Genomic DNA, 57,671 nt, shown 5'->3' with positions numbered 1-57,671 from the left:
AAACCAAAATACAACTTAGATAGTGGTAATTAGCTATGATCCCAGAAATTGGTTATTTTTCTTTAACGCTTGCCATGGTGCTAAGCGTTTTACTGTGTATTTTTCCTCTTTGGGGCGCGCATACTGGTAATCTTCGATTAATGCGTGCGGCTCCATCTTTAGCAATAGGCCAGTTTGCTTTTGTACTAATTTCTTTTGCTGCACTTATTTATGCAAGTTTAACAGACGACTTTACCGTATCTTACGTAGCGTATCATTCAAGTAGTACGCTGCCTTGGTACTATAAAATCACCTCTACGTGGGGCGGTCATGAAGGTGCTATTTTATTATGGTTAGTAATGCAAGCGGGTTGGACTGCAGCTGTAGCAGCGCGTTCTAAATCATTACCTTGGGTATTACGTGCTCGCGTACTGGGTGTACTTGGTTTTTTAGGTGTAGGTTTTATGATGTACACCTTACTGCTTTCAAGCCCGTTTGAGCGCCTACTTCCTTATTTTCCGGTAGAAGGGCGTGATTTGAATCCGCTGCTTCAAGATCCAGGTATGATTATTCATCCACCATTACTGTACATGGGTTATGTGGGGCTGTCGGTTGCTTTCTCTTTTGCTATAGCTGCATTGTTAACTGGTAAACTTGATAACACATGGGCTAAATGGTCACGCCCGTGGACGATGACTGCATGGGGGTTCTTAGGTTTAGGTCTTACTATTGGTAGCTGGTGGGCGTATTCAGAACTAGGCTGGGGTGGCTGGTGGTTTTGGGATCCAGTAGAAAACGCAGCGCTTATGCCTTGGCTTGTTGCAACCGCATTACTGCATTCATTAAGTGTGACAGAAAAGCGCGGTATATTTAAATCATGGACAGTATTACTCGCAATTGCAGCATTTTCTTTAAGTTTGCTAGGTACGTTTATTGTACGCTCGGGTATTATTGTATCGGTACATGCGTTTGCTACAGACCCCGATAGAGGCTTATTTATACTCGCCTTTTTAGGCATCGTTGTCGGTGGTGGCTTGGCGTTATATGCAATGCGTGTGTCACAAGTTCACAGTGAAGGACGATACAAGCTGGTATCGCGCGAAGTGGCGTTATGGCTCAATAATATATTTTTAGTTGTTGCTACATTAATTGTTATGTTAGGTACATTGTTGCCAATGGTTCATAAAGAAATGGGCTTAGGTAGTATTTCTATTGGCGAACCGTTTTTTAATAAGATGTTTGCAATAATTTTAGTACCGTTTGCTATTTTGATGGGTATCGGACCACTTTTACGTTGGAAGCAAAACAAGTGGGCTTTTTTGCAAAACAAAATATTAATGGGCGTATTAGCAAGTGTTGTGATTACCTGCGCTTGGTTATTCTCAAGTTACGATTTAGTAAAACCACTTACGTTATTAGCGACAACGCTTGCAGTGTGGATTGCAATATCAACAGGGATTGATATTTACACCAAAGCAGCTGTGCACGGGAGCTTAAAAGAAGGTTTAAAACGCTTTACTGTCAGTTACTGGGCGATGGTGCTTGGGCATATTGGTATTGCATTTATTATTGCGGGCGTAACACTGACCTCTGCTTATTCAGTAGAGCGTGACGTATCAATGAAACCGGGTGAAACCGCACAGCTTAATGAGTATGAATATCGCTTTGATGGTGTTAAAACTATTCGCGGGCCAAACTACAGCGGCCATGCGGGCGTTGTATCGGTGCTTAAAAACGATGAGCTGGTAACACGCTTACATGCTGAAAAACGTAAATATGATATAGGTATGCAGTTTATGACTGAGGCAGCAATAGATGCCGGTTTTAAACGTGATTTATATTTAGCGTTAGGTGAGCAGTTAAGTGGTGATGCATGGTCACTTCGCATTTATCATAAACCATTTGTACGCTGGATATGGATTGGTGGTGTGCTTATGTCATTTGCAGGTTTCATGATTTTGTTTGATAAACGCTACCGTACATCAGCTAAAACAGCCCGTAAAGATGCACCGGAGAGTGTTTTATGAACCGTAAAATTTTAGCACTCGCGCCGCTTTTAGTATTTGCATTTGTTTGTGTGTTTTTATACCAAGGACTTTTTGCTAACCCTCGTGAAATTCAAACGGGGCGGTTAGGCCAAGAAATGCCCGCATTTAATTTACCAGATTTGATGCAAGACAATAAGCAGTGGACTAACGAATCGTTAAAAGGCGAAGTTTACTTATTAAATGTGTGGGGTACTTGGTGCCCGACATGTTTAGTTGAACTTGGCTATTTAACTAAATTACGTGAGCAAGGCGTTAAAATTATTGGGCTTTATTACGTACAAGGTTACGACGCTGACTTTGATGGCCCGTTTGATATGCAATCACTTCGCAGCGAAGTCACTGATATGCTGCAACGTGCAGGTGACCCTTACCAATTTAATATTTTAGATTTACACCGTACTTTGTCGTTGGATTTAGGTGTATCGGGTGCGCCTGAGACATTTTTAGTTGATAAAAACGGCACTATTTTACTGCACCATACAGGTGATATAAACCCGCGAGTATGGCGAGCTAAATTTGCGCCAATTATGCAGGAGCTTAAATAATGAAGTGGTTTTTACTTACACTTAGTCTTTTTGTGAGCATGGGTGCGTTTGCAGAGCAAGATCGCTATCAATTTGATAACAATAAACAAGCAATACTATTTGAAGAGCTAACTAAAGAGCTACGTTGCCCTAAATGTCAAAATCAAAATATTGCTGATTCAGACGCCGTTGTTGCTAAAGATTTACGCGATAAAGTACTCGTATTGGTGAAAGAAGGTAAGAGCAAAGACGAAGTGATTGATTACATGATAGACCGCTTTGGTTATTTTGTTCATTACGACCCACCTGTTACACCCGCTACTTTAGTACTTTGGGTATTACCTGTATTAATTGTAATAGTCGGCTTTGGTTTTATTGTTATTCGCCAGCGAAAAGCATCAGTAAAACAAACGTGGAGCAGCGACGACGAAATGCTGTTAGCTAAGCTAATTGAACAAAATAAACGTCAGGAGCAAAGTTAAATGATATTAATGTGGGCGTGTTTTGCTTTACTCACACTGGTTGCTCTTGGATTTGTGATGTTGCCTTTTTTAAAAAAAGAGCGCGTTCAAACAATTACTCATAATGCCAATGCTGAGCTAATTAGCATTTATGAGCAGCGTTTAGTTGATTTACAAACTGATTTAGATAATCAACGTATTGATGGCGTAAGTCATGCAGAATCAATTGTTGAATTAAAACGTCGCTTATTGAATGAGTTATCACCAGAAAAATCACTAAACAGCAAAGGTAATAATCGTATTTTTGCTTTAACAGGCGGTGCATTTGTTCTTGCGCTTACAGGGATTTTTTATAGTTTTACAGGCAGTCAGCAGCAAATTTCGGCTTGGCATGACGCAATGGATAATTTAGCTGATTATGGCGAGCGTGCTGTAATGCAAAAAGGTGAGCCGCTTAGTCAAAATGAGCTGCAGGCTTTTGCATTGGCGCTTCGTACTAAACTTAGCCGCTCTGGCGATGATGAAGTTGCTTGGATGCTACTTGGTCGAGTGGCTATGTCGCTTAATGAATTTGACATGGCGCAGCAGTCATTTGATAAAGCACTACGTATGAACCCTGATAATATGCAGGTTCTTATTAGTTACAGTCAGGTTTTATTACTTGAAGGTAGCGAAGCTAATATGACTCGCGCGGCAGGTATGCTTTCAAAAGTGCTAAACGTTGAGCCTACTAATTTAGATGCTATTTCGTTACTAGCGCTGATAGCGTATGAGCGTAAAGATTGGCCGCAAGCTAAAACTGCATTTGAAGTTTTATTGGCGAGCATGGAAAAAAATGATTCACGTTATAACATGATCTCCGAACGTATTGCTGATATTGAGCAGCAAATGCAAAGTGAAGGCTCAGTTATGCCAGTTACTACTACAACGGGTGCTATTGCAGTTACAGTCGACATTGCAAAAGAGCTTATTGATAAACAGCCAAAAGACGGTATTTTGTTTATATTTGCAAAAGCTGCAACTGGCTCACCTATGCCATTGGCTGCTGTTAAGCTGACTAAATATTCATTTCCAATTACAGTTGAGTTGAGTGATAGTAGTGCAATGGTTGCAGGGCTTAACTTATCTAGTGCAGAAAGTATTATTATTTCGGCGCGTATTTCTATCGATGACTCTGTTATGCCAAGCTCTGGTGAGCTAGAAGGTCATTCGCAGGCGTTAAAGCGTGAAAGTGTAAGTGACTACCAACTTCAAATTGATACATTAATACCTTAAGGACGTTAGATGTTAAAACACAGTTTTACTTTTTTATGTTTATTGATACTAGCCGGCTGTGCTCAAGTACCTCAAAGCAAAGTAGATGACAGAGATCCGCTGCAAAGTATTAATCGTCCATTATATGACTTTAATATGGATGTACTGGATGCTTATCTGTTGCGCCCAGTTGCTGTAGGTTATGTTGAAGTAACGCCTGTACCGGTAAGAAACGGTATTGTTAATTTTACAGGTAATATCACCGCACCTGTAGATATGATCAATGCGGGTTTGCAAGGTAAACCGGGTAATGCAAGTGTGAGCTTAGCACGCTTTTTAGTTAACTCTACTGTCGGTCTGTTTGGTATCTTTGATGTTGCAAGCTCACTAGGTCTTGAAATAGTCGATGAAGACTTTGGACAAACGTTGGGTGTATGGGGTGTAGGTGATGGCGCCTATTTAATGTTACCAGGTATGGGGCCAACAACAGCACGTAACCTGACCGGTGATGTAGTCGACAACTTTGTATTACCTGAAGTTGCGCTAACGACTCCACAAACTATTTTAGTATTTGTTTTAAAAGCAGTTGAGGCGCGTGCATCTTTAATACCACAAGAAGGGCTATTAAATGATTCACTTGATCCGTACTTATTTGTAAAAGATATTTACTTCCAGCGTCAAATTTATGAGCTGTACGATGGCAATCCACCAGTTAAAGAAGAGCCAGCTGATTTTGATGAAGACTTTTTAGAAAGTTTATAATTGAAGCCAATGATAAAAACGCCAGCTAAATGCTGGCGTTTTTATTGACTGTTTATATAGAATCTGAACTTTGGCTAGAGAAAAATAAACTTAGATATCATTATGATTCAATATATTAGTAAATGTTTTAACCAGAGTTCGGGTTACTTATTTTTCGTTAACTATTAACTGCATTTGCTCATTAACCCAAGTCAGTGCTTCATGATAGGCATCAGGAACTTTTTCACCTAGGTTTAGTTCTTTCGTTAATTCGTTTGCGGCTGACCAGTTAGCTTGTTCATAATACTTAACTAAGTTTAAATATTTTGCCAGCAAGCCTTCATCGTTTAATAACGCTGCTTTTATGTCATTCGAAAGTGGAAGCTTTTTCATAACGCTTTCCATACTCTCATCTAAAATAGCATCCATAAGAGACATCATACCGGTTAAAAATGCCATGCCGGTATCTTTAAATTGTCCATGGGATATAGCGAGTAACTCACCAAAACGAGCGCGCGTAAGCGATAGCCTAATTAGCTCTACAGGTTTATCTGCTGATACTTGCGCTGCAAATAATAATGATAATAGTTTTTTAATTTCGTTAGCACCAAGCACTATAAGGGCTTGCTTAATGGTACTTATTTCAGCACGCCTTGCAAAGGCAGCAGAATTTGAATACCTAAGTAATTTGTAAGATAGGTTTACATCACGCTCAAACACATCAGTGATTTTTTTAAGATCCATATCAACGCTTGATGTTTCGTAAAGTAATTCAGCTAATGCCATTTCTGAAGGCGGTAGAGCCTTACTTTGTACCATTTCAGGTTTTGAGAAGAAAAATCCTTGGAAATAATCAAAACCAAGCTCTAGAGCTTGTTGGTAAATTTCATAGGTTTCTACTTTTTCGGCAAGTAACTTAATATGCGAGTGCAGTTTTAAATCATTAAGAACCGTTTTTATTGTATCTATATCAGATGCTAAAAAGTCTATTTTAATAATATCAATAAATGGATAAAAGTGGCGCCAAACAGGCTGATGAATATAGTCATCAAGAGCAATAGTGTAACCTTTATCTTTTAGATCTTTCACTATGGCTAATAATCGCTTCCCAGGTTGCACAGTTTCAAGGATTTCTACAACTACAGTATCTTTGCCCAGTAGTGTTGGGTAGCCCTTTGATAGCGTTTCTAGGGTGAAATTTATATAGGCGGGTTTATTGTCGGTTAAATCTTCTAAGCCGAAATTAAACTGACTACCTTCAATTAGTCGTGTAGTTGCCTCGTCACCGTCTATATCGGGAAATACGTTATCAACGCCATCGCGAAATAAAAGTTCATATCCGATGAGCTTTTTATCTCTGTCTAAAATAGGTTGGCGTGCAGCGTAAAAATACATAAACAGTTCCGTAAGAGTAATCTAATTAGTTATTGTAATAATATATGGCAAAAGACTCAAAATAGCATTACGTATATTTGCTAGATTAATAAATTATCATTAAAAATTAAGGTCTTTCTAGTATTTAATTTATTATATTTCACCAATTCGCTTTAAAATTATTCAACATGAGTATTTTTGTATCAGGTGAGGGCAACAAGTTGGAGATTTTATTATCAAGCATGATATAGTCAGCGAGAATGGTTTTTACCCCAATAGTGTCTTAACTATAAAATTTTAAGAGTCATTATTTGGATTAAAGCCTATTATTAATAATTATGCGGAGGCTAATTTGGAAACAGGAATGATTATTTCACTAGCATTATATTTTATTGTAATGTTAGGTATCGGACTATATGCATATAAGCAATCTACTGACGATGTATCTGGTTACATGTTAGGTGGACGAAATCTATCTCCAAGTGTAGCTGCACTGTCTGCAGGTGCATCTGATATGAGTGGCTGGATTTTAATGGGCCTACCTGGTGCGATGTTTGTTACTGGTTTTAGTAGTACATGGATAGCAATTGGCTTGGTGATTGGTGCTTGGTTAAACTATCTGTTAGTTGCACCGAGATTACGTGTTTACACTGAAAAAGCAAATGACTCTATAACCATCCCAGACTACTTTTCAAATCGCTTCAATGATAAATCCAACCTATTACGTGTTGTATCAGCTGTGGTAATTATTGTTTTCTTTACTCTTTATACTTCATCTGGTGTTGTCGCTGGTGGTAAATTGTTTGAAAGCTCATTTGGTTTAACTTATGAAATGGGTTTATACATTACAACGGGCGTAGTTGTTTTATATACCTTGTTTGGTGGTTTTTTAGCTGTAAGCTTAACTGACTTTGTGCAAGGTTGTATTATGTTCATTGCACTTATTCTAGTACCAACGGTTGCATACTCTTTGCTTGAACAACCTTTAGAATCAACTTTACATAGCGTAAATCCAGATATGCTTAACTGGATTGGTGCAGGTTCTGCATTAGGTATTATTTCTGCAATGGCTTGGGGTTTAGGTTATTTTGGCCAACCACATATCATTGTTCGTTTTATGTCGGTACGTAGTGTTAAAGATATGCCTAAAGCACGCCGTATTGGTATGACATGGATGATTGTTGCTGCCATTGGTGCTGTTGGTACTGGTATATTTGGTGCAGCTTATACTTATGAGAACAACATTGTAGTTGAAGACCCTGAAACAATTTTCTTAATTCTTTCTGAGTTGCTGTTCCACCCACTTATTGCTGGCTTTTTACTTGCTGCAATTTTGGCTGCGATTATGAGTACTATCTCATCTCAATTATTGGTTAGTTCAAGTTCATTAACAGAAGATTTCTATAAAACATTCTTACGTAAAGATGCCAGTGATAAAGAGCTAGTTGCTGTTGGCCGTATAAGTGTTGCCGTAGTTGCTATGTTCGCTATTTATTTAGCTTACGACAGAGATAGCTCTATTTTAGACCTAGTAAGTAATGCGTGGGCTGGCTTTGGTGCTGCGTTTGGACCACTTGTATTGTTTAGCCTTTATTGGAAACGCATGAACTTTGCTGGTGCGTTAGCTGGTATGTTAGTAGGCGCATTTACTGTGCTAATTTGGATATATGGACCATTTACTATCAATGGTGAAAGCTTAAGTAGCTTTATGTACGAAATAGTACCGGGCTTTATTTTAGCGAGTATTGCAATTGTTGTTGTTAGCTTAGTAACAAAAGAGCCTGAGCAAAACATCACTGCTTTATTTGATGAAGTAGAAAAAGAGCTTTAATTAGCAATTACTACTTATTTTAAAGTGAGTAGTAATTAATACCAATCCGCAATAATACTTAATCATTTTGCGGGGCTAAACGTGTTGCTACCGGCGTTAAAAAATTCTCATTTAGTACAACTAAATATCGAATTTTTGCCTAGCTATCAACACGTTTTTCCACCCTAAAGAGATCATTTAATTAAGCGAATTAGTATAATAAAAAAGGGAGCAACTTAGTTGCTCCCTTTTTTATTTAGTTTGTCCCGTTCGAGGAGGGAACACTCTATGAATTAACTTACTTTTTTATCGTTGTTATCTTCAATTGATGCAACGTTATCTGACTTTTTACTTTTTGCTGGCGCTTTGGTAACAGCTGGATCTTTGCCACCTTTTAATATGGTCATAAAATCATCTTTGCTTTTCGCTATTTCTAAAGCAAGTGATTCAATTTGTTGCTCACTAAGCGGTACGTCTACCTTTTCTAGCATCAGCTCAAGTGATTCTGCTATATCGAGCATCTTGTCATAAGCATCAGCTTCTTTTTTGGTAGTAAACGTCATACGCTCGACTCCGTTTCGTTCTACAACATATTTAACAACAACAGCCATGATTTCTCCTGCAAAATTGCTTGGCACCGTGGTTTTTAAAAAACCATTAGATTACTGTTTTTATGTACAGTAATGGTTTGTAAGTAAATTTGCAAGCGCGAAGTATTAATTTTTAGGTGTCTTAAATTTGACAAAAAACGGTAACTTTACTTTAGTTAAGCAATCACTTTGTTGTACCAGCTGCATTTTCAGGATTTCGGATCATAGTGATAATGCGTTTAGGTACACTTTAAGTGATGAACTTTACAGTTCCTTATTTATTGATTTCCTGAGCAATACTCAAAATTAAGAAAAGAAGAATAAGGACAAGTTTAATGAAAACGTTAAAAAATTTACTCATCATAAGTTTATTATGTTTACTACCCGCGACTACCGCGTATGCACAATTATCAGAAGTAACTAAGCAAATGCCTCAAGCTGAGACAATTAGTATAAATAATGCTGATGCAGAGATGCTTGCTGAGTTACCTGGTATAGGTAAGAAAAAAGCGCAGGCAATTGTGGATTATCGTGAAGAAAATGGCGAATTTAAAAGCGTTAGTGATTTATCGCAAGTTAAAGGGATTGGCAAAAAGCTTTTAGCTAAATTAGAGGGGAAACTTACACTTTAATATTTCTAAATAGTAATCAGGGTGCTAGGCGCCCTGATTAAATTGTTTTAGTGCATCGCTTAAGTGCTTTTTAGCAAAGTTAATCTCAATAGGTGTAGTTAATAGTGGATAGCACAATCCGCCAAGTATCAAAAATGGTATTAATATCCAACCTTTAAATACAGTGAATATTAAAAATAGTGGGCTAAGTAATAGCAGTTTTATAATACGCAATAGAACTTTATCAGTTGGCGATAGCTGACTTAATGCAAGCGCAATTACGTCTTGACGCTGGCGTACTTTTAAATGCTTAAGCTGGGCTAATTGGCTTGAAAAAAATGTAAACATATCAAATCGACTTTTTAATTAATAAACGGGCAATAATTATAATAAATAGCGTTAGTGAGAAAATCCCAAATATCACTTCCATCCAAGCAGGCATGCTCATGCCAACAAACTGCCAATCTATATTTCCACAATCCCCGGTAGCTTGAAAAAAGCTAGGTATCCATTCATGTAGTGGCATAAATGATGGGAAATTTGGTTCAAACTCGCAGCTAAATGCAAAAGGGTCTGTGGTGGTCTGCATATCAATATGTTCGCGAGCAATTAAGTATCCCCAAACACTCGATATTCCCCAAATAACATACGCTATCATACGCACAGTTTTACTTTGTGGTTTACTTGAGCCTACAATCCCTGCGCCTAATAACCCCAATACTGCAGTGCGTTGATATATACACATTATGCAAGGCGCTAACCCCATTTTGTATTGAAAGAAAAGAGCGGTAACTTCAAGTAAAAAAACGATAGCTGTAAATAAAAGCCACGGGGTTCGTTGGGTAGGTAATTGTGCAAGCCAGTTCATAAAAATTCCGCGTTTTAATAGGACGTTAGATTATGACGTAGGATAAAGTATGCAGCAACAAAAAGGAAAAAAAAGCTACCGAAGTCGCTTTTTATAAGATGAAATTAATGACTACTCAATTCAGCCTTAGCAAAGGTTAAATGACGTTCTATTATTTTCCCATCGATACATAAGCTCAGTTATATTGCTTACTTATACTAAGGTGATGCATCATCTAAAGAATTTTTTATGGTTGCACTTTTTTGTACTTTTTCTTATGGCAAGTGCGGGATAAGTTAATTAAGCTCAGGCGCTGCGTAAATAAAAATATCTCCATAATAACAATGTACCTACAATGAATATTACTCTAGATATTCATGCATTGTAGCTAAATTAGAGAAACCCAAATTTAATTATTTATTAATTTTAAATTTCTACCCATTTGCTTTATTAATATATATTACTTTACTTGTTAGTTGTGCTTCGTCTGGTACAATCAGTCAGTTATTCGTGTAAAACGATGAGTGTTGATTAATTCGAGTGGGAACTGGATGAGAATTTTTAAAGCGAAAAGCCCAGCAGGATTTGCTGAAGAATATATAGTTGAGTCCATTTGGAACGGCGATTTCCCTCCAGGTTCAATTTTACCTGCCGAGCGAGAACTTTCAGAGTTAATTGGTGTTACAAGAACAACCTTGAGAGAAGTATTACAGCGTTTAGCACGTGATGGTTGGCTAACAATTCAGCATGGTAAACCCACAAAAGTAAATAACTTTTGGGAAACGTCTGGCTTAAACATTCTTGAAACATTAGCGCGCTTAGATGAAGACAAGATGCCAGAGCTGACAGATCAGCTTTTATCTGCACGTACTAATATTAGTGCTATTTATACACGTGCTGCAATTAAGTTAAATCCTGAACGCGTGATTGAAATTTTATCACAAAGCCATGAGCTAGAAGACACCGCTCAAGCATTTGCTGACTATGATTATAAAGTGCATCACGAATTAGCCGTTGCGGGTAATAACCGTATTTATGTATTAATACTTAATGGTTTTAGAGGCTTTTATTCAAAGATTGGTTGTCATTACTTCTCTGATGCCGGAACTCGTGAACTTGCTCGTCAGTTTTATAAAGATTTAACCATTTTGGCAGAAAATAAAGAGCATGATGGTGCTATTTCGATGATGCGTAAATACGGTCATCAAACAGGTGAGATTTGGCAAAAAATCCGTGGTGATATGCCCTCAGATATAATGGACTAAGTCTAAGCGAGAAACCTGCATTTGCAGGTTTTTTTATATCTATAAAATTTAGCGCCACCTTATATGAAATTCTAAAAAGTTTAATGTATAAACCACTTCGATATTTTTAAAATTTCTACTTAGTTACAACGCAACTTACCCTTTAAAATAGACCTATTATTTAAGCACATTAGTGCAAGTTGCAAGTGTTCGGTATTTTCGATTGCTCACATCGTTAAATGCGATTGTTCTTTTGCAGTGAATAACTTTAGAATGCCAATTAATTATATGTATGCGCTATTGGTTTTTAATTTTTAGCGCCCATATAAGTACCAGTATTGCGAAAGCAATTGAAAACAAACTCAAAATATTTGGAGAATAAAATGGGTGTATTAGTAGGCCGCCAGGCACCAGACTTTACCGCTGCAGCTGTTCTTGGTAACGGTGAAATTGTAGATAGCTATAACCTTCATGAAACAATTAAAGGTAAAAAAGCAGTTATCTTCTTTTACCCACTAGATTTCACGTTTGTATGTCCTTCTGAACTTATTGCATTTGATAAGCGTTTTGAAGAGTTTCAAAAGCGTGGCGTAGAAGTAATTGGTGTTTCTATCGATTCACAATTCTCACATAACGCATGGCGTAACACTGCTGTTGCAGACGGCGGTATTGGTAAAGTTCAATACGCACTAGTTGCAGACGTTAAACACGAAATTTGTAAAGCATACGACGTTGAGCATCCAGAAGCGGGTGTTGCGTTCCGTGGTTCTTTCTTAATTGATGAAGAAGGTAACGTACGTCACCAAGTAGTGAACGATTTACCACTAGGTCGTAACATCGACGAAATGCTTCGCATGGTTGACGCGCTAGCGTTCCACACTGAGCACGGTGAAGTATGTCCTGCTGGTTGGACTGAAGGTAAAAAAGGTATGGACGCAAGCCCTGAAGGCGTTGCTAAGTTCTTATCTGAAAACGAAGGCGAGCTATAATTTAGCCCTTCGTTTTAAATAAAAAAACCGCCAATTGGCGGTTTTTTTATTTGTAGCGTTAGCTCACTTTAAAATAAGCTCGCAAAGTTAAAACGAGAAACTAACTTTAGTGTAGAAGTATCGGCCTCTAGGGTTGTGTACACCTGAGGCATAACCGTATAGATCAGCGTCGCCATCACCAATTGCAAATGGTGGCTCTTCATCAAATAAGTTATTTACACCTAGCGATACTTTAGTTGAGTCAGTAACACGATAAGATGTTTGTAAGTCTACCAATGTTTGCGAATCAATCATACGTGATGTATTGCTATCAAAGTCTAAATTACCGTCAAAATCAATATCTGGGGTATCTTCAAACTCACCTACATAACTGATGTTTACGTTTGTATTAAACTCGCCAATTTCCCAGTTTGTAGAGAAAATCCAGCGGTGCTCTGGATAGCCATACTCACCGGTGTAATCGCGGCCATCTTTTTCAAATTTATCTTGGTATGCCCATTCTAAATTAAATTTCAATAAACCTAAGTCATCAAGTGAGTGATTGTAGTTAGCTGAAACATCGACCCCAGATACTTCTTGCGAAGAAACGTTTTCAAATGTGCTGTAAATTTTTTGAATTGTTCCTAAGCTATCGCCACCTGTAGGTGTTAAGCGCACACATACAGTACTATCTTGGTTATTACACTCAGAGTTATAAATTGGACCAAACTCTTGCTCATCAATTTTGTTATCTTGAGTGATGCTCCACACATCGACACTTAAACCAAACTCAGCAGAAGGCGCCCAAATAAAGCCGACATTCCATGATTCTGATTCTTCAGCTTCAAGGTCAGGGTTACCAGCAAATTCAATGTTGTAATCAAGTGCATCACAATCAAGGCCCGTTGCTTCACATCGGTATGTATCTACAAAGAATTGGCTTTCTTGAGATGGACCTAAACCAACTTGTGCCAAAGAAGGCGCTCTAAAGCCTTGTGCCCAAGAGCCACGCACTGTGATTTCATCAGTAGGCGCCCAGCGAAGAGCTACTTTAGGGTTTGTTGTTGTACCGAAGTCACTGTAGTCATCGTAACGGCCAGCAAGTTGTAGCTCTAAATTATCAGCAAGAGGGATAGAAAACTCGACATAGGCTGCGTATTGTTCACGATCTGCAGATGCAGATACAGACTCTGTGCCAAATATTAAACCACGTTGAAATTGATCATCTGGAATGTCATTAACGTCTTCTTCACGGTACTCAATACCTGCAGCCATCATTACTACATCATCGCCAAAACTAAATGCTTCACCTGTAATGTTTGCATCAAAGGAAGTCATGTGAGACTCACCACGACGCACTAAGCTTGTTGTAATACGATCAATTACAGCAGGGTCGTTGTATGTGCCACCAAATGGATTGTAGTTTCCTGCATCAATTTCTTGTTGTAAGAAATCAGTACGCACCCAACCTTGTGTTCTATCACCTGTTTGCAAAGATTTACTTCGGCCTTTTTGTACAGCGGTTTCCCAGCTCCAGTCATTAAACTCACCTCTAAGCCCTGCAACAAAGCGAAGAGTATCTGATTCAATATCCCATTGGCGTGCGCCAGCATCAACTGTACGGTAACGACCAATTTGAATGTCTTCACCAAATGGATTGTTAGGGTGGCTAGCTGGGACAGTTAAGCCTGCATCTTCATCAAGGGGAGTAGGGGCTCCGGCCGCAACAGACGTATTGTGCTGTACTGCCATTTCTAAAAAGCCCGTAATGCCATTATCAAAGTTATATTCAAATTGAGAAATAGCACCCACGCGTTCAGACGCTGGTGCGATATAACCGTAGGGGCCGTAATCAAATAAACAACTGCCGCTTGAAGTTGCATTTTCAGCAGGACAAGCCGGATCAATTGTTTTAACACCGTCTACATAAAAATATCCAGGGAAGCCACGAGATGAGCGAAAATCTTCACCACCATAAGGTGATTGATTTGCTGTACCTAAGCTGCCCATTTCATCAGAAGAAAGAGATGTATTTTTAAAGTAATCGATAATAACTGACGCGCTACTTTTCTCGCTAGTAGTACCCCATACTAAACTTGCTGTTGTTTCTTCATAATTGGGACCATCAGTACCACCGTAGCCCAAATTAACTTCAACACCGTCAATGTCTTTTTTCAAGATTACGTTTACCACACCCGCCACTGCGTCTGAGCCGTAGATAGCTGAAGCACCATCTTTTAGTATATCGATTCGCTCAATGGCAGAAACTGGGATACTGTTAATATCTACAAATGAGTTTGTGATACCTTCGGCAAATGCACTAATAGATACACGACGGCCATTGATTAGTACGAGCGTAGCATCAGCACCTAAGCCACGTAAACTAACAGCAGCAGACCCATTTGCAGTTGAATCTTGGTTGTTACCACGTGTTGAGAAAGTACCGCTACCCGCGACAGGCATTCTTTCGAGGAGTTGTTGTAGGTTGTCATAACCCATGTTCTCAATATCAGCTCTTGCGATTGATTGAACCGGAGAAGGTCCTTCGATATCTGAACGTTTGATTCGTGAGCCAGTTACTTCAATGCGCTCTACTTTGTTAGCTTCTTCAGCAGCGTAAGTTGTTGTTGTAAAACCTGCTGAAAGTGCGATTGTAGCACCTGCAATTAAGCTAGGTGTAAATGCAGTTGATTGCTTCATCCTTAAGTCCTTGTTGATATGTTATAAATTTAGTTGCTCTATACCAATCCTTTTTAAACTGTTAAATAAATCCCATATTTAAGCGGATTGATATAACAAGCGACGACATTAATATCATGTAACTTAAGTGTTAGCAATTAGACTGAAATGTGATTTTAGTATGGTTTTTTGTGTGTTTTTGGATGATTTTAAAACAGATGTTATGCGCTGAAGAAGGTTGAAATAGGCGCATATGCTTTATTTTGGAAATAACAAATACAGCCTAAATGCGAGTAATAATTAAATTAATTAATTCACAATAAAATTGTAATAAATTATTTACATGTATATTCTGAATGAATAGTAATCTTGTTGTATATTAATAAAACAAATAATAGTTGGTTTTTTTTAATAAAAAAAACGCCTAACTTGTTAGTTAGGCGTTGTGCTTATACTTTGTGTTTCATTAAACGTTCTTTTTCGCGAGACCAATCTTTATTTTTCCCGTCGTCACGTTTATCGTGCAACTTTTTACCTTTTGCTAGATGAAATTCAAGTTTCACCCAACATTTTTTCCAGTACATAGCTGTAGCTATTAATGAATAGCCATCTCGCTCTGTTGCACCGAGTAGACGGTCAAGTTCGCGTCTGCTTAATAGTAACTTACGATAACGCAACGGATCGCAAATTACATGGGTTGATGCACTATTAAGTGGTTGGATTTGCGCGCCAAGCAAAAATGCTTCGCCATTTTTAAGATGAATATAAGTTTCGGTGATGTTTACCTTACCTGCTCGGATACTTTTTACTTCCCAGCCTTGTAGTTCAACACCTGCTTCAAACTTATCGTGTAAAAAATACTCATGTCGCGCTTTTTTGTTTAGCGCGATGGTATTACTTGTCGATTTTGATGAATTTTTCTTAGCCATAGTGCCCTATAATATACGTAATGTGAGATGTTTTACATCGATTTTTTAATAATGCTTTTAAAAATTAAGCTTTAATTTAAGCAGCATGAAAATTTGGGGAAACGCGCAAAGCTTGCTAAAATTCGCCCACACAGTTGGGAGTGAGTATGCCACAAATAGAAAAAAGTGCGCTGGTTATGTACAGCACTAAAGAGATGTTTGATCTAGTTAATGATGTAGAAGCTTATTCGCAGTTTTTACCAAATTGCTCAGACTCAAAAATTGTTTCACAGCATGATAATAACATGACCGCGAGTTTAGAAATATCCAAGGCGGGTATAAAAAAGTGGTTTACCACCGAAAACACCTTTGTTGATGAGCAAACAGTGTTACTAAGCCTTGTTGATGGACCATTTAAGATGTTAAAAGGACGTTGGCACTTTCAAGAGCTTGACGCCAAAGCATGTAAAGTTCACTTGCAACTAGAATTTGAATTTTCAAATAAGTTAATAGAGCTTGCCTTTGGTAAGATTTTTAACGATGTTGCAAAAAATATGGTGAGTGCATTTACTCAACGTGCAAAACAGGTTTATGGAGCGAGAGCATGATTAATGTTGAGGTGGTCTTTGCATTACCAACCACGGCCACGTGTTTATCAATTGAAGTGCCACAAGGGACTACAGTCGAGCAAGCTGTTATTCAGTCAGGTATTATACAAAAGTGCCCTGAGATAGATGCTACATCGCTAACTTTAGGTGTGTGGAATCGAACTGTAAAAGCTAACTATGAGTTAAAAGACGGTGACCGTATAGAAATATATCGTCCATTAATTGCAGATCCTAAAGATGCGCGTAGAAAGCGTGCAGAAAAAGCTAAAGAAGAAGGGCGTGCAAATAAAATAACGGGTGGCCGCCCACTCGAAAAGTAACGAAAATCGGTATAAACGTGGAAAATTTAACGGATTAAATCACACGCTGACGTTGTTTAAAATGGTAAAAGCTTTTAAATAAACCAATAAAAAAGGTGAGCCATGCTCACCTTTTTTTACCACTTGAGAAATTTATTGCTCGAGCGGTGTAGTAAAGTTTTCAGGTTGGTCATAATCACCTGAAATTGAAACTAACTTTTCATTTTCAAAGTTAATTACTAACTCTTTATTTTGCTCGTTTTTACGGCCTTTATTGAAGCTGTAAATATAACGCCAAGTATTGTTATCAAAGGCGTCTTCGGCAATAGGTCTGCCTAATACGTAAACAACTTGCTCTCGAGTCATATTTACACGAAGTTTTTCAACATCCGATTGCTCTAAAAAGTTGCCTTGTGGGATGTTAATTCGGTATACCCAGCTAGAGCAACCTGCTGCTGAGCTAAGTGTTAAAGCAACGATAAGCCAAAGAGAAAAAGTTTTTAACGACTGCATTGTTAGTTGTGATCCTTATTTTTTATAATCTGCATGATACCGATTAGTCACTGAAGGTAAAACCCTTTTAAGCAATTGTTTTATGTTAAGGGCGTTAAGGTAATGTTTTGACCATAAATAATGAAAAAAGTTTACAGCACATCGAAACGAATATTTTAAAAACGGAGTCTACTTGGTTTTTATATATAGTTGAGACACGATTTGGTCATTGGTACACAGGGATCACGACTAATGTTGAAAAACGCTTTGCAACTCATCAAGCCGGCAAAGGGGCCAAAAACCTTAGAGGGAAAGGGCCGCTTTTACTTATTCATCAACAACAAGTTGGTAATAAAAGTGAAGCAAGTAAACTTGAGTATCAATTAAAAAAGCTCCCTAGAGCCAAAAAAGAAGCATACGTTTTAGCATTTAATACCGGCGACACTAAAATCATTTAGTTAATTTATTTAGATTAAACCGTATTCGCTGTGGGCAAAAGCTAGCTTTTAATATAGCTTTTGCTCACAAAGGAAATATAGCAGTTATAGCTGCTTAGCGATGTTTTTCAAAGGTAGCGACAAGTGCATCGAGTGTTTGAGCGCTGTTTGCCAAGTCACGAATAGCTTGCTCTGTATTGATTTGCTCGCTCATTGCTTTATCGCTAATTTCACTTATTTGCTCTATGTTACGACCTACATCAGCAACCACATTACTTTGCTGCTCAGTTGCAGTTGCAATAAGCGTAGCCATATCGTTTATTTGATTAGCTGTTTCGGCTATCGCATCGAGTAATTCTACTGAGCTTTGCATGGCTCCAACGCTTTGCTGCGCTTTATCTTTTGATTGGCTAATATCGTTAACTACATCATCAGATATTCTTGTAAGCTCTTCAATCATAGATTGAATTTCGGTGGTTGATTGCGATGTACGGTTTGCCAGAGCGCGTACTTCATCAGCAACAACAGCAAAGCCTCGGCCGTGCTCACCTGCGCGAGCAGATTCAATTGCCGCGTTTAAAGCAAGTAGATTAGTCTGATCCGATATCCCTCTAATTGAATCCACAATACTTGCTATATCAACCGTTTTTTTAGAAAGCAAAGTAACTTGCTCTGTTATGCCATCAATATCGCTAGCTAGGGCTGAGATAGTTGCCTGGCTTTGTAATACTTGTTTGTGGCTTTGAATGGTGTTCTCACGGCTGTTATCGGTTAACTTAGCTGTATTCGCTGCGCTTTGTGCTATTTCTTGCACTGTAGCGCCCATTTCGTTGATAGCTGCTGCGACAGATATTGTTTGCTCTTTTTGATTATCAATTGCTTGCGAGTTTCGTCTTGCCTGTTCAAATACATGATCAGAACTTTGGCGAATATCGTGGCTTTCACTGGCAACTTGAGTAATCGCTGTTTCTATTTTATTTATAAACTGGTTAAAGCCATTACTTAGATTGTTGAGCTCTGGTTGGCTTGATTCTGGTAAGCGGTACGCTAAGTTTGCATCGCCAGAGCCTAAGCGTGAAAATAACTCAGCCATTTTAGAAAGTGGAGATGAAAGAGAGCGAGCAAGTAAGTAACTAATCAAGCTAGCAACTAACGCGGTAATTACTGTAAAAGTAAATATTTGCCATTGTAGGGTGTTTACACTTGCGAATACTTCACTTTTTGGTACTTGAGCTACAACATATAAGTCAGTGTTTTTAATTGGGGTTGCAGCTATAAGAGTAGGTTCGCCATTTAAGCTAATTTCTTCTAGTGCAAAGCCATTACTATTAAATAGTTGGCTGTGAATATTTGCAGTATATAAATCGTCAATATTTGCTTTTGCTACTTTATTGGCATCTTTATGAAGTTGAATTAATCCATTTTTATCTGCAATAAATACAAAACCTGTTTGCTCAATTTTAAATTGCTGTAATAGCTTTTGCATATCAGTGATGCTTTTTGCAAGACCTGCTAAACCAGTACCATTAGCTTGCTGATGATTTACAAACATTTTCACATCATTGGCTGACTCTTGATAAATACTGATAGAATAAGGTTGTTTTGATTGTTTGAACGCAAAAAACCAGCCATCAGCTGTATCGTTTTTTAACACACGCAAAAAACCATTTTGGTTCCAGTACTGTGCAGTGTCTCTATTTGCCCAAGATGCTGTTGCTAAATCGTATTGCTGGGCAACACGATTTAATTCTTTTAATAATAAAGTGTCGTCTTGATTACTAGACTGAGCCCATTGTAAAACAAATTCGTTTGATGATAGTTGCTGAGCAGCACCAAGTAACTCGTTAATTTCACCACCTATATGATTACTGATTGTTTGCAGTTTACTAGGTAGCTCTGACTCGATCATACGTTGCTCAATTATGTCTTTAGAGCTGTATAAAGAGGTCAAGCCAATCAGTGCCGCTACGCATATAGCAATAACACTGCCTAAAGCTGTGATTTTTTGAGTAATAGAAAGGTTTTGTATCGTCATGATATTAATTAATTTTACAACTGAGTAGAGGACTATACTAGCACATTATTTATTTAGAGCTAGATATTGCCTACTGTGAAATGAATAGAAGGTAGCGTGTTATGGTTAAAATTTTATGAATATGCATAAAAAAGCCCATAAGCAAAGCATATGGGCTTGGTTTCTAACAAGCGAAACATTTATCGTTTAGGGTTAAACAATCTTTTTCATTGCTGACATGTAGCCACGTAATTTAGCACCTACTTTTTCAACTGGGTGTTCACGAAGGGCGGCGTTAATTTGAATTAATGTTTGGTTATCAACTTGGTTACTGTGCTCGCCAAGGCCTTTACCAATAACATCTGTATCAATTTTTTTCATAAAATCTGCAAGTAATGGTAAACATGCATGGTTATATAGGTAACATCCATACTCTGCAGTGTCAGAAATTGTACGGTTCATTTCAAAAAGCTTTTTGCGTGCAATAGTATTAGCAATTAATGGCGTTTCATGTAAAGACTCGTAGTAAGCTGACTCTTCAATAATACCGGCTGCTGTCATGGTTTCAAAAGCAAGTTCAACACCTGCTTTTACCATTGCTACCATTAAAATACCGTTATCAAAAAATTCCTGTTCTGAGATTTCTACATCGCCAGCAGGGGTCTTTTCAAAGTTAGTCTCTGCTGTTTCAGCGCGCCATTTAAGTAAGTTTACGTCATCGTTATTCCAGTCTTCCATCATAGTGCGTGAGAAAGTGCCGTCGATGATGTCATCTTGATGCTTATTATAAAGCGGGCGCATAATTAGTTTTAGCTCTTCGCTTAGTTCGAACGCTTTTACTTTTGCAGGGTTTGAAAGGCGGTCAAGCATGTTTGTAACGCCGCCGTACTTAAGTGCTTCGGTAATTACTTCCCAGCCGTATTGAATTAGCTTTGATGCATAACCCGCATCAACGCCTTTTTCTATCATTTTATCAAAACATAAAATAGAGCCAGTTTGTAACATGCCACATAAAATGGTTTGCTCGCCCATTAGGTCTGACTTAACTTCAGCAATAAATGATGATTTAAGTACACCTGCACGGTGTCCGCCAGTCCCTGCTGCATACGCTTTAGCTTGTGCTAAACCATGACCTTGAGGGTCATTTTCTGGGTGAACAGCAATTAGAGTTGGTACACCAAAACCGCGTTTGTATTCTTCACGTACTTCAGAACCAGGACACTTAGGCGCAACCATGATTACAGTAATGTCTTCACGTACTTGCATGCCTTCTTCAACAATATTAAAGCCATGAGAGTAGGCAAGTGTAGAGCCTTTTTTCATAAGCGGCATAATTGCACTTACTACAGCAGTATGTTGCTTATCTGGTGTTAAATTAAGTACTACATCAGCTGTTGGGATTAGTTCTTCGTAAGTGCCAACAGTAAAGCCGTTTTCAGATGCGTTCAAAAATGATTGGCGACGCTCAGAAATAGCTGATGCGCGTAATGTGTAAGAAACATCTAAACCAGAGTCACGTAAGTTTAAGCCTTGGTTTAAACCTTGTGCGCCACAGCCTACAATAACTAGTTTTTTACCTTTAAGTGCATCAACGCCATCGGCAAATTCGCCTGCGTCCATAAATTCACATTGCGCTAATTGCGCTAATTGCTCGCGTAAAGGTAAGGTATTGAAATAATTCGCCATTGTTAGTGTCCTATAAAGTCATGTTTGTTAGATGCGCAATGTTTACTGCGCTTACAAACACCATATGTAAAATCGTTGCTTGCGTAAAATGATATATTTGAATTAAAGTGTTTCATAATATGAAATGCAGGGGGTTGGATGGAACATAAGCACTTAAACTACTTTTTAGCGTTGGCTAAAACACTTCACTTTGGGCGCGCAAGTGAGCTTTGCCACATAAGCGCACCCACTTTGAGCCGAAATATAAAACATTTGGAAGAAGAAGTTGGAGTAGCATTGTTTATCCGCGATAACCGAAGCGTTAAATTAACGCGTGAGGGGGAGTCCTTTATTGATTACGCAACGGCAACGCTTGCTAATTGGCAACGTTTTAAAACGAATGTAAAAGACCCACAACAGCATATTTACGGCAAAGTAAGTATTTATTGTTCTGTAACTGCATCTTATAGTTTTTTACATCAAATATTAGAACAACTTCGTGCGCAGCATCAGTACATAGAGATAACATTAAATACAGGCGACCCAGCACTTGCTATAAATCGTGTACTTGATGGCCACGAATTAATGGCAATTGCAGCTAAGCCTAATAAATTACCGTCGCAAATTGCCTTTGTTGATATTGGGCACTCACCACTTTTATTAATTGGCCCAAAAATTCAATGTCCGATCACACAAAAGCTTACACAAAATAGTGATGACATTAATTGGTCTGATTTAGAGTTTATTGTCCCAGAACAAGGTTTTTCTCGCCAAAGGTTAGAGCACTGGTGGCGCAAAAATAATATTCACGGAAAAATCTACGCCCAAGTTGCAGGACATGAAGCAATGGTATCTATGGTGAGCTTAGGGCTAGGCGTCGCAATGGTCCCTAAAATAGTGCTAGATAATAGCCCGCTGCAGGATAAGGTACAAATACTAACACCAAAAATGCAAGCACCTGAAGGGTTTGATATCGGTTTGGCGGTATTAAGAAAAGAGTTAAATGACCCTGCAATCAGTGCGTTGTGGAATATTGCGCAAACTTTAGAAGCAAAAGCAATTTAATATGCACACAGAGCAAGCAAATTAGTTAAATAGTATTAATATAGGTTGCGTATGAGTTTACTATTACTTAACATTGAGTGCTAATAATAAAAACAATGACGCTTGAGAGTTTATTTATGAACCACGCCGTATCACTTGCTCATTCTGCTCAATGCCTTAAAAAGGCGATTCCTTTGATGGTAAAATACCGCATGCCGGTTACGCCTATCAACTATGCAATTTGGTACTGTTACATTCAAGGGAGTAACCCTTCATTAAATGCTGAATTAGACCATGTTATTGCTGAGCAACAAACATGCTCACAAGACAAAGCAAAAGAAATTTTTGATAAGCATTTAACGCAAGACGATCTGGCTTTCTTTCAAGAAATGACTGAAAAGTTCCATACAACCATGGAGCAAGTCCAGCAAGATATAAGCACCACGCTTGAACATTCCAAAAGCTTTACAACAAGTTTAGTTGATTCACAAAATGAATTAAATATGCTTGCTGATGTAAATTCTTATAATGAAATATTAGGTTGTGTAGAGCGCTTAACCGACGATTCTATTGCTATGCAGGATTATGCTAGAGAATTTCAAACTAAGTTAGCTGTTGCTTACAACGAAATAAAAGATTTAAAAGAAGCACTTAATATTTCAAAAGAAGCAGCTGATACCGACACGCTTACGGGGTTTTATAACCGAGGTAAGTTTGATTCAGATATCGTAAAATTTTGTTTTGAATACTCAGAGAAAGCACAGGAAGATTCTCTTGCCGTACTAATTATGTTTGATATTGATCACTTTAAACGTTTTAACGATGACTTTGGTCATCAAAAGGGTGACGAAGTGTTGAGGTTAGTTGCCAAAAAAGTGAGAGAAAATACAACTGAAACAGCAAATATATATAGATACGGTGGCGAAGAGTTTTGTATAACAGCTTATTTTGACACTATTAATGATATAATAGCGTTTGCCGATTGTATACGTTTAGCTATTGCGAAATTAGCGATTCGTAAAAAGCATGATATAACAGCTAAACGTGCTATTTCTGCAAGTTTTGGTTTAGCTATTTTACGTCCATTTACTAATAGCTCAGTTTTAGTTGAGCGTGCAGATAGAGCCTTATATATCGCAAAAACGCATGGCCGAAACCGAATAGAAATAGCCCCTGATATTTAATAAGCATCAGAAGCTTGATTTATTAAGGCTAAAGCCGCTATTAACTTTGGTAACCTAGTAGCTTGTAAGGTTAATAAAAAAAGTTGTTAGAGTTGGCTTCCTGCAGATTTTATTTGAATTAAAGCATTTGCGAGGTTATCCCTCATTTCCAAAGTTTCTCAAAGCAGTGCCAGCTTAGCCAACGCACATAACTAATTTGAAGGGTTTGTCACTTCAAAAACACAAAAGTTAACATTTGTGTATACAAATTGTGAATAATTGTAACCAGCTAGAGCTAGTTTAAAAAGACCTTGCTAGTATGGGGAACTTACTTAATTTAATACTTTGATGTACGCTGATGCGGTATTCCTTCTCCTTATTAACTGCTCTATGTTTTAGCACTTTGTTTGCTTGCCTTTCGGTGCAAGCAACACAGGCAAGCAAGCATGCTGACGATTATACAGAGCAAGATATAACAACTGATCGCCTGCATTTGAGTTTAAGCGTTGGGGCTGGAGTTATAACCAACCCTTTGCATGGTGGAGATAATATTCCGCTTGTGCTTATTCCACAAATTGCGTTTTATGCAGAGCAATGGTTTTTTGATAATGGCCGCCTTGGCTATTCATTTTCACAATCCCCAAAGCATCACTTTAATCTAGTTAGTGAACTCAACTCTGAATCTCGCTTTTTTATAGACTGGCACCCTAAAAATGTATTTGCATTGCAAAGTAGTGCTCTTAATAATCAGTTTGTAATGCAAAATGAAGCCTCGTCCTCTCGCTACGCTGATATTGATAATTTGCATAAACGGCAAATTGCCTTGGATGCGGGTATTGCATATCACTATGTAAATGATGACCATGTTTTTTCAGTTCAGGCTCTGCATGATATAACCGATGTTTATCGAGGTGTACGCGGTGCATTGCAGTGGCAATATCATACTGTGCTAGGAAAGCTTAAAATAAAGCCAACACTTGGAATAAACTATAAATCTGCGGAACTAAATAGCTATTTTTATGGACTTAATGAGGGTGAAACTCAATTTGGCAAAATAGACGTTGGTAGTAGTTGGCAACCTTATGCTAAAATCGACGCCCGTTGGCCACTGAGTAAGGCTGACTCTCTTCGTTTTCATGTAGCATATTACGACTATTCGGCTATGGATGGCAGTCCGCTCTTTGAACGTACTTATTCAATGACTGCATTTATAGGATTCGATCGTACTTTTTAATATGAAGTATTCAATATTAGTTGTGTTTATTACCACTTTTTTTAGTGGTTTTAGTGTGGCACAAACCCCTGTTTTTAGTGTTTCTCCAAAAGTCTGCGTGGTTTCCGAACAGCAGGATTTTTGCGATCTTGATTTACAGTTTAAATGGCTATTAAACACCTATAGTGATGTCTGTTTGTATCAACAAGAACAACTACTTCAATGCTGGCAGCAGCAGCGTTCTGGGCAATTTAATTATAAAGCGCGTGTTCAGGTGGAGACCATATACTCCTTAATCAATCCTCATACGGGTGTGTTAATAGCAAAAACACAGGTTGAAGTACAAAGCGCCCATGCTAAAAAAAATAGGCGTAGGCTTCGCTCTCCGTGGAGCTTTTTTTAATTTAGGAGCAACTAATGCCAAAAATTTTACTTGTTGAAGATGATCTCGGTTTACAACAGCTAACAAAAGATTACCTTGAACATAATGGCCTTGAAGTCGAAGTGTTAGACCGCGGTGACGAAGTGTTTAATTACCTAGAAAACAATACACCCGATTTAATGATTCTAGACGTTATGCTGCCAGGTAAAGATGGCTTTAGCGTTTGCCGCCAAGTAAGAGATAAATTTACTCTACCAATTTTAATGTTGACTGCTAAAGGTGAAGACTTCGACCAAGTGCTTGGTTTAGAACTTGGTGCTGATGATTATGTAATAAAACCAGCAGAGCCACGTGTATTACTAGCGCGGATCAATGCATTACTACGACGTGGGCAACCAATAGTAAAATCTAGTGAAGAACTGCAGTTTGGTGATTTAGTCATCGATAAAACAAGCCGTATTGTAAAACTAAGTGATTCAGAGATTGTATTAACTTCGCACGAGTTTGAACTACTATGGCTATTAGCGTCAAATGCGGGTGAAGTACTAAGCAGAGAACATGTGCACCAACATATGATTGGCCGTCAATACGACGGACTTGATAGAACTGTGGATGTACGCGTATCACGAATTCGTAAAAAATTAGGCGATAATAGTGATAAGCCGTATCGTATAAAAACCGTATGGGGACAAGGCTATTTATTTGTTTCTGATGCATGGGATCTTTAGAACTATTTAAGGTTAATCGGCTGTAATGGGAAAACTGTTTACCAGCTTATACTTATATATCATTGTTTCATTATTTGTTGTAAGTGGTGTTATTGAGCAGCTGTGGCCCTATGAAGAGTCGCAGCAGCAGGTCTTCTTAGACGATGAGTTTGGGCAATCACTGTGGTTGCTTTCACAAACCCCAAATGGTCTTAAAAAACTAAAGCATAACTTTGAAAGTAAAGTGATTGAACGACGTGATTTAATACTTCCTCAAAAACAACAATCGCAGCTAAATCAAAACCACTACTTATATTTGTATGATAAGCAACAACGCATTGTTTGGTATGTAGATCTCGGTAATGATTCATTACTTCAAGTAGGACCGGTAGGCGTATTAACGCAGCAATCATCTTCTGTTTGGCCGTATTTATTACTACTTATTATTGTAGGTATACCAGTTGGGCTATGGAGCTTTTTACTCTGGCGTGACTTTGCAAAGCTCCGTAAAGCGTGTGAAGCGGTAGAGGGTTTGCAAGACTTTCAACTAAATGACTCTTCTAAGTCTTTCTTTTTACCTATAACTGATACATTAAAGGTAATGCAGCAACGTATTGAGTTTTTACTTAGTGCGCAACAAGAACTTACCTCATCGGTGTCGCATGAGTTTAGAACACCACTAGCACGTTTAAAGTTTGCAATAGTCATGCTACAAGAGCAAATGCTTGACGAAAAAGGCGAAAAATACCTAACAAACATGCAAACAGATATTAGTGAGCTTGAGTCACTAGTTTCTGAAATGCTTGAATACGCGCGATTAGACTCTCAACAACCAAGTTTACAGCCAATAAACTGCGATTTAGCTGGGCTGGTAAAAACCACTGTTGAAAAGCTAAATTTTGAAGCTAGAACAACGCTCTCTATAAACCTCCCTGAGCATTTAAATTACTACTGTGATAGCCACTTTATGGCGCGAGTATTTCAAAATTTAATTGGCAACGCGCTCAAATACACTCATCAACAAGTCAAAATTTCATTGCTACAAGAGGCAACTCACATCGTATTGATTGTTGAAGATGATGGTGAAGGGATTGACCCCGTTGAGCGAGAAAACGTATTTAAGCCTTTTACTCGATTAGATAAAAGTAGAGGCAAGGACACTGGTGGCTTTGGTTTAGGGCTTGCTATAGTTGCTAAAATTGTGTCGTGGCACCAAGGAGAGTGTAAAGCAGAAAGCTCAAGCTTAGGTGGTGCTAAATTTATTGTATATTTACCTCTTAAATTTAAGACATAAAAAAAGCGCCTAAGGCGCTTTTTTTGCGGTTAAAAACCAAAATCAACAAGTAGCAATATAATAGACCGCAAGTATTTAAAAAAGTTCTCAATTATTTTTTATTTTTTTCAAGTAATGGCATTAACATTTGCTCAAGGCCATTTAGTTTAACCTCATACATCATCGCTAGTTGGCTACCAAGTTTCGAGTTAGGAAATCCCTGCTGTTTGAACCACACCAAATAAGGTTCTGGTAGTAGTAATAAAGGGCGCCCAGCATATTTCCCAAAAGGCATTGTTGTATTTACAGCTATTTTTAATTGTTTTGGATCCATAACAGTTACTTAGGTTTTAAAGTCTGCGTAAGTGTAAGGGATTTTAGAAATATAAAATAGGCTGTGACGGGCAAGAAACAGCCTATTTTGCGAGGGAGTAGGCCCTCTGATTTAATAATTTTTTGTTGATTAATATAAACCTAGTTGAACTTTAATTAGCTGGGATCTAATTAAGTTATTATTAGAACATGGGGTTTTATTTAACCAACATGGATAGTCTACCTGTTTTTTATGGTCGTGGTGAAATGGCTTGTAAAGGAATGTAAATAGAATTGCTTTTCATTTAAAAACTAATAACAAAGCCTTAATTATTTTAAGGCTTTGTTATTTATAGACGTTATAAAAAGTGATTATTCGTTAAATAGCTCTTGTTTAACGTGCTCTGCAAAACCACTACCTGCTTCTAAGTAAAAGTTATAAGTAGAATGAACACCCATTTCTTCTAGCTCTTTTTGTTGATCAGGGTAGTTTGCAATAGCTGTTACTTGGCCTTTATAACCTGAGGCTTGTAGCTGCTCTAGCGCAAAAATATTTTGCATATGCTTTGGCATTGCAAGCATGACCATTTCTACTTGCGAATGATTTACTCGTTGCCAAAAGTCAGGATCTGTTGCATCAGCAATTAATACGTTGCGGCCTCTGTTAACGTGCTTATCTACCACTTCAGGTTTTATATCTATGCCTGCAACAACATTTGGGTGAGTCGCGTTGATTGTTTCATAAGCACCAGTACCAATACGTCCCATACCAAAAATGACTATTTTAGTATCGTTTAGGTTAACAGGTAGCTCTTCAGCTAAACGAGTTTTGCTTTCAAACTTTAATAGCCAGTGCTCTATTTTTACGTATAGCTCGTTTGAGCGCTTATTTAACGGCGAGGCAATTACAAAGGTAATAGAAACAGCAATTGCCATTACGGCCAGCCACTCAGAAGTGATCATGCCTGTGCTAGCTGCTACTGCACATACAATTAACCCAAATTCACTGTAGTTAGATAAACTAAAGGCGGTAAGTAATGATGTACGTGCGCGTAGTTTGAATATATTTGTGAACACGTAATAAAGCGCTATTTTAATAGGTAAAACTAAAACAAGTATAATAGCAACGATTAATGAGCTAGTGGTTAGCTCTGCGCTCAAGCCAATACTTAAGAAAAAACCGACTAATAATATGTCTTTTAAATTAAGCAGAGATTTTGATAGTTCTCCTGCTTTTTTATGTGGTGCAAACATCATCCCAATTATGAGTGCGCCTAGGTCGCCTTTTAATCCTGCAAATTCAAATGCATGATAACCAGCAACTAAAGCAAAGAAAAAACCAAATAATGGTAATAGTTCACCATGTTTAGAGCGATTTAATACGCCATACATGACAGGTCGTAATAAAGGCAGAGCAATTATTAATGCAATTGCCCATACATTTGGAATTTTACCTGTACTAATCGCTAAAAAGATAACAGCAAAGATATCTTGCATGACTAGTATACCAATGGCTATTTTACCGTGAAGGCTTGCCATTTCTCCGCGTTCTTCAAGCACTTTTACTGCAAATACAGTACTTGAAAAACTAAGCGCAAACCCAACTAATAAAGCACTTTGCCAACTTAAATCAATAAACAGTGGAATAGCGAAAACACCCAGCAATAACATAAAGCCACTAAAAAGCGCGCTGCTAAAAATAATATGCAATGTTGCAGGCGCCCACACTTGGGGTTTAATTAAACTGTTTACCTTTAGCTTTAAACCAATACTAAAAAGAAGAAGGGTTACGCCAAGTGCTGCTATTGTATCGAGCAACTCTGTACTTTTATAACCCGATAAATTTAAAGCAAAACCTGCTAATAAAAATCCAATAAGAGGAGGCAGCTTTAACTGATAAACAGCAAAGCCACACACAAACGCGGCGGCAAAATAGATTAGTTCCATAATTCTTAATATCACTTCATTTGGGGTTGCAGTGTAACGAAAAATTTATACCATTGAAAATAAAAATAGACCTAAAAATGAACGCGTCTAATCAAATACTTGCCTAGCTGTGTATAAAAAATGCGCATCAAACATATATTTAATCGTAAATAGCATGTAAATAACATTTTTTCACTGACATTGGCTTTTAAATATGGTTAAGATGCGATAACGAAGAAGTTTAAGCAAGAGCAAATAATAGAACCGCTCAGCTTAAGGAGAAATATATGTTTAAAAAGATTTTAGCGTCGGTAGGTATTGGTGCTGCAAAAGTAGATACTGTTTTAGAGACTGAACACCTACAACCTGGTCAGCTTTTTAATGCACAAATAGTCATTACCGCAGGTGATGTTAGCCAAGATATTGCAGGCTTAGATTTATTACTTATGACCCGTGTTAAAGTGGCAGGTGATGATGGCGATTATTTTACCAATCATGTGATTGACCAATGGCGAATTACAGATATAGGTACAATTGAGCCTGGCGAAGTTAAAAGTATCCCTTTTGAAGCACGTCTTCATTCTGAAACACCTATTACAGAAATTAATGCAGGTTACAATCAATCTCATGTGTGGCTTGAAACAGGTTTAGATATTGATTTAGCACTTGATCCGAGCGATAAAGACCATTTACATATTTACCCTAATGAAGCTGTTAAAACGTGCATGCAGGCGATGGAAAAGCTAGGTTTTAGCTTAATGAAAGCTGATGTAGAAAAAGGCCATTTGCGCGCTTCAACATTTCAATCGTTATCGGGCTGTTATCAGGAACTTGAATATAAGCCAAATAGCCGTAGTTTATTTGGCATTCAAGAGATCGAGTTGTCATTTGTACCAGAGGCACATAAAACACACGTGCTTATAGAGCTAGACAGGGCCTTTAGAGGCGATGGTTATGTAGATTTAACGATAGAGCATGACCACGTGAATTTATCGCAGTTGTGCGACCAACTAGAGCGCTTATTTGCTTAATATAAACTAACAAGTGAATAATTTTATTAAACCCGGCCTAGGCTGGGTTTATTGTTTATAGGATTTAAAATGCAATTTAAATGTGAGCAGTTTAATGCTTTAGATGCGCATACTCTTTTTACTATTATGCGAGGACGTGTAGACGTATTTGTTGTAGAGCAGGCGTGCCCTTACCCTGAGCTTGATGATGTAGATATTGATTTAAATACACAGCATTTATATACACTAGACAATGGGCGGCTACACACTTATGCCCGATGCTATGAAAAAAATGAGCAATACAGCGCAATAGGGCGCGTGCTGGTAAGTAAAAGTGCGCGTGGCAAAGGCAACGCCACTGTACTTGTAAGTAAAGCTATAGAATGCTGTAAAGAGCGGTGGCCTGAACGAGATATTTATATTGGCGCACAAACCTACTTACTTGATTTTTACCGCTCCTTTGGCTTTGAAGATTACAAAAGTGAATATCTAGAAGACGGTATACCTCATCAAGATATGATTTTAAAACTCACTCAATAAATCCAATTGAAGCAGCTATAAAAAAGCCCACTAATGTGGGCTATTTTATTTAAAACTATTTTAAGGCTAAAGTATCATTTAGCTCAATAGTGAATGTAAAAACACCATGCCAATAGCAAGTGGACATACAAACTTAGTATACCAAGGCCATATTTTCCAAAACAATGTATTGTGAACTTCAGGGTTACCCTCTTGAATTGCTTTTAGTAATGAGCCTCTATACCAAATCCAGCCTACAAATATACAACACATAAGACCAAGTAAAGGCTGAGCTACTTTTGTAGTGAGAGTGATTACTAAGCCAAATAAGCTGCTAAGGTTACACACAATTGTAATACTGACGATAGCGATTAGCGCCCCAATCAACCACGTTGCTTGAACGCGTTTCATCCCAAAGCGCTCTACGGTGTATGATACTGGCGCCTCTAACATTGAAATAGATGATGTTAAAGCGGCAATACTCATTAACGCAAAAAATGAAAAACCCACAAATAAGCCAACTTCGCCCATTCCATCAAATAAAGCGGGGAGTACCTGAAACACTAATGTATCTTCAGAGAGTAGCTTACCCGTTGTGGCCGAGAATATTTCAACGCCTTGAGCTTGTGCTACGTACATAGCCGGAATAATCAGTAAACCTGCAACAAAGGCTATAAATACATCAATAAGGGTCACATAGGCACCTAAAGAAACGAGATTTTCTTTTTTACTAATGTACGAGCCGTAAATAATCATTACGCTAGTGCCAAGCGATAAAGAGAAGAAAGCTTGCCCTAGTGCACTTACTAATAGTTTTGCGTCAAAAATAGATGAAAAGTCAGGAACTAAGTAGGCTTTTAAGCCTTCCATAGCACCATCTTGCGTCATCACATAAGCAATAAGTGCAAATAAAATGCCTAAAAGTGCAGGCATTAAACGCTTAGACCACTTTTCAATACCGTTTTCAACGCCTCTACTTATAATAGCGACAGTTAGTACGATAAAGATCATAGTGAATATAATATTTCGAGTAAGTGATTGCTCGCTTAACCATGTAGATGCTGTGTTGGCACCAACTAAAGTGGCTATGGGTTCAGCTGTGGCGCTGAGCATCCAACCGGCAACAATGGCGTAAAAGCTTAGTATAAAGCCAGCACATAAAATACCGCCAAAACCAACAGCAAAAGCAAAGTGTTTTTGCCATGACTTATTAGATATTTTTTGAAGTGATGACACTGCGTTTGCTTGGCCATGACGTCCAATCATAAGTTCAGCCATTAAAGCGGGGTAAGCTAAAAAGAACGCAAGCACTAAATATGCGACTAAAAATGCAGCACCGCCATTACTTGCTGTTTGTGTAGGGAATCCCCAAATATTGCCCAAACCAACGGCAGAACCCGCGGCGGCCATAATAAAACCAAAGCGAGAGCTAAACTCGCCTCTAACTGCGCTCATATTATTGTACTTCTCTATTGTGTGACGGCGGTGACAATCTACTGGAAATGTAAAAAAATAAAAAGTGCTTATTTGCTGATCTAGCACAAATTAATAAGTAAAGTGTATGTTATAACCATCGATTTTAATTGTTGTTATTAAGTCGTTTAAAATAACGAGTTGATTTTGTTTAATAATTGTTAATTACAGTCTGTAACTATTGCTTTACGGATTATGGTGCTGTGCAATAGTGAGAGTAAAGCACGCCCCCCCTAACTGGGTGCTTTTACTTACTTTAACGCTGCCATGATGCCAATCAGCTACCTTGGTAACAATGGCTAGGCCAAGGCCATAACTCTTATCGGCTCTGTTACGGTGATCTTCCTCTCTAAAAAATGGGCTAAATACATTACTAAAGTTCTCTTGTGCGATACCAGGGCCGTCATCTTCTACCGTTATTATAAGCTGTTGCTCGTGTAACTTTGCACTGAGGTAAATATGTTGGTTTGCAAAATCACATGCGTTAGTTAATAAGTTAGTAATTGCACGAGCCAGCCAGTGAAGATCTGCATTTATTATTTTATCTGTACTATTGAGCTGTACGTTGAGCATTTGCATTTCAAGTTTTGGTGCAAGTTGAACTAAAATATCTTCAAGGTAGGATTTAATATTGGTTGATGAATAGGTTAGTTTATTCGCGTTTTGCTCTAAAGTAGCAAATGCTAAATAGCTACTAAGCATCGATTCCATATGATCTAAATCGTTTTCCATACGGGTTAAATACTGTTTTACTTTTTGCTCATCATGGCTATCTAATGCCGCATCTAAACCAAATCGCAGGCACGCGATAGGGGTGCGGATGTCGTGAGACAAGCTCGAGGCCATTAGTTTGTTTTCGGCGACAAGTTTCTCTATTTGGCTAGCCATGCGGTTAAAAGTAAGCTCTACATCTTTTATATAGGTAAAGTGCGATACCTTTATTCGGGCTTGAACATTACCAGAGGCAAACTTTTTAGCGGCTTCATTTAAGACAGTTAGCCGTTTAGCTAAGGGCGCGATAATAAACCCCATAAATACACATAGGCCTGCGTAAAATAGTAGAGTTAATATAATGTCGTTATGTTGCTCGCTATCAAAAATTTTATCTAAGCGCATTGATAAGTGAAAAGGATTTAAAACGTCGCTACTATAAAGCATATAAAAGCCTTGCTGATCCTCTAAAATCAGCCCACCTGGCGTGTGCATTTGTAATAATAAAGAAGGTGGTAAGGCGAGTGACTCATTTGGCTTGTAGTCAATTAAAACATCAAACTCTCGGGCTAGTTGTTTTACATAATCGCTGCGCTCAGATGTAGGTATGTTAGCTAACTGCTTATTAAAACCCATGATCATTTTACTTTGCTGACTAAATTCATCTTGTGGGGTATGCGCTTGTTGACTAAAAGCATCAATAAGCCAGCCCAATACCACAATAGATAAAAGTGCACTGCCTAGAAGCGATATATAAAACTTTTTCATTTATTTATTCATCGCTCTATTACCACGCGGTAGAAACAAGTAAATATCCACGGCCCCAAATAGTTTTAATTTTTTCGGGGTTTTGTGGATCATCATTAAATTTTTTACGAAGTGCAGAAATAAGTACATCAACACTTCTATCAAGCCCGTCGTACTCTCTACCTTTCGTCGCTTTAAATACGGCATCGCGTGAGACAACTTGACCTGCATTGCTTGCAAGGTAGTGTAATAATAGATATTCGGCGCTTGATATGTTTATATCTTGCTCGTTAAGGGTCACATTTCTAGATTCGGTATTAATACTAAGTGCACCAACTTGAATAATGCTTTGGCTAACCTGTGGCTTATTTGGCTCATTGTTTTGACGCAGTGCTGCTTTTATTCGCGCTAGTAATGCACGCGGACGCACCGGTTTCATTATGTAGTCGCTTGCGCCAACTTCTAAACCAATAACTTCATCCATCTCTTCATCGCGTGCGGTGAGCATTATAATAGGCGAATTATAAAAGCTACGAAGCTCTCTACATACGCTGATACCATCTTGCCCCGGGAGCATAATATCAAGGAGCACAATATTTGGGTTTAACGTTTTGACCTTGCTAACAACTTCGTCACCACGATGACAAACATGCGTTGTATAGCCTTGCTCTGTTAAATATTCAGCAACCCATTGCGCTAGTGATGCATCGTCTTCAACAAGTAAAATAGTGCCGTAGTTATCCATAAAATATCCCTAATGCGATTGGTATTAAAATAGTCGCCAGCGGCGTTTTTTTTGTCTGTTTTGATAAACCCATTGTAGTTTTACTTCTGCTGTACTGATGACTTTGGATGTATTGCTATCAAATAGTTCAAATGAAATGCTTTGCTGTGAGTCAAAAGCATAATTAAAAGTACCACTTTGTTGCTTTAGCCAACATTGCATAATGTACTTTGAAGTTGCATCGCGTAGGCAGTAATTGCCAATGATAGGTTGCTCCCACGTAAGTGTGACATCGGCATAGCAATTACGCCCTTCGCGCAGTGCAACACAAGTGTCGGGTAGTGCTATGAGTGCTTCAGGGGGGTCCTGCGCTTTAACAGTAAAGGTACTGGGAAAGATCAGTAATACCCAGATCCATCTAAAATACATAACGTAGGCCTACCTTGGCTTTATGTTGATATCCTTGGGAAATAATTGGGCTGTCGTCAATTTCTTTTGAAAACCATGTAGTAAGCCAACCGGATAAAAACACCCAATCTTGGCTTATTGGATATTCAGCATGGAACTCAAAGATAATACTAGTACTGGCATTGCTGGTATAAATCGGGCGAAGGCTGGTGGCTTCATCGCTATCAATGCCAAAGTAATAATTGGTAAAGTCAGCAGAGTAGGCGCTTAAACCAACACCAGACCTAAACTCCCAGTTTCGCCATGGCAAAATGTGGCTAAAAAAGCTATTTATAACCCAACCATTATGGGCACCAGATATGTCATGAAGGTATTCAAAGGAGAATTGTGAGTTTTCAAATCGGCGCGAGAGCCTAAGACCAACATCAAAATCGTAATTACGTTTTTTAATACCTTGGAGTTCTTTTATAACACCATGGTTATAAAACCCGAGGCCTTTTTCGTCAAACCCGGCTTGAGTATTTGTGCCAAGTATATCTAAGCCCCAATCAAATTTATCTATAAGGCTGTAACCAATTACAAGACCACCGCTGAGTTGATTGTGATCAAAATCAAGATAAAATTTATCGTAAGAAACAGCAAGACTTAAATCAAGCTCAACGCCCTTATCGTAAGATTCGATACCGATTAGGTAAGAATCTTCAATATAAAAGCCCGCACCTGCACTCCAATCCCAGGCAAAGCCTTGGGTTGGCTCTAACGTATTGTCTGCATAATAGCGATTACTTGCCATACTTGTGGTGCTAAAAATAAAGCAAAAAAGCAATGTTATGCTAACTAAAGTATGGTTAAGCAAAGTGTTTCTCATCCCTATGGGGCCTAATTATTATTTGTTATTAAGCGTAGTATATTGTTAATTCGTTCCTTTAATCTGTAAAAAAATGTAGTAAGTGTTAGGTCTGTTGAACTTTCAAGGTTAAATTTTCAGCATTCTGTTTGGTATATAGGCAAGGCAGAGCCTATGCAGTGTGGCTATTCCCCATAAATGGGCGATAACGTAGCATTAATGCCAAACAGGCGCTGCCCAATGGGTTCTTCCTAGGGGCTATTTACTCTTTTTTGCTCGGTTTTTACTTATTCTTACATGGATGTAAGCCATTAGAATAACGCAGGAGCAGTTATCGAGCCCACTAGGTTACAAACCTCGCGCCGCGATTAAATAGCCCCTAGCTTGAACAAATTTTAACCCGTAAAGATCAACAGACCCTAATTTACTGAACTTTAATTTTATCGATTAATATACTGCTTAAGTAAAACTGCATCATAGGCGTTAATGCGCTTACTTCTGTTCTGTTACATGGACCACTAAGCTTGGCAAGGCTAGATAACTTTGACAACGTTTTGTACTGAGGAATTTGAATGTCTTTTCCAAGTCTTTCCATGCGGGCTTCATCAGTGTTTTGCTGATGGACAAAAGCGACAACCTCAAGCTCATTAGTTATTTTTTGCTCTTCGGTGAAACTATAAACTAGCGGCTCACGATGAAAACTTGCACTATCAATAGAAGATTTAGCAAACCAAACAACATCACCCGATGCTTTGTGTGTGAGGCGCATACTTACTTGTGCGAATATTGCAGCGCATTCCTGAGTTGGGTATTGCTGAGCAATATCTGAATATAATGTAAAAGGGTTCTCAGGTTGCTTTATTGCGTACTTAACATCGTCAGTGAAAGTTAAATCAAGTTGCTGAATAGTTAGTGTGTAGTCGCTGTTATTTTTAGTGGTTACTTTTAGCTGTTTATCGTTAAGTGCTTGGCTAATTTGCGATAAAAGTTTATCGGTTACACTTGCCTTGTCGGTAATAATTTTTACTGTTTGGTTTCTAACTACCTTATGTGCAGGAAGTTGAACGGATTTAACTTTTGGGGATGAGTGTTCTGTGGTGTACTCAAGCTGGTAGGTCTGACTTTTTAATGTTGGCTTTAATGGCATAGCCAGTGGCTCGGCCGGCTGCTTTGTAAGAGTACAACCAGTTGATAATATAACAAAAAGTGACACAACTAAAAAACGCATAAGTACTAAACACTCACTAAAAACCAAATAATTGTCGTATTGTACGTTAGTCCAAACAAAACTTCATGATATTATCTACATAGATGTAGTTAAAAAGATAAAATTTATAAAAATGAAGTATCTCAAATCTTTATTGTATAGCCTACCTGCTTTGTGTTTGTTGTTTAGCTCTGTGAGTTTTGCAGCAAAAGCAGATCCTGATTGGGATGCATTTGTAAAAAAGTACGGCCGTTATGCGCAAAAAAAACTGAAAAATAAAGGTATACCAGGCGCTGCACTTTCGATTGTAAGTACAAACAACTCAGACTACATCCACACCATGGGTGTAACTAAAACCCGAAATGGACAAAAAGTAAATAAGCATACCCGGTTTAGGCTCGCGTCTGTTTCTAAAACATTTGCAGGCTCGTTATCAGCTAAATTAGCCAATGAGGGTTTACTTAAATTAGATAAAGCTGTTAGCGATTACATAACTGAGTTCAAAGGGACTGTTTATCAAGATGATTTAAAGGTATTTCACCTTCTAAGTCATGCAAGTGGGTTAGTGCCTAATGCGTACGATAATTTGATAGAGTCTCGTATGGATTACCCCAGTATTGTTGAAAAATTACTTAGTGTTAAACCTATTTGCAAACCAGGCGAATGTTACGGTTATCAAAATGTTATGTTTAGCCTTATAGGTAATGTGATATTACAAAGCAGTGGTAAAAGTTACGCGCAGTGGTTACGGGAAACTATTTTTGCGCCTTTAAAAATGAGTGATGCCAGCTTAGGTTTTGAATCTATGGTTCAGGATGAAAATTACGCATTACCACACGTGCGCGGTACAAAACGTTGGTATAGCGCTAAGCTTAAAAAAAATTATTATAAAGTGGGACCTGCAGCGGGTGTAAACGCAAGTGCAAATGACATGGCCATTTGGTTAAAAGCCCAGCTAGGGCAATACCCAGATGTTTTGTCATTGGATACTCTAGCAAAGCAAACGCGTCCTTATACACATACAAAAAAAGAAATGCATCGCAGGGTGTGGAAAAAACACCTTAATGAGGCTTATTACGGACTAGGTTGGCGGGTTTATAATTACGCTGATGAAACGCTTTACTATCATAGTGGCTGGGTGCAAGGATATAGAAGCGATGTGGTTGTGTTTCCCCACTTAAATGTTGGTTTTAGTTTAATCGTTAATGCTGAAACCGGCGTAATAAATGAATTAACAACTGAATTTATCGACAGGCTATTAGAATACAAACGAGGTAAAAAAATATGAATAAAATAATATTAGCAATCACTTTTTTAGCCTTGTCATTTAATTGTAGTTTGGCATTTGCCGCCCCTGACGAGGTATATTTGTTTCGTCATAGCGAAAAGTTAACGGGGAAAAACCCAGCGCTCTCAGAAGAGGGGAAGGCACGTGCAAATAATTTAGTTACTTTGTTTAAAGAACATCAAAATATACATCTTTTTAGCAGCAACTATAAACGCACGTTGCAAACAGCCGCACCTTTGCAGGCACATTTTAATACCAAATTAAATGTGTATAACGCAGGTGAGCTAGGTGATTTAAAAAATGAGTTACTCAAACTAAAGGGTGTAGTTGTTGTTATTGGGCACAGTAATACGACGCCGCAACTGGCTGAACTACTCTCCAATGAAAAAGTGCCAGCTATGAGTGAGACACAATTTACTCAGTATTTTATATTGCATAATAAGCCCAGAAGTAATGGCACTGATTATGATGTAACGCACCATACAATGAGCTTTTAAATTAAAAAGTGTTATATAACAAAAAACCAGCATTAAGCTGGTTTTTTAATTTAAACGTACTAAATCCTTTAAATAGGATTAATTAGTTACGTGGTAAATGTATTTTTTTCTCAACACTTTGACGATAAAGCACAATAGTGTGACCTATCGTTTGTAGCTTAGTCGCACCAGTTTCACGTACGATTGCTTCAAAAATAAGTGCTTTTGTTTCACGATCATCAGTTGGAACTTTAACTTTGATTAATTCGTGAATTTCTAATGCACTTTGAATTTCGACTACTACGCCTTCGGTTAAACCGTTAGAACCTAGTAAAACTACAGGCTTGAGGCTATGTGCCTGACCTTTTAAAAACTGCTTTTGTTTGTTTGATAATGTCATGTTTATACAAATTTTGCTGAATATGGCTTGAATTAAGGGTATTCTAACGCCATCTAGAGAATATTACTAATTAGTTGCGTGTTAATTTATGACAAATAAAAAACAGTCAGCCAGTTCACAGCGATGGCTGAAAGAACATTTTGATGATAAATATGTTCAAGAAGCGCAAAAAAAAGGCTGGCGTTCACGAGCGGTTTTTAAATTAGATGAAGTACAAAATAGAGATAAGTTACTTCGCCCTGGTATGACCGTTGTTGATTTAGGAGCAGCTCCAGGAAGCTGGTCACAGTATTTGGCAGAAAAAGTAGGTGACAAAGGTCAAGTAATTGCCTGTGACATATTACCTATGGACTCACTTGCGGGTGTTGACTTTTTACAAGGTGACTTTCGTGAAGAAGCTGTGTTAAATGCGTTGCTAAAACGTATTGATGGTAAAAATGTTGATGTGGTACTCTCTGACATGGCACCAAATATGAGTGGTAATAACTCAGTAGATCAAGCGGGTAGTATGTATTTGGTAGAACTTGCGCTGGATATGTGTAGTCAAGTACTAAAGAAAAATGGCGCATTTATTGTTAAGGTTTTCCAAGGTGAAGGCTTTGATCAATACTTGCAAGATGTACGTAATAGTTTTAAAGCAGTGAAAATACGCAAACCTGATGCCTCACGTGCCCGTTCTCGGGAAGTATATATAGTAGCGACTGGATACAAACTGTAGTACAGTTGCTTGGCGTTTAGTTGAATTTAAATTAATTGGATACAAGAGGTTAACCCCTTGAGCGATATGGCGAAAAATTTAATACTATGGCTGGTGATTGCAGTTGTGCTGATGTCAGTCTTTCAGAGCTTTAATGGTGGCGAGCAAGTTGATCGTCAAACAAGTTACACTCAATTTGTTAAAGATGTCCGCAGTGGCTCTTTACAAGAAGTTATTATCGACCGCGGTACAGGAAATATTACTGGTACTAAAAGCAGTGGTGAGCGTTTTCAAACAACGATGCCAATGTACGATGAAGACTTAATAAATGATTTACTTAAAAATGATGTAAATGTGAAGGGTGTACAACCTGAAGAACAATCATTCTTAGCAAGTATATTTATTTCTTGGTTCCCGATGATACTGCTTATTGGTGTATGGATATTCTTCATGCGTCAAATGCAAGGCGGCGGCGGTAAAGGCGCTATGTCATTTGGTAAGAGTAAAGCTCGTTTAATGAGCGAAGATCAAATTAAAACAACGTTTGCAGATGTTGCTGGTTGTGATGAAGCGAAAGAAGATGTTACCGAATTGGTAGACTTTTTACGTGACCCTTCTAAGTTTCAAAAGCTTGGCGGTAGTATTCCTAAAGGCGTACTAATGGTTGGTCCTCCTGGTACTGGTAAAACGTTACTTGCAAAGGCTGTTGCGGGTGAAGCGAAAGTACCGTTTTTTACAATTTCTGGTTCAGATTTTGTTGAAATGTTTGTCGGTGTTGGTGCGTCACGTGTACGTGATATGTTTGAACAAGCTAAAAAAGCGGCACCTTGTATTATCTTTATAGATGAGATTGATGCGGTTGGTCGTAAACGTGGCGCAGGTATGGGCGGCGGTAACGATGAACGTGAGCAAACACTCAACCAAATGCTAGTAGAAATGGATGGTTTTGGTGGTAACGAAGGTATTATCGTTATTGCGGCAACTAACCGACCAGATGTTCTCGACCCTGCATTACTTCGTCCAGGTCGTTTTGACCGTCAAGTTGAAGTAGGTTTACCTGATATACGTGGTCGTGAGCAAATACTTAAAGTACACATGCGTAAAGTGCCATTAGGCGATAACGTAGAAGCGGCTGTTATTGCACGTGGTACACCTGGTTTTTCTGGCGCTGATTTAGCGAACTTAGTAAACGAAGCTGCACTTTATGCTGCACGTGGTAATAAACGTGTTGTAAGTATGGCTGAATTTGACGCTGCTAAAGATAAAATCATGATGGGCGCAGAGCGCAAAACCATGGTGATGAGCGAGCAAGAAAAAGAAATGACAGCATATCACGAAGCAGGCCACGCAATTGTGGGCCGTATGGTTCCTGAACATGATCCGGTTTACAAAGTATCTATTATTCCACGTGGCCGTGCGCTAGGTGTAACAATGTACTTGCCTGAACAAGACCGTGTTAGTCATTCAAAAGAGCTTTTAGAATCAATGATTTCAAGCCTTTATGGTGGCCGTATTGCTGAAGCGCTTATTTATGGTGCTGATAAAGTAACAACGGGTGCAAGTAACGATATTGAGCGCGCAACTGATATTGCACGTAAAATGGTTACACATTGGGGTTTAAGTGAAAAGCTAGGTCCATTGCTTTACGCTGAAGATCAGAACGAGATGTATATGGGTGGTGGCGGAAGCCGTGCATCTAGTATGTCGGATGATACTGCTAAAGTAATTGATGCTGAAGTACGCTTGTTTTCAGATCGTAACTACCAAAGAGCAGAAGAAATATTAAAAGAAAATATTGATATTCTTCACTCAATGAAAGACGCGTTAATGAAATACGAAACAATCGACGCTAAGCAAATTGATGATTTAATGGCGCGCCAACCAGTGCGTGAGCCGCGCGATGCTCATGACCGTCATGAAGCTAAACCGGTAAAAGAGCAAGAACCTCAAGAACCAGTTGCTGATGAAAGTCAAAAGACTGATGATTCATCGAAAAAAGATGAAACAAACCTTGATGATAAAGCTGAATAATCGTTAAAATAGCTAGTGAAAGCCCCGAATTTCGGGGCTTTTTTGTATCAGCTATTTAGAAAAAGAATAAAGGTTGGCAATGACTAATATATTAAAGCTTCCCAGAGGACGTACGCTCAGTATTGAAAAGCCTGTTATTATGGGAATATTAAATGTAACGCCAGACTCATTTTCTGACGGCGGGCAGTTTTTAGACCCCAAAATAGCGCTAAAGCGCGCAATGCAGTTATTAGATGACGGTGCGACGATTTTAGATATAGGGGGAGAGTCAACCCGTCCAGGCGCGCCAGATGTGAGTTTAAAAGATGAACTTGCTCGCGTGATCCCTGCAATTAAAGCGATACGTGAGTATAGTGATTGCGTTATTTCAATTGATACTAGTAAAGCACCGGTAATGGAACAAGCAATACTCGCAGGGGCAGATATAGTCAATGATGTAAGGGCTTTGCAAGAAGCTGGAGCCTTAGAAACTGTTGCACAATTTAAAGATGTTGCTGTTTGTTTAATGCATATGCAAGGGCAGCCCCGGAGCATGCAATCGGCACCTCATTACGATAATTTGTTTGCAGATATAAATATGTTTTTTAGTGAACGTATTAAAGCATGTGAAACAGCAGGGATTAAGTTTGAGCGACTTATTCTAGACCCTGGTTTTGGATTTGGAAAAACACTTAGCCATAACTATCAAATATTGGCTAAGTTTGATGATTTTAATAAATTAGGATTGCCGTTATTGGCTGGGTTATCTCGTAAGTCGATGATAGGTAATCTATTAAATAGAGAAACAAATGAGCGATTAGCGGGCAGCTTAGCGGGTGCGTTAATCGCGGCGCAAAATGGCGCAAAAATTATTCGTGTACATGACGTTAAAGAAACCGCAGACGTACTTGGTGTATATCAAGCCTGCGAGAAAGGAATTGCATAATGAAAGAAAGAAAATATTTTGGTACTGATGGCGTACGTGGTCTAGTAGGAACGCCACCTATTAACCCTGAGTTTGCAATGAAGTTGGGTTGGGCTGCAGGGCGCGTATTATCTCAAAGTGGTACTAAAAAAGTCATTATAGGTAAAGATACGCGTATTTCTGGCTACATGCTTGAAACTGCACTTGAGGCTGGTTTAATTGCCGCTGGTATTGATGTTGTATTACTGGGTCCAATGCCGACACCTGCAGTTGCGTATTTAGCGCAAACATTTCGTGCAGAGGCAGGTATAGTAATTAGTGCCTCACATAACCCTTATTACGATAACGGTATTAAGTTTTTCAATGGGCAGGGTCTAAAGCTTGACGATGAAGTAGAGCTTCAAATTGAAGCGATGCTTGATGAGCAAATGACATGTGTTGCTTCAGACAAACTAGGTAAAGCTTCGCGTTTAGTTAGTGCAGACGGCCGTTATATAGAGTTTTGTAAGAGCCAGTTCCCCCAAGGGTTATCTTTAGAAGGGCTTAAAATTGTTGTCGATTGCGCAAATGGCGCTACATACCATATAGCTCCTTCTGTCATGCGCGAACTTGGCGCTGAAGTTATAACACATGCATGCGAGCCTAATGGCGTTAATATAAATCATGAATGTGGCGCTACTCATGTAGATACCCTTAAACGCAAAGTGCTTGAATTTAAAGCTGACGTAGGTATTGCATACGATGGGGATGGCGATCGTGTAATGATGGTTGATCATAATGGTCGTGTATTTGATGGTGACGATTTAGTTTATATTATTGCTTGCCAAGCTGCCGAAGATGATATGTTGGGTGGAGGTGTAGTTGGCACTGTAATGTCTAACATGGGTCTTGAGAATGCTTTAAAAGCAAAAGGTATCGAGTTTGCTCGCAGTAAAGTGGGTGACCGCTATGTAATGGAATTACTACAGCAAAAAGGCTGGAAAATTGGCGGTGAAAGCTCAGGCCATGTATTAAATTTAGATTTAATTAGCACGGGTGATGGCATTATATCAAGTTTGCAAGTACTTGCAGCTATGGTTGCACAAAACCGTACACTACAAGATTTGGGTGCTGGTTTTACTAAATATCCAATGAAAATGATTAACGTGCGCTATACCGCTGGAACAGATCCGACAAAAGCGCCAGAGGTACTTTCAGCTGTAGCAGAAGTTGAGCTTGCTTTAGGCGACAAAGGCCGAGTTTTACTGCGCAAATCAGGCACAGAACCTGTTGTTCGTGTTATGGTTGAAGCCGAGCAAGAAAAAATTGTAATAGACAGCGCTCAAAAAATTGCAGCTGTTGTAGAATCTATGAGCAAACAGACTGATTAATAACAATAACCTCTTGTAACTTTGGGCGAGAAAAGTTAATATCTCGCCCGCTTTCTAATGTGGAGTGGAAAATGGCAATACGCAAGGCGATGGTCGCAGGCAACTGGAAAATGAATGGTTCGTTAGAGCTAGTTAAACAAATGTCTGATGCTATTAACGATGTAAAATCACAAGAGATGGACATTGTTTTATTTCCTCCATTCCCACTTGTACCAGCGATGATAGCTAGTGGTGTTTCTACAGGCGCTCAAACTGTTTCTGAAAATACACCTGGTGCGTTTACCGGTGAAGTAGACGGACAGCTTCTAAAAGATTTAGGTGCAACTTACGTACTCGTTGGTCACTCTGAACGCCGCAGTATTTATAACGAAAGTAATGAAACTGTCGCTGAAAAGTTTGCTAGAGCACAAGAAGTTGGGTTAACACCAATTTTATGTGTTGGCGAAAGTGAAAGTGAGCAAGAAAACGGTCAAACCGAACAAGTAGTTGCTGCACAAATTGATGCAGTAATTGAAAAATTAGGTGTAGCAGCACTGAAAGATTCTGTGATAGCATACGAGCCCGTTTGGGCCATAGGCACAGGTAAGACTGCATCGCCAGAGCAGGCACAAACTGTTCATAAATTTATCCGTGATAAAATTGCTGCACTTGATAGCACTTTAGCACAAGGGCTTACCATCTTATATGGTGGTAGCGTTAATGAAAAAAATAGCGAATTATTATTTGCACAAACAGATATAGATGGCGGCTTAATTGGCGGCGCAAGTCTAAAAGCAGAATCTTTTTCTGCAATCTGTAACAGTGCAAAAGGGACTGTATAAGATGTACGAAATTTTATTAGTAGTTTATTTAGTTGTGGCTTTAGCTCTAGTTGGAATGGTTTTAATTCAACAAGGTAAAGGCGCAGATATGGGTTCTTCATTTGGTGCTGGTGCTTCAGGCACGGTTTTTGGTTCGTCTGGTGCTGGTAACTTTATGACAAAAACAACCACAAGCTTAGCAACAGTATTTTTTGTTTTAAGCATTGTGCTAGGTAACCTAACTGCAGGTCAAATTAAAAAGACTGACGAGTGGGAAAACCTAGAAGCAGCTCCTGCAGTAGAAACTGTAGTTCCTGTTGAAGAAGATGTTCCGGTAACATCTACGAAAGAGCAAAGCTCTGACGTACCGAACTAATTTAGCGTAATGCTATGGTTAAACGATTTATACTCCTCAAATAAATCATATGTTTAACAAATAAGCGAAAGCTTAAAAATGCGGATGTGGTGGAATTGGTAGACACGCCACCTTGAGGGGGTGGTGCTTCCGGGCGTGGGGGTTCAAGTCCCCCCATCCGCACCAAATTTAGAAACCAGTAACAGAAATGTTACTGGTTTTTTTGTGCCTGCGATTTAAATTGAATGTTATTTGTACTTTCTTTTTTTAAAGGGCAATTAGTTATGTAGAATTTTGAATTGTTTGTAAAAAAAACTAGAAATTTTACAAATTTAGTTAACACTTATGAGTAATAAGCCGATAATAGATTTAGACAATAAAATAAGGTATTCACAATGGCTTCAGGCTTCACTTTTCAAAATCTCAGCATAAGTAAAAAAATACATGCGATTACGAGTATTGCTGTCGTTGCATTTTTAGTGATTGTTCTGAACAACTATTTTGCTATGAATGATAATAGAATTGCACTTGATGAAATGGAAAAATCATCCTACAAAGTTGTTAAGTTAACATCTGCTAATGTTGGCATTTTAGAGAAGCTGGACGAACTTTACACCCAAGCCGTAACATTTGGTGAGCAAGATTTAGTCGAGAAAGCATCTGACACATACAAGCAACTTGAGTTGAATATTATTGCGATAGAAAAAATAAATGCCTCTTACATTCACAGTGACACTAAAGAGCAGCTCGCAAATTACGAAAAAATATCAGCGACTATCGCAAATGGCATGGTAAATGGAACAGCAGATTTTAGTAAAATTCAACAACAAGCACAGAGGAAAACAGCGCTTTATACCGATGTCCTAGAAAAGTTTAAGGCAGCACAAGTCAAAGCTGACGATCGCTTTTTTGAACTTGTTGCAAGCACAAAGGACCGTTCTGATTACGCCCTTACGTTAATGTTAGCTGTTTCTATTGTATCGCTTATTTTATTACTCTTTATGGCTATTTGGATAGCTAAGCGAATTGCTTCTTCGGCAAGTGATGCGGCAAATAATTTAAGCTTATTAGCAAGCGGTAAAGGCTCGCTAAGCACTAAATTAACAGTTAACTCTGAAGATGAAATAGGCCAAGTATCTATAAACTTCAACTCTTTTATTGGCATATTGAAAAAAACGGTGTTAGAAATTATCGCGGTTTGCGAACCGTTAATGGAAAACTCTACTCGTTTAGTGCAGGGGATGGAACAAGCGGAGCGTGCAACGACTAAACAAACCACTGATGCTGAGATTGTAAAGCAATCAATGGAAGAGATGAAACAGAGTGTAGGAGATATTTCTCAATCAGCTGCAAGTGCTTCTCATGCAGCGCAAACGGCAGAGAAAGAAGTTGAGCAAAGTAGAACTCAAGTACAAACATCAGTAACCGCTTCTCGTACGTTAAGTGATGAGATTAATCACGCTGCTACAACTATCAATAAATTAGCAGACGATACAAAAAATGTGTCGCAAATATTAAATGTTATTACATCAATAGCGGAGCAAACAAATTTACTTGCACTTAATGCTGCCATTGAGGCTGCCCGTGCTGGTGAGCATGGCCGAGGCTTTGCTGTTGTCGCTGATGAAGTTAGAGAGCTTGCATCGCGAACTGCTCATTCTACAAATGAGATTCGAGAGCTGTTGACTACTTTAACTGAAGCGGCTAACGAATCAGTTACTGCAATGACGACTGCAAGAGATATGGCTACAGATAATGCAACTGCAGCAGAAAAAACGGGTATTTCTATAGAGAAAATTGCAGAGCAAATGTTAGAAATAAATGGAATGAACTCACAAATTGCTGCTGCCACAGAAGAGCAAACATCAGTTGCTGCTATGGTTGTAGAAAACGTGACAAATATGCACGTATCATTTGAAGATACAATGGACTCGCTAACGGCTGTGAGGGATGTAGCTAAAAACCTTCATTACCTTTCAGATAACCTATTAGATGCCACGGCTAAATTTAAAATTGAGTAACGTAGCTAAATCAATTCGAAGTAATGCTTATTCAATTTGAGAGGGCAGATCAGACGCTAGCTGTGTTAAAATTTCTTATTTAGAATACTAAATAAGAAATTTTTGCCTTGCTATTGAACAGTTTTTCTCCCTCAAAATATCTTACTTAATTGAGCGAATTGTTATTAAAGTTTAGTTATAAAAAAACCACCGATTAGGTGGTTTTTTTAATTTAATAATAGCAATTAAAAGGTAGCAATCACTTTAACTTTGTCAGTTGCTTTACTGCTATCTATATAGCCGATTGAATCACCATTAGCGGCAACAAAGTCAATGACAGCTTGATCTGAATCAAACTTTTCAGGCGGTGTTCCTTTACCTGTAAAAACAAGTTTTGACCAATAGGCATTTAATTGGCTGCTCGATTTACCTACCACTTTAGAATTGAATTCATCAGCAATAGCGGTACCGTTTTGAGTTGCTGGGTTGACCTTATTGCCGTTATCAAACGACTTGGCCTTTCCTAAGTAAATTTTCTTAATAGTCTCTGCATCAAGTGCATTTGCATTACCAGGATTTACAATTACTGCAACTTCAGCCAAAGCACCGAAAGAACATAATGAAAGCGCACTAGCTAGGATTAATTTTTTCATATTCCGCTCCAATTAAAATACTAAATCAACACCAACGGCGACTATATCCGTTTCAGTGTCAGTGATGTCATCATCAAATCGACTGAAGTCAATTTTAAATGCAGCTGACGGGTGGAAGTCATAACGGGCGCCGATGGTGTAAACATTACTTTTTGCTTTAGAGCCTTCTAATGCTGAATTTATACCTGCATTTAATTGCGGCACAGCTGTAAGTGAATCATAACGGTTGTTATCGTGTTTATCGTCGTTGTTTTCATAGGTAACGTGAACAAGCCACTCATCCATACGATAGCCTAGAGAGGTATAGTATTGAGTTTGCTCAGCTAAAGCGCTGTTATCGACTTCAAACTGAGTATACTCTGCATCAAATAAAATATTGTTGTAGTCAATTGAAAAGCCAAGTGCGAAAAATGCCCCATCGTCTTCATTTACAGCAATGCTATCAGCTTGATCTGTGAAACCCGAGCTGCGAAGAGTTGCCTCTAGGCCATTAAGGGCGATACCTGCATCAGTATCATTTTCAATGTCAATGGTGGTCTCTGCTACAAAATAGGCAACACGTGCGCTAAACCAATCGTAACTAAGTGACCAGTTAAGACCAGCGATATCATTAAGCTCAGTTTCGCCATTGACCGACACTACTGCGATATTATCTTCAAAGCTACCATATATGACTTGAAGACTTGAGTCCCAATCACCGATTTGTGAGGTATATAGTAAGCTCAACCCTTCGTAAGTAGAAAATGGTAAATTATAAACCGATTGAGGGGGGCGAACCCAGCGATAAGTGTAACCTACATCTAGAAAGTCAGAGTATTTGTAAAATGGCGCACGCATTTTACCAGCGCTGAGTTGTAATTCATCACTAAACTCATAAGTTAAATACGCCCACTCAAAATCGGCATCAAAATCATTCTCGCCGCGAGCCACAATTTGCGCTGTTGCGCTGAGCTTTTCCTGAAGATCGGCAGATAATTGTAATGCAAATACACTCTCATTTTTAAATGAGATATCATCGTCATATCCGTATAAGGTTTGATCACTGTCTAGGCTTTTACCACCCACTATAGATGCAAAACCATTAATACGTACTTCAGCGCTTGCATAGCTAGATGCAAGTACAGCACATACAGCTACTGCTACAGATAGCTTTTTCATATGTATTTCCTATTTGTTATTTAGATGTTGATTTCAATAGGATTATAGAAGTGATAGTGTTTTTTATCTAATAAATTTAGGAAGTTAATAAAAATAAATTTAGTAACGGCTTTTTAATTTTGTAACATATATATTTTATGTATGTATTAAAAGCAGAATAGTATGATTTTATTAGAATAAACTTTAAATCTAGTTAATAAGGCTTTTTAAAATGGCGGGAATATTATAACTAAATTTTCTTTTTACGTTCTTTGGTTAAGGAGTTAGAACGAATGTTGCTGGTAATTACAATGGCTATTATCAAGTTTGCTTAATCGGTTTTTAACTATTGATCTTACTTAAGTTTTTCTTGCACCAAAGTAATGCCTGTTGCTTGTTTTTTACAGCTATTTTTTGATACACTTTGTGTAAATGTACACGAACTGTAGCTTCACTGATAAATAAAGTGTCTGCAATTGCGCTTGAATGTAAGCCAGAAAATAACAAGTTTAATACTTTCATTTCTTTGCAGGTTAAGTTATTTGATTGCAGCGCAGTTTGTTGTTCACTCGCTAGCATTTGTCTCATCCAACCATCAGTTACCGCACGTGGAAACCAAAGTTTTCCTTGTTCTATTGCTTCTAATCCTTGCTGCAGTAGTACTTCGTCAGTACCTTCATAAAACAAACCTTTTAAATTAGGCCACTCTTTTAATGCCAAAACATCACCGTCTTTGGGCACGTCAAAAATAACGAGACCTTGATGACCGTTTTTTAGCATAAACTGATTTATAAGTTCATGGTTGATAATGACGTTTAAAGCTTGATAATTGACAAGTAGGACGTTGAAGTCAGCTGCAACACAAAAAAGTGACGTGTAATTTGGGCTGGTGAAGCATGTGGGGCTTTTATTGGCTGTATTTTCAATATTCATAATATTCTATCCATAGACTACATTTTAGTACTATATTCTTATTTTTAGTTAATTTCAATAATACCTGAATGTGTTTTAGCTCTTTTTTTATACACTAAAGTACATGTATGAGTATGTTTTATGCGCTCTTTAAAGTAGTATTTATGAGATTTTTTGTTTTAAAACAATTCATTAGTGAGGTAAATATTAGATGGGTTTATTTATGATAATTCATCTAAAGCTAACAATGCTTAAATTACTGTCATTTTCTATGAATTTATTTAAATAATTTTATACATTTATTCACAATAATGTCATATAATACCTGTCCAGAGGAAAGATGCTATTTAGCGTCTTTTTTTATGCCTAAAATTTATATTATCAATATAAAAGCATAACAAAAATCACACGGTATCCTTTGGAGAATATTTTGAAACTACGCACACTCTCACAGTTAAGCCTAGCAATTGTCGCTGCACTATCTACCTCAGTAAATGCTGAAGAAGCTAAAACAACAGCAAAACAAGACGCGTTTGAAAAAATCGAAGTCACAGCTCGTAAACGTACAGAGAGCTTATTTGAATCTCCAACCGCTATCACATCAATTGGGGCGAACCTAATTGATAAAGCCAATATGAGTAATCTTGAAGATATTGGTAAATATGTTCCAAACTTAAACATCACCCGTTACGGTGTTGGTAATGCAGCACATGCGTCTGTGTTCATTCGTGGTATTGGTCTGCAAGATCACATAATAACTACTGATCCAGGTGTAGGCGTATACTTAGATGGCGTTTATTTAGGTCGTCAAATGGGTTCTAATTTATCATTACCTAATGTTGAGCGTGTTGAAGTGCTTCGTGGTCCACAAGGTACTTTATATGGTCGTAATACATTAGGTGGCGCTGTAAATGTAATTACAAAGCAACCTGGTGATGAAGGTATTGTAACTACTTCAGCTAAGCTGGGAAGTCGTGGACGTATTGCTGGTGATGTTTATTTTAATAACTCACTAAACGATGAACTAAGCATGTCTGCGAGTGCATCTTACAAAACACGTGATGGTGTTGGTGAAGCTGTTAATTTAGCAAATCCAGAGAAAGAAATTGGTGAGGAAGAGGAATTCAGTGGTCGTGTAGCCCTTAAATGGCAAATGAACAGCGATTTAGCATTCACTTTTGCTTTAGATGGAGTTGATAACGAGTCAGGTCAATCGCCTTACACAATTGAATTAACTGACCCGCTAGATGCAAACGATGTGTTTAATGGCGACTTCCCATTATTGACTCAAGATTTAATTCCATCAGACCCTGATGATTTAGGTACAACCGTTGCAGGTATTGAATCAACTTCTTACTCAGGTTGGGGCACATCGTTCTCGGCTGATTGGGCAATTAACGATACTTATACTACTAAGTTTATTTCAAGCTACCGTACATCTGAGTATGAAGGTGGCCTAGATGACGATGCATCACCTTTAAACTTGTCTGAGTTTCCAGAAGAGGGCGGAGCTGATCAGTACTCGTTTGAAATTCAACTAAATGCAACATTTGATAATATGGACTTTGTGTCAGGCCTTTACTTTTTTAATGAAGATGGCTTTACACGTTCAGGCCCATTTGTATTCAGCCCATTTAATACACCCAATGGCTTATTGAATGACGGAGTAACAGAATCATTTGGTGGTTACGGCGATTTTGAAATTAACCAAGAAACTAATTCTTACGCAGCCTACTTTAATGCAAGCTACGATTTAACTGACGATTTAACGGTAGGTGGTGGTCTTCGTTATTCAAAAGATGAAAAAGATGCAAATGCTATATTCCCATCATTTCCTACTCGTAAGTATGTAAGTGCAGATTTTGATGCAGTTACGTGGGATGTAAATGCATCTTATCAGCTTAGCAATAATATGAATGTTTATGGCCAGATTCAAAAAGGCTACCAAACAGGTGGTTTTCCACCGCGCCCATTTGGTGGACCAGACCAGTTTGTATCATTTGACGAAACGAAAGCGATTAACTACGAAATGGGTCTAAAAGGCCAAGTACACGAAAATGTATCTATGATGCTTGCGGTATTTGTGACTGATTACACTGATTTAGCATTACCATTTTCAGACCCAACAGCAGGTGGCGGTTTTGTAACAATTGTAGAAAATGCGGGCCAATCTAAAGCACAAGGTATTGAGCTTGAAACAACAGTCGCTATTACTGATGACTTTACTATTCGCAGTGCAGTTGGTTATTTAGATTCTGAAATCACAGAAGTGGCTGAGGGTGTACAAGGTATAGGTAAAGGCGATTCACCTGCACTTACACCACGCTGGACTGTTATGGTTGCACCTTCTTACTTTATGGATTTAGAGAGCGGCGCAACACTTGCATTTAATGCTAACTATTCGTACCGAAGCGAAATGCAAGGGCAATCAGTTTATAACCAAAGTGAGACCATTGATTCTCGTGAACTAGTTGGTTTTAATATTTCCTACACTAATCCATATGGCGATATGGAAATTACACTGTATGGTGAAAACGTTCTAAACGAAGTTTACGATGTTGGTCGTCTACAACAATCAGGTTTTGTTGGCGTAATGCGTAGTAATGATCGAAGTGAATTTGGTTTGAAATTCAAAAAAGATTTTGAGCTATAAACTAAAATCAAGTAAATAAAATATAATGTAATTGAAGTTTATTTTGCATAATAAAGGCCGAATCATGCTGTGATTCGGCCTTTGTGTATTCAATAGTAAGGTTATTATTTGCATCGTTTAAATTCCTAATTTTAATTGCTGATTTAAAACAATCCACATCTCCATTTTTGAGTGTTTGTATTAACTATAATGCACCTTTTTAGTTTGTGTAAAGGTTAGGTTGTTCGCTACAATGGCGCCTCTTAATTGCCAAACGGACTCTGTAATGAAAATTCTTGCCGATCAAAATATGCCTTTAGTTGAGCAGTACTTTGCAGACTTTGGTGAGGTTGAGCGTTTTGATGGTCGTAAATTAACGCCTGAACAATTAATAGATGTAGATGTTCTTCTTACTCGTTCGGTGACAAATGTTAATCATGAACTTTTGGTACAAGCTAACAAGTTGAGCTTTGTAGGTACTGCCACAATCGGCATTGACCATATTGATACGCAATTACTACATGACAGAAATATTGCTTTTACAAGTGCACCTGGTTGTAATGCGGTTGCTGTAGCTGAATATGTAATTAGTAGCTTATTTGCATTAAGCCAAGAAAATGCGCGTCCATTGTGTGGTCAAACAATTGGTATTGTAGGGATGGGCAACATTGGTACATGTTTGGCGCAAAAATTAAAAGCATTCAACGTAGTTGTACTGTTGTGCGATCCGATTAAGCACGAACAAGGCTTATTACAAGAACATGTAGCGCTTGACGAGTTATTAGCGCAATCAGATGTTGTTACTTTTCACGTTCCCCTTGTTAAAAGTGGCGAGCATAAAACACTGCACATGATGGGTAAAGAGCGTTTAAAAACACTTAAGCCAGGAACCACGCTAATTAATGCAAGCCGTGGCGATGTAATTGATAACCAAGCATTGCTTGAGGTAATGGAAGCTGGGGCTGATTTAGATTTAGTACTTGATGTATGGGAGAAAGAACCCAATATTTTAACTGAATTACTAGAGCATGTTCGTTACGCTAGTGTGCACATTGCAGGGCATACACTTGAGGGGAAAGCTCGTGGTACACAAATGTTGTATCAAAAACTGTGTCAGCTCAAAGGTGTTGAGGCGATTAAATCGTTGGATGATTTTTTACCAACACCAGCCGTTACAAATGCAACTGTTACGCAAAGCCTTAATGAGCAAGATATTGCTCGTTTAGTGCATTTAATTTATGACGTTCGCCGCGATGACGGAATTTTACTTCGTCGCCTAGAGAGCGACGGCTTCGATAGTTTACGTAAAAACTATCCTATAAGGCGAGAATTTAGCACCTTATTTCTACAAGGTGATAGCCCACAACTAGCAGCACTTAGCCAGCTTGGCTTTAGTATAGCTGAATAATTATTTAACTAACGATGTTGTTTTAATGTCGTTTATAGAGGAAGAAATATGTCGCAAAAATATAACGTTGCCGTACTTGGCGCTACTGGTTTAGTAGGCCGTCAAATCATTGAAACGCTAGCAGATCGTAAGTTTCCTGTTGATCAGCTTTTTTTACTTGCTAGCAGCCGCAGCGCAGGTGAAGATATAAAGTTTCGTGGTGAGACCATTGAAGTACTTGACGTTGAAGGCTTTGACTTTAGCCAAGCGCATATAGGTTTGTTTTCTGCTGGTGGCAGTGTATCTGAAAAATATGCTCCTATTGCTGCTGATGCCGGCTGTATTGTAATCGATAATACATCGCACTTTAGAAATGATTTTGAAATACCACTCGTGGTGCCAGAAGTTAATGCTTCAAGCCTAGCTGATTTTAGAAATCGTAATATTATTGCTAACCCTAACTGTTCAACTATTCAGATGATGTTAGCACTTAAACCAATTTATGATGCTTACGGAATAGACCGTATTAATGTATCTACTTACCAAGCTGTATCGGGTGCAGGTAAAGACGCGGTTGATGAACTTGCAAAGCAAACAGCTAATTTGATGAATGCACGCCCTATGGATAATAAAGTATTTCCAAAGCAAATTGCATTTAACGTTATTCCTCAAATTGATAGCTTTGAAGATAATGGCTATACGCGCGAAGAAATGAAAATGGTAAACGAGACTCATAAAATTTTGGGTGATACCACTATTGCCGTGAACCCAACGTGTGTACGTGTTCCCGTATTTTTTGGGCACTCAGAGTCAATTAATATTGAAACGCGCATGCCTTATGACTTTGAACACGTTAAGCAACTTTTAAAAGACGCGCCTGGTGTCGAGCTAATTGATGATGAAGGTGACTACCCAACAGCAGTGTCTGACGCTAGTGGTAACGATACTGTGTATATAGGTCGATTACGTGCTGATATTTCTCATCCTCATGGATTAAACATGTGGGTTGTAAGTGACAACACTCGTAAAGGTGCTGCAACTAATAGCATTCAAATTGCAGAAGAGCTTATTGCCAATTACATGTAATAGTTAATTGCGCTAAACATGCTTTTGAAGCGGTAAACAGTAGTTGTTTGCCGCTTTTTGTTTATATGGCTTGTCAAATTTTTGCCGTTTAATTTTAAAAATACAAAAACTGATTGATAACACTCAATAAATTAATATTTATAAAGATGTTTTAAGGCATTTATTTTCAAGGTGTTGCGATGGATATTACGCTCTAACTGGTTTATAGTTTGTAATTGGAATAGAGCTTGCAATAAAAATAGATTGTAATAATAAATGCGAGTCAGTCATTTGGCTGATAATAGCAATAATAAACAATATTTATGCACTTAAGTTTTAGGTGTTTTATTAATATTTAAATATTAAAGGATCAGCATGCGCGGTTTAGCTACACTTATTATATTAGCGTCTGCATTGATAGTAACGCCAGTTTACTCTCAGGACAGTACCCAATTAAAGGGGCCTAAAGGCGTTGACTATGGTGCGCAAGGGCGATCAATTGGGCCAATTAAACCAACTGATACGCTTTGGCGTATAGCAGCTAAAGTGCGCCCAGACAATTCTGTCAGTATTTATCAAGTTATGCAGGCTTTGTATAACAAAAATCCCGATTCATTTTTAGAACAAAATCTTAACCACATTCAAAATGGTGCCTATTTAAAAATCCCTACCTTAGCCGAAATAAAAGCTGTAAATACGCAGCTCGCAAAGCAACGCTCTGAGCAAGATGATGCATTATGGGAAAAGAAAAAAAATGGCACGCTTACACAAAGCGAAATTAACTCAGCGCAAACAAAAGTAACTCAAGCGCGTAAAATTGATGTAGACGATGCTAAAAAAGAGATACAGAAAGAATTAAATGAAATAAAAACAGAGCAAGGTACTAAGCTTGTTGAGTTACAACAACAGTTTAAAAGCTCAGTTAGTAATGTAGAAGAGATTTTAGTTGAAAATAATAATCTTAAAAAACAGTTATCAGGAATATCTAAAGAGCTCGAAAACTTACGTTTGCAATTAGGACAAGACAGCGAAATTCAAAATCAGTTAAAAGAACTCATCGTTAAACAAAACGAGATTATTGCCCAACAAAAAAAACAAGAAGTAATACCAAAAGAGTCATTTGATTTTGGCTCATTATTTTCAAACCCCATAGTACTGGGCTTGTTAATGTTTATTCCTGGGTTACTGATTATTTTTGCAATCGTTATGTTTTTACGCAAACGAGCAAGTAATCAAGAAGAGCCGCAAAACGATGATGACTTTTTACCACAAACCCCAACTTATACTGGCGATGATGATTTAGGCCCAAGCTTAAATGACGATCCAATTGTACCTGACCCTTTAGATGACTTGAGTGTTCAATTAGATGATAGTCTCGAAAGTGATATGTTGCCTAATGATGATTTAGACGACGGCTTAGATGATTTTTCTGGCGACGAAAATTTACTTGATCAGGATGAGCTCGAAAGCTTGCTAAGCGATGACATTGTTTTTGATGATGAAAATACCGATGACGATGATGAGCTCGATATTTTTATGCAGCAAGGGTTTGATCAACCTTCAGATGAAAACGCTGAAGATATAGATTTAGACTTATCTGATGACTCAATTAACAATGATGAAATCCTAACTAATGACGATTTAGATAGCTTGTTTGATGAAGACGATAGTCTACCTGAGTTTGATGCACCGCAAACAAGCGAGGCTTTAGAGGATGACAGCTTAGAATCTCATGATGAAATGGCGGCTTTAAGTGAAGAGCTTGCAGATGAAGATAATTTTGATATAGATGAATTATTAGATCAAACATCAACAGAATTAGATACCTCAAATAACACTTCAGCTGAACTTGATACAAGCGACGACTTTGATTTAGACGATATAGATAGCTTAATTGATGAGGCGAATGACCCAAAAAGTGATGTGGTAGATGACTCACTTGATGCAGAGTTACTCGACGAAGATGAACTTCTAGAAGAAAGCGACGACTTTGATTTAGACGACATAGATAGCTTAATTGATGAGGCTGCAGTTGATACTGCAGATGACTCATTAGTTGAGGAAAGTGACGACTTTGATTTAGACGACATAGATAGCTTAATTGATGAGACTGCGGTTGATACTGAGAATGACTCTTTAGTTGAGGAAAGTGACGACTTTGATTTAGACGATATAGATAGCTTAATTGATGAGACTGCGGTTGATACTGAGAATGACTCTTTAGTTGAGGAAAGTGACGACTTTGATTTAGACGACATAGATAGCTTAATTGATGAGACTGCGGTTGATACTGAGAATGACTCTTTAGTTGAGGAAAGTGACGACTTTGATTTAGACGATATAGA

The 57,671-nt window shown here is 38.2% G+C and carries 55 protein-coding genes and 1 tRNA gene (1 of these 56 running past the window's edge); 35 read left to right on the top strand and 21 right to left on the bottom strand.

What is annotated here, in order from left to right; translation table 11 throughout:
* The 6 genes in view from ccmE to H5122_RS16245 are tightly spaced (at most 9 nt apart) and all read left to right on the top strand, a layout consistent with a single transcriptional unit that may run on beyond the window.
* Positions 1-33: the 3' portion of a cytochrome c maturation protein CcmE gene (ccmE, locus tag H5122_RS16270; RefSeq protein WP_002959283.1), read on the top strand. 447 nt of this gene lie to the left of the window's left edge; 33 of the gene's 480 nt are visible here — the last part of the coding sequence; the start codon falls outside the window, past its left edge; its stop codon occupies positions 31-33.
* A 2-nt stretch (positions 34-35) separates the two neighbouring features.
* On the top strand, positions 36-2,006 hold the full coding sequence (locus tag H5122_RS16265) for a heme lyase CcmF/NrfE family subunit (RefSeq protein WP_182682691.1): 1,971 nt from the start codon (positions 36-38) through the stop codon (positions 2,004-2,006).
* Complete coding sequence (locus H5122_RS16260) at positions 2,003-2,572, top strand: redoxin family protein (RefSeq protein ID WP_182682690.1); 570 nt, start codon at positions 2,003-2,005, stop codon at positions 2,570-2,572. The genes H5122_RS16265 and H5122_RS16260 overlap by 4 nt, the downstream gene beginning before the upstream one ends.
* Complete coding sequence (locus H5122_RS16255; protein WP_024599189.1) at positions 2,572-3,033, top strand: cytochrome c-type biogenesis protein; 462 nt, start codon at positions 2,572-2,574, stop codon at positions 3,031-3,033. The genes H5122_RS16260 and H5122_RS16255 overlap by 1 nt, the downstream gene beginning before the upstream one ends.
* The gene (gene ccmI / locus H5122_RS16250; RefSeq protein ID WP_182682689.1) at positions 3,034-4,287 is read left to right on the top strand and encodes a c-type cytochrome biogenesis protein CcmI; all 1,254 of its coding nucleotides are present in this window, start codon (positions 3,034-3,036) and stop codon (positions 4,285-4,287) included.
* Positions 4,288-4,296: 9 nt separating this feature from the next.
* Positions 4,297-5,028, top strand: coding sequence for a VacJ family lipoprotein (locus H5122_RS16245; protein ID WP_182682688.1), 732 nt, complete (start codon positions 4,297-4,299; stop codon positions 5,026-5,028).
* Positions 5,029-5,175: 147 nt separating this feature from the next.
* On the opposite strand, the gene H5122_RS16240 is transcribed toward H5122_RS16245, so the two are convergent.
* A complete protein-coding gene (locus H5122_RS16240) occupies positions 5,176-6,402 on the bottom strand; it encodes an EAL and HDOD domain-containing protein (protein ID WP_004335679.1) in 1,227 nt (408 codons plus the stop codon).
* Between the two features lie 331 nt (positions 6,403-6,733).
* Here H5122_RS16240 and putP point away from each other — a divergent pair, with 331 nt between their 5' ends.
* A complete protein-coding gene (putP, locus tag H5122_RS16235; RefSeq protein ID WP_149602304.1) occupies positions 6,734-8,212 on the top strand; it encodes a sodium/proline symporter PutP in 1,479 nt (492 codons plus the stop codon).
* Positions 8,213-8,484: 272 nt separating this feature from the next.
* On the opposite strand, the gene H5122_RS16230 is transcribed toward putP, so the two are convergent.
* Positions 8,485-8,802 carry a YebG family protein gene (locus tag H5122_RS16230; RefSeq protein ID WP_004335683.1) on the bottom strand — a complete coding sequence of 106 codons (318 nt, stop codon included), beginning with the start codon at positions 8,800-8,802 and terminating at the stop codon, positions 8,485-8,487.
* 314 nt (positions 8,803-9,116) lie between these two features.
* Here H5122_RS16230 and H5122_RS16225 point away from each other — a divergent pair, with 314 nt between their 5' ends.
* A complete protein-coding gene (locus tag H5122_RS16225; protein WP_182682687.1) occupies positions 9,117-9,413 on the top strand; it encodes a helix-hairpin-helix domain-containing protein in 297 nt (98 codons plus the stop codon).
* A 24-nt stretch (positions 9,414-9,437) separates the two neighbouring features.
* Here H5122_RS16225 and H5122_RS16220 read toward each other — a convergent pair whose 3' ends face one another.
* Positions 9,438-9,740, bottom strand: a complete 303-nt coding sequence (locus tag H5122_RS16220; protein ID WP_182682686.1) for a DUF6170 family protein — start codon at positions 9,738-9,740, stop codon at positions 9,438-9,440.
* Position 9,741: 1 nt separating this feature from the next.
* A complete protein-coding gene (gene dsbB / locus H5122_RS16215) occupies positions 9,742-10,260 on the bottom strand; it encodes a disulfide bond formation protein DsbB (RefSeq protein WP_138488722.1) in 519 nt (172 codons plus the stop codon).
* A 530-nt stretch (positions 10,261-10,790) separates the two neighbouring features.
* Here dsbB and fadR point away from each other — a divergent pair.
* Complete coding sequence (fadR, locus tag H5122_RS16210) at positions 10,791-11,504, top strand: fatty acid metabolism transcriptional regulator FadR (RefSeq protein WP_004335692.1); 714 nt, start codon at positions 10,791-10,793, stop codon at positions 11,502-11,504.
* 362 nt (positions 11,505-11,866) lie between these two features.
* Entirely contained in the window at positions 11,867-12,472 is a 606-nt protein-coding gene (locus H5122_RS16205; protein ID WP_007378637.1) for a peroxiredoxin, read from the top strand.
* 87 nt (positions 12,473-12,559) lie between these two features.
* Here the strand turns inward: H5122_RS16205 and H5122_RS16200 are convergent, their stop codons facing one another.
* Both H5122_RS16200 and smpB read right to left on the bottom strand, forming a co-directional pair.
* Entirely contained in the window at positions 12,560-15,151 is a 2,592-nt protein-coding gene (locus H5122_RS16200) for a TonB-dependent receptor (RefSeq protein ID WP_182682685.1), read from the bottom strand.
* 428 nt (positions 15,152-15,579) lie between these two features.
* Positions 15,580-16,059: an SsrA-binding protein SmpB gene (smpB, locus tag H5122_RS16195; RefSeq protein ID WP_004335699.1), complete on the bottom strand. Its 480-nt coding sequence runs from the start codon at positions 16,057-16,059 to the stop codon at positions 15,580-15,582.
* A gap of 146 nt (positions 16,060-16,205) precedes the next feature.
* Here smpB and H5122_RS16190 point away from each other — a divergent pair, with 146 nt between their 5' ends.
* Both H5122_RS16190 and H5122_RS16185 read left to right on the top strand, forming a co-directional pair.
* Positions 16,206-16,646, top strand: coding sequence for a type II toxin-antitoxin system RatA family toxin (locus tag H5122_RS16190; RefSeq protein WP_024594788.1), 441 nt, complete (start codon positions 16,206-16,208; stop codon positions 16,644-16,646).
* A complete protein-coding gene (locus H5122_RS16185; RefSeq protein WP_004335703.1) occupies positions 16,643-16,966 on the top strand; it encodes an RnfH family protein in 324 nt (107 codons plus the stop codon). Before H5122_RS16190 ends, H5122_RS16185 begins: the two co-directional genes overlap by 4 nt.
* Before the next feature lie 132 nt (positions 16,967-17,098).
* Here the strand turns inward: H5122_RS16185 and H5122_RS16180 are convergent, their stop codons facing one another.
* A complete protein-coding gene (locus H5122_RS16180) occupies positions 17,099-17,458 on the bottom strand; it encodes an outer membrane protein assembly factor BamE (protein WP_004335706.1) in 360 nt (119 codons plus the stop codon).
* A 107-nt stretch (positions 17,459-17,565) separates the two neighbouring features.
* Here H5122_RS16180 and H5122_RS16175 point away from each other — a divergent pair, with 107 nt between their 5' ends.
* Positions 17,566-17,895: a GIY-YIG nuclease family protein gene (locus H5122_RS16175; protein ID WP_024594786.1), complete on the top strand. Its 330-nt coding sequence runs from the start codon at positions 17,566-17,568 to the stop codon at positions 17,893-17,895.
* A gap of 94 nt (positions 17,896-17,989) precedes the next feature.
* Here the strand turns inward: H5122_RS16175 and H5122_RS16170 are convergent, their stop codons facing one another.
* Together H5122_RS16170 and ilvC are read right to left on the bottom strand one after the other, a co-directional pair.
* Positions 17,990-19,909, bottom strand: coding sequence for a methyl-accepting chemotaxis protein (locus tag H5122_RS16170; RefSeq protein ID WP_182682684.1), 1,920 nt, complete (start codon positions 19,907-19,909; stop codon positions 17,990-17,992).
* Between the two features lie 192 nt (positions 19,910-20,101).
* A complete protein-coding gene (gene ilvC / locus H5122_RS16165) occupies positions 20,102-21,574 on the bottom strand; it encodes a ketol-acid reductoisomerase (RefSeq protein ID WP_004335714.1) in 1,473 nt (490 codons plus the stop codon).
* A gap of 138 nt (positions 21,575-21,712) precedes the next feature.
* Between ilvC and ilvY the strand changes: the two genes are divergently transcribed.
* The 6 genes from ilvY to H5122_RS16135 all read left to right on the top strand — a co-directional run bounded on the left by ilvY (position 21,713) and on the right by H5122_RS16135 (position 27,356).
* Positions 21,713-22,618 carry an HTH-type transcriptional activator IlvY gene (gene ilvY / locus H5122_RS16160; RefSeq protein WP_024594947.1) on the top strand — a complete coding sequence of 302 codons (906 nt, stop codon included), beginning with the start codon at positions 21,713-21,715 and terminating at the stop codon, positions 22,616-22,618.
* A gap of 116 nt (positions 22,619-22,734) precedes the next feature.
* Positions 22,735-23,781: a GGDEF domain-containing protein gene (locus H5122_RS16155; RefSeq protein WP_024594946.1), complete on the top strand. Its 1,047-nt coding sequence runs from the start codon at positions 22,735-22,737 to the stop codon at positions 23,779-23,781.
* 400 nt (positions 23,782-24,181) lie between these two features.
* Positions 24,182-24,994, top strand: a complete 813-nt coding sequence (locus tag H5122_RS16150; protein ID WP_024594945.1) for a MipA/OmpV family protein — start codon at positions 24,182-24,184, stop codon at positions 24,992-24,994.
* A 1-nt stretch (position 24,995) separates the two neighbouring features.
* Positions 24,996-25,376, top strand: coding sequence for a DUF3019 domain-containing protein (locus tag H5122_RS16145; RefSeq protein ID WP_024594944.1), 381 nt, complete (start codon positions 24,996-24,998; stop codon positions 25,374-25,376).
* A 14-nt stretch (positions 25,377-25,390) separates the two neighbouring features.
* Positions 25,391-26,083, top strand: a complete 693-nt coding sequence (locus H5122_RS16140; RefSeq protein ID WP_004335729.1) for a response regulator — start codon at positions 25,391-25,393, stop codon at positions 26,081-26,083.
* A gap of 25 nt (positions 26,084-26,108) precedes the next feature.
* Complete coding sequence (locus H5122_RS16135; RefSeq protein ID WP_004335732.1) at positions 26,109-27,356, top strand: ATP-binding protein; 1,248 nt, start codon at positions 26,109-26,111, stop codon at positions 27,354-27,356.
* A gap of 91 nt (positions 27,357-27,447) precedes the next feature.
* On the opposite strand, the gene H5122_RS16130 is transcribed toward H5122_RS16135, so the two are convergent.
* Entirely contained in the window at positions 27,448-27,669 is a 222-nt protein-coding gene (locus H5122_RS16130; RefSeq protein ID WP_024594942.1) for a DUF3820 family protein, read from the bottom strand.
* Positions 27,670-28,019: 350 nt separating this feature from the next.
* The gene (locus H5122_RS16125) at positions 28,020-29,594 is read right to left on the bottom strand and encodes a cation:proton antiporter family protein (protein WP_004335737.1); all 1,575 of its coding nucleotides are present in this window, start codon (positions 29,592-29,594) and stop codon (positions 28,020-28,022) included.
* 266 nt (positions 29,595-29,860) lie between these two features.
* Between H5122_RS16125 and H5122_RS16120 the strand changes: the two genes are divergently transcribed.
* Positions 29,861-30,604, top strand: a complete 744-nt coding sequence (locus tag H5122_RS16120; protein WP_004335740.1) for a sporulation protein — start codon at positions 29,861-29,863, stop codon at positions 30,602-30,604.
* Between the two features lie 69 nt (positions 30,605-30,673).
* Positions 30,674-31,123, top strand: coding sequence for a GNAT family N-acetyltransferase (locus tag H5122_RS16115; RefSeq protein WP_182682683.1), 450 nt, complete (start codon positions 30,674-30,676; stop codon positions 31,121-31,123).
* A gap of 78 nt (positions 31,124-31,201) precedes the next feature.
* Here H5122_RS16115 and H5122_RS16110 read toward each other — a convergent pair whose 3' ends face one another.
* From H5122_RS16110 to H5122_RS16085, 6 genes are all read right to left on the bottom strand, one after another.
* Entirely contained in the window at positions 31,202-32,557 is a 1,356-nt protein-coding gene (locus H5122_RS16110) for a sodium-dependent transporter (RefSeq protein WP_182672328.1), read from the bottom strand.
* 204 nt (positions 32,558-32,761) lie between these two features.
* Positions 32,762-34,054, bottom strand: coding sequence for a HAMP domain-containing sensor histidine kinase (locus H5122_RS16105; RefSeq protein ID WP_182682682.1), 1,293 nt, complete (start codon positions 34,052-34,054; stop codon positions 32,762-32,764).
* Between the two features lie 19 nt (positions 34,055-34,073).
* Entirely contained in the window at positions 34,074-34,778 is a 705-nt protein-coding gene (locus tag H5122_RS16100) for a response regulator transcription factor (protein ID WP_004335749.1), read from the bottom strand.
* Positions 34,779-34,802: 24 nt separating this feature from the next.
* Entirely contained in the window at positions 34,803-35,186 is a 384-nt protein-coding gene (locus H5122_RS16095) for a DUF3019 domain-containing protein (protein ID WP_024597091.1), read from the bottom strand.
* Complete coding sequence (locus H5122_RS16090; RefSeq protein WP_004335751.1) at positions 35,176-35,958, bottom strand: MipA/OmpV family protein; 783 nt, start codon at positions 35,956-35,958, stop codon at positions 35,176-35,178. The genes H5122_RS16095 and H5122_RS16090 overlap by 11 nt, the downstream gene beginning before the upstream one ends.
* A 478-nt stretch (positions 35,959-36,436) precedes the next feature.
* Positions 36,437-37,240 carry a hypothetical protein gene (locus H5122_RS16085; RefSeq protein ID WP_002963149.1) on the bottom strand — a complete coding sequence of 268 codons (804 nt, stop codon included), beginning with the start codon at positions 37,238-37,240 and terminating at the stop codon, positions 36,437-36,439.
* A 112-nt stretch (positions 37,241-37,352) separates the two neighbouring features.
* Between H5122_RS16085 and H5122_RS16080 the strand changes: the two genes are divergently transcribed.
* Both H5122_RS16080 and H5122_RS16075 read left to right on the top strand, forming a co-directional pair.
* Positions 37,353-38,507 carry a serine hydrolase gene (locus tag H5122_RS16080; protein ID WP_024597089.1) on the top strand — a complete coding sequence of 385 codons (1,155 nt, stop codon included), beginning with the start codon at positions 37,353-37,355 and terminating at the stop codon, positions 38,505-38,507.
* Positions 38,504-39,004: a histidine phosphatase family protein gene (locus H5122_RS16075; RefSeq protein ID WP_002963152.1), complete on the top strand. Its 501-nt coding sequence runs from the start codon at positions 38,504-38,506 to the stop codon at positions 39,002-39,004. Before H5122_RS16080 ends, H5122_RS16075 begins: the two co-directional genes overlap by 4 nt.
* Before the next feature lie 82 nt (positions 39,005-39,086).
* Here H5122_RS16075 and yhbY read toward each other — a convergent pair whose 3' ends face one another.
* Positions 39,087-39,383 carry a ribosome assembly RNA-binding protein YhbY gene (gene yhbY, locus H5122_RS16070; protein ID WP_002963153.1) on the bottom strand — a complete coding sequence of 99 codons (297 nt, stop codon included), beginning with the start codon at positions 39,381-39,383 and terminating at the stop codon, positions 39,087-39,089.
* 88 nt (positions 39,384-39,471) lie between these two features.
* Between yhbY and rlmE the strand changes: the two genes are divergently transcribed.
* From rlmE to H5122_RS16030, 8 genes are all read left to right on the top strand, one after another.
* Positions 39,472-40,101, top strand: coding sequence for a 23S rRNA (uridine(2552)-2'-O)-methyltransferase RlmE (rlmE, locus tag H5122_RS16065; protein ID WP_002963155.1), 630 nt, complete (start codon positions 39,472-39,474; stop codon positions 40,099-40,101).
* Between the two features lie 66 nt (positions 40,102-40,167).
* Positions 40,168-42,111, top strand: coding sequence for an ATP-dependent zinc metalloprotease FtsH (gene ftsH, locus H5122_RS16060; RefSeq protein WP_259395785.1), 1,944 nt, complete (start codon positions 40,168-40,170; stop codon positions 42,109-42,111).
* Between the two features lie 79 nt (positions 42,112-42,190).
* The gene (gene folP / locus H5122_RS16055; RefSeq protein ID WP_182675058.1) at positions 42,191-43,036 is read left to right on the top strand and encodes a dihydropteroate synthase; all 846 of its coding nucleotides are present in this window, start codon (positions 42,191-42,193) and stop codon (positions 43,034-43,036) included.
* Positions 43,036-44,385: a phosphoglucosamine mutase gene (glmM, locus tag H5122_RS16050; protein ID WP_002962765.1), complete on the top strand. Its 1,350-nt coding sequence runs from the start codon at positions 43,036-43,038 to the stop codon at positions 44,383-44,385. The genes folP and glmM overlap by 1 nt, the downstream gene beginning before the upstream one ends.
* 71 nt (positions 44,386-44,456) lie before the next feature.
* The gene (gene tpiA, locus H5122_RS16045) at positions 44,457-45,206 is read left to right on the top strand and encodes a triose-phosphate isomerase (protein WP_182672336.1); all 750 of its coding nucleotides are present in this window, start codon (positions 44,457-44,459) and stop codon (positions 45,204-45,206) included.
* Position 45,207: 1 nt separating this feature from the next.
* Positions 45,208-45,561 carry a preprotein translocase subunit SecG gene (gene secG / locus H5122_RS16040; RefSeq protein ID WP_002962769.1) on the top strand — a complete coding sequence of 118 codons (354 nt, stop codon included), beginning with the start codon at positions 45,208-45,210 and terminating at the stop codon, positions 45,559-45,561.
* A gap of 80 nt (positions 45,562-45,641) precedes the next feature.
* A tRNA-Leu gene (locus H5122_RS16035) sits at positions 45,642-45,726 on the top strand.
* Between the two features lie 209 nt (positions 45,727-45,935).
* Positions 45,936-47,561 carry a methyl-accepting chemotaxis protein gene (locus tag H5122_RS16030; RefSeq protein ID WP_182682681.1) on the top strand — a complete coding sequence of 542 codons (1,626 nt, stop codon included), beginning with the start codon at positions 45,936-45,938 and terminating at the stop codon, positions 47,559-47,561.
* 224 nt (positions 47,562-47,785) lie between these two features.
* Here the strand turns inward: H5122_RS16030 and H5122_RS16025 are convergent, their stop codons facing one another.
* The 3 genes from H5122_RS16025 to H5122_RS16015 form a co-directional block, all read right to left on the bottom strand.
* Positions 47,786-48,193 (bottom strand): hypothetical protein, encoded by a 408-nt coding sequence (locus H5122_RS16025; RefSeq protein ID WP_002962772.1) that lies wholly within the window; start codon positions 48,191-48,193, stop codon positions 47,786-47,788.
* 12 nt (positions 48,194-48,205) lie between these two features.
* Complete coding sequence (locus H5122_RS16020; RefSeq protein WP_182672337.1) at positions 48,206-49,351, bottom strand: porin; 1,146 nt, start codon at positions 49,349-49,351, stop codon at positions 48,206-48,208.
* Positions 49,352-49,672: 321 nt separating this feature from the next.
* Positions 49,673-50,263, bottom strand: a complete 591-nt coding sequence (locus H5122_RS16015) for a LuxR C-terminal-related transcriptional regulator (protein WP_033022035.1) — start codon at positions 50,261-50,263, stop codon at positions 49,673-49,675.
* Between the two features lie 409 nt (positions 50,264-50,672).
* Between H5122_RS16015 and H5122_RS16010 the strand changes: the two genes are divergently transcribed.
* The 4 genes from H5122_RS16010 to H5122_RS15995 form a co-directional block, all read left to right on the top strand.
* Positions 50,673-52,895 (top strand): TonB-dependent receptor, encoded by a 2,223-nt coding sequence (locus tag H5122_RS16010; protein ID WP_182682680.1) that lies wholly within the window; start codon positions 50,673-50,675, stop codon positions 52,893-52,895.
* A gap of 265 nt (positions 52,896-53,160) precedes the next feature.
* Entirely contained in the window at positions 53,161-54,282 is a 1,122-nt protein-coding gene (locus H5122_RS16005) for a 4-phosphoerythronate dehydrogenase (RefSeq protein WP_182682679.1), read from the top strand.
* Between the two features lie 48 nt (positions 54,283-54,330).
* Positions 54,331-55,347, top strand: a complete 1,017-nt coding sequence (locus H5122_RS16000; protein ID WP_002962779.1) for an aspartate-semialdehyde dehydrogenase — start codon at positions 54,331-54,333, stop codon at positions 55,345-55,347.
* Positions 55,348-55,701: 354 nt separating this feature from the next.
* The coding region (locus H5122_RS15995; protein ID WP_310736353.1) for a FimV/HubP family polar landmark protein at positions 55,702-57,671 on the top strand (1,970 nt) is incomplete at its 3' end.

The sequence above is a fragment of the Pseudoalteromonas sp. SG43-8 genome (genome assembly GCF_014164245.1).
Lineage (GTDB): Bacteria > Pseudomonadota > Gammaproteobacteria > Enterobacterales > Alteromonadaceae > Pseudoalteromonas > Pseudoalteromonas distincta.
The sequence above is the reverse complement of the archived record's forward strand: the minus strand, read 5'-3'. Positions and strand labels throughout refer to the sequence as shown.

Excerpts from the sequence above, each read along its gene's own strand:
- H5122_RS16265 (WP_182682691.1), top strand. The coding sequence starts at position 36 with ATGATCCCAGAAATTGGTTATTTTTCTTTAACGCTTGCCATGGTGCTA.
- H5122_RS16260 (WP_182682690.1), top strand. The coding sequence starts at position 2,003 with ATGAACCGTAAAATTTTAGCACTCGCGCCGCTTTTAGTATTTGCATTT.
- H5122_RS16255 (WP_024599189.1), top strand. The coding sequence starts at position 2,572 with ATGAAGTGGTTTTTACTTACACTTAGTCTTTTTGTGAGCATGGGTGCG.
- ccmI (WP_182682689.1), top strand. The coding sequence starts at position 3,034 with ATGATATTAATGTGGGCGTGTTTTGCTTTACTCACACTGGTTGCTCTT.
- H5122_RS16245 (WP_182682688.1), top strand. The coding sequence starts at position 4,297 with ATGTTAAAACACAGTTTTACTTTTTTATGTTTATTGATACTAGCCGGC.
- H5122_RS16240 (WP_004335679.1), bottom strand. The coding sequence starts at position 6,402 with ATGTATTTTTACGCTGCACGCCAACCTATTTTAGACAGAGATAAAAAG.
- H5122_RS16230 (WP_004335683.1), bottom strand. The coding sequence starts at position 8,802 with ATGGCTGTTGTTGTTAAATATGTTGTAGAACGAAACGGAGTCGAGCGT.
- H5122_RS16225 (WP_182682687.1), top strand. The coding sequence starts at position 9,117 with ATGAAAACGTTAAAAAATTTACTCATCATAAGTTTATTATGTTTACTA.
- H5122_RS16220 (WP_182682686.1), bottom strand. The coding sequence starts at position 9,740 with ATGTTTACATTTTTTTCAAGCCAATTAGCCCAGCTTAAGCATTTAAAA.
- dsbB (WP_138488722.1), bottom strand. The coding sequence starts at position 10,260 with ATGAACTGGCTTGCACAATTACCTACCCAACGAACCCCGTGGCTTTTA.
- fadR (WP_004335692.1), top strand. The coding sequence starts at position 10,791 with ATGAGAATTTTTAAAGCGAAAAGCCCAGCAGGATTTGCTGAAGAATAT.
- H5122_RS16205 (WP_007378637.1), top strand. The coding sequence starts at position 11,867 with ATGGGTGTATTAGTAGGCCGCCAGGCACCAGACTTTACCGCTGCAGCT.
- H5122_RS16200 (WP_182682685.1), bottom strand. The coding sequence starts at position 15,151 with ATGAAGCAATCAACTGCATTTACACCTAGCTTAATTGCAGGTGCTACA.
- smpB (WP_004335699.1), bottom strand. The coding sequence starts at position 16,059 with ATGGCTAAGAAAAATTCATCAAAATCGACAAGTAATACCATCGCGCTA.
- H5122_RS16190 (WP_024594788.1), top strand. The coding sequence starts at position 16,206 with ATGCCACAAATAGAAAAAAGTGCGCTGGTTATGTACAGCACTAAAGAG.
- H5122_RS16185 (WP_004335703.1), top strand. The coding sequence starts at position 16,643 with ATGATTAATGTTGAGGTGGTCTTTGCATTACCAACCACGGCCACGTGT.
- H5122_RS16180 (WP_004335706.1), bottom strand. The coding sequence starts at position 17,458 with ATGCAGTCGTTAAAAACTTTTTCTCTTTGGCTTATCGTTGCTTTAACA.
- H5122_RS16170 (WP_182682684.1), bottom strand. The coding sequence starts at position 19,909 with ATGACGATACAAAACCTTTCTATTACTCAAAAAATCACAGCTTTAGGC.
- ilvC (WP_004335714.1), bottom strand. The coding sequence starts at position 21,574 with ATGGCGAATTATTTCAATACCTTACCTTTACGCGAGCAATTAGCGCAA.
- ilvY (WP_024594947.1), top strand. The coding sequence starts at position 21,713 with ATGGAACATAAGCACTTAAACTACTTTTTAGCGTTGGCTAAAACACTT.
- H5122_RS16155 (WP_024594946.1), top strand. The coding sequence starts at position 22,735 with ATGAACCACGCCGTATCACTTGCTCATTCTGCTCAATGCCTTAAAAAG.
- H5122_RS16145 (WP_024594944.1), top strand. The coding sequence starts at position 24,996 with ATGAAGTATTCAATATTAGTTGTGTTTATTACCACTTTTTTTAGTGGT.
- H5122_RS16140 (WP_004335729.1), top strand. The coding sequence starts at position 25,391 with ATGCCAAAAATTTTACTTGTTGAAGATGATCTCGGTTTACAACAGCTA.
- H5122_RS16135 (WP_004335732.1), top strand. The coding sequence starts at position 26,109 with ATGGGAAAACTGTTTACCAGCTTATACTTATATATCATTGTTTCATTA.
- H5122_RS16130 (WP_024594942.1), bottom strand. The coding sequence starts at position 27,669 with ATGGATCCAAAACAATTAAAAATAGCTGTAAATACAACAATGCCTTTT.
- H5122_RS16125 (WP_004335737.1), bottom strand. The coding sequence starts at position 29,594 with ATGGAACTAATCTATTTTGCCGCCGCGTTTGTGTGTGGCTTTGCTGTT.
- H5122_RS16120 (WP_004335740.1), top strand. The coding sequence starts at position 29,861 with ATGTTTAAAAAGATTTTAGCGTCGGTAGGTATTGGTGCTGCAAAAGTA.
- H5122_RS16115 (WP_182682683.1), top strand. The coding sequence starts at position 30,674 with ATGCAATTTAAATGTGAGCAGTTTAATGCTTTAGATGCGCATACTCTT.
- H5122_RS16110 (WP_182672328.1), bottom strand. The coding sequence starts at position 32,557 with ATGAGCGCAGTTAGAGGCGAGTTTAGCTCTCGCTTTGGTTTTATTATG.
- H5122_RS16105 (WP_182682682.1), bottom strand. The coding sequence starts at position 34,054 with ATGAAAAAGTTTTATATATCGCTTCTAGGCAGTGCACTTTTATCTATT.
- H5122_RS16100 (WP_004335749.1), bottom strand. The coding sequence starts at position 34,778 with ATGGATAACTACGGCACTATTTTACTTGTTGAAGACGATGCATCACTA.
- H5122_RS16095 (WP_024597091.1), bottom strand. The coding sequence starts at position 35,186 with ATGTATTTTAGATGGATCTGGGTATTACTGATCTTTCCCAGTACCTTT.
- H5122_RS16090 (WP_004335751.1), bottom strand. The coding sequence starts at position 35,958 with ATGGCAAGTAATCGCTATTATGCAGACAATACGTTAGAGCCAACCCAA.
- H5122_RS16085 (WP_002963149.1), bottom strand. The coding sequence starts at position 37,240 with ATGCGTTTTTTAGTTGTGTCACTTTTTGTTATATTATCAACTGGTTGT.
- H5122_RS16080 (WP_024597089.1), top strand. The coding sequence starts at position 37,353 with ATGAAGTATCTCAAATCTTTATTGTATAGCCTACCTGCTTTGTGTTTG.
- H5122_RS16075 (WP_002963152.1), top strand. The coding sequence starts at position 38,504 with ATGAATAAAATAATATTAGCAATCACTTTTTTAGCCTTGTCATTTAAT.
- yhbY (WP_002963153.1), bottom strand. The coding sequence starts at position 39,383 with ATGACATTATCAAACAAACAAAAGCAGTTTTTAAAAGGTCAGGCACAT.
- rlmE (WP_002963155.1), top strand. The coding sequence starts at position 39,472 with ATGACAAATAAAAAACAGTCAGCCAGTTCACAGCGATGGCTGAAAGAA.
- ftsH (WP_259395785.1), top strand. The coding sequence starts at position 40,168 with ATGGCGAAAAATTTAATACTATGGCTGGTGATTGCAGTTGTGCTGATG.
- folP (WP_182675058.1), top strand. The coding sequence starts at position 42,191 with ATGACTAATATATTAAAGCTTCCCAGAGGACGTACGCTCAGTATTGAA.
- glmM (WP_002962765.1), top strand. The coding sequence starts at position 43,036 with ATGAAAGAAAGAAAATATTTTGGTACTGATGGCGTACGTGGTCTAGTA.
- tpiA (WP_182672336.1), top strand. The coding sequence starts at position 44,457 with ATGGCAATACGCAAGGCGATGGTCGCAGGCAACTGGAAAATGAATGGT.
- secG (WP_002962769.1), top strand. The coding sequence starts at position 45,208 with ATGTACGAAATTTTATTAGTAGTTTATTTAGTTGTGGCTTTAGCTCTA.
- H5122_RS16030 (WP_182682681.1), top strand. The coding sequence starts at position 45,936 with ATGGCTTCAGGCTTCACTTTTCAAAATCTCAGCATAAGTAAAAAAATA.
- H5122_RS16025 (WP_002962772.1), bottom strand. The coding sequence starts at position 48,193 with ATGAAAAAATTAATCCTAGCTAGTGCGCTTTCATTATGTTCTTTCGGT.
- H5122_RS16020 (WP_182672337.1), bottom strand. The coding sequence starts at position 49,351 with ATGAAAAAGCTATCTGTAGCAGTAGCTGTATGTGCTGTACTTGCATCT.
- H5122_RS16015 (WP_033022035.1), bottom strand. The coding sequence starts at position 50,263 with ATGAATATTGAAAATACAGCCAATAAAAGCCCCACATGCTTCACCAGC.
- H5122_RS16005 (WP_182682679.1), top strand. The coding sequence starts at position 53,161 with ATGAAAATTCTTGCCGATCAAAATATGCCTTTAGTTGAGCAGTACTTT.
- H5122_RS16000 (WP_002962779.1), top strand. The coding sequence starts at position 54,331 with ATGTCGCAAAAATATAACGTTGCCGTACTTGGCGCTACTGGTTTAGTA.